Annotated in this window: 51 protein-coding genes and 1 tRNA gene (2 of these 52 running past the window's edge); 33 read left to right on the forward strand and 19 right to left on the reverse strand. The window is 74.7% G+C overall.

The features are described 5' to 3' along the window. Positions 1-172, reverse strand: partial view of an NADPH-dependent FMN reductase gene (locus E7744_RS04930; protein WP_137773166.1) — the 5' end (the start) only. The gene continues 383 nt to the left of window position 1, outside the view; only the first 172 of its 555 coding nucleotides appear in the window; the start codon lies at positions 170-172; the stop codon falls past the left edge of the window. An 85-nt stretch (positions 173-257) separates the two neighbouring features. Next, complete coding sequence (locus E7744_RS04935) at positions 258-1,574, reverse strand: DNA recombination protein RmuC (RefSeq protein ID WP_246858550.1); 1,317 nt, start codon at positions 1,572-1,574, stop codon at positions 258-260. A gap of 200 nt (positions 1,575-1,774) precedes the next feature. Between E7744_RS04935 and E7744_RS04940 the strand changes: the two genes are divergently transcribed. Together E7744_RS04940 and E7744_RS04945 are read left to right on the forward strand one after the other, a co-directional pair. After that, complete coding sequence (locus E7744_RS04940) at positions 1,775-3,457, forward strand: DASS family sodium-coupled anion symporter (protein ID WP_210417159.1); 1,683 nt, start codon at positions 1,775-1,777, stop codon at positions 3,455-3,457. A gap of 61 nt (positions 3,458-3,518) precedes the next feature. After that, positions 3,519-4,040 carry an O-acetyl-ADP-ribose deacetylase gene (locus E7744_RS04945; RefSeq protein WP_137773167.1) on the forward strand — a complete coding sequence of 174 codons (522 nt, stop codon included), beginning with the start codon at positions 3,519-3,521 and terminating at the stop codon, positions 4,038-4,040. 108 nt (positions 4,041-4,148) lie between these two features. On the opposite strand, the gene E7744_RS04950 is transcribed toward E7744_RS04945, so the two are convergent. Continuing rightward, positions 4,149-4,694, reverse strand: coding sequence for a hypothetical protein (locus E7744_RS04950; RefSeq protein ID WP_137773168.1), 546 nt, complete (start codon positions 4,692-4,694; stop codon positions 4,149-4,151). A 38-nt stretch (positions 4,695-4,732) separates the two neighbouring features. On the opposite strand from E7744_RS04950, the gene ychF reads away from it, so the two are divergent. From ychF to E7744_RS04965, 3 genes are all read left to right on the forward strand, one after another. After that, positions 4,733-5,827, forward strand: a complete 1,095-nt coding sequence (gene ychF / locus E7744_RS04955) for a redox-regulated ATPase YchF (RefSeq protein WP_137773169.1) — start codon at positions 4,733-4,735, stop codon at positions 5,825-5,827. A 30-nt stretch (positions 5,828-5,857) separates the two neighbouring features. After that, a complete protein-coding gene (locus E7744_RS04960; protein WP_246858551.1) occupies positions 5,858-6,229 on the forward strand; it encodes a DUF5655 domain-containing protein in 372 nt (123 codons plus the stop codon). A 112-nt stretch (positions 6,230-6,341) separates the two neighbouring features. Next, positions 6,342-7,997 (forward strand): ABC-F family ATP-binding cassette domain-containing protein, encoded by a 1,656-nt coding sequence (locus E7744_RS04965; RefSeq protein WP_137774855.1) that lies wholly within the window; start codon positions 6,342-6,344, stop codon positions 7,995-7,997. Positions 7,998-8,034: 37 nt separating this feature from the next. On the opposite strand, the gene E7744_RS04970 is transcribed toward E7744_RS04965, so the two are convergent. Further along, complete coding sequence (locus tag E7744_RS04970; protein WP_137773170.1) at positions 8,035-8,583, reverse strand: NYN domain-containing protein; 549 nt, start codon at positions 8,581-8,583, stop codon at positions 8,035-8,037. Between the two features lie 102 nt (positions 8,584-8,685). On the opposite strand from E7744_RS04970, the gene E7744_RS04975 reads away from it, so the two are divergent. Continuing rightward, the gene (locus E7744_RS04975; protein ID WP_137773171.1) at positions 8,686-9,405 is read left to right on the forward strand and encodes a VOC family protein; all 720 of its coding nucleotides are present in this window, start codon (positions 8,686-8,688) and stop codon (positions 9,403-9,405) included. A 73-nt stretch (positions 9,406-9,478) separates the two neighbouring features. Here E7744_RS04975 and arfB read toward each other — a convergent pair whose 3' ends face one another. Then, positions 9,479-9,919, reverse strand: coding sequence for an alternative ribosome rescue aminoacyl-tRNA hydrolase ArfB (gene arfB, locus E7744_RS04980; RefSeq protein ID WP_137773172.1), 441 nt, complete (start codon positions 9,917-9,919; stop codon positions 9,479-9,481). A 98-nt stretch (positions 9,920-10,017) separates the two neighbouring features. Between arfB and E7744_RS04985 the strand changes: the two genes are divergently transcribed. The 4 genes from E7744_RS04985 to E7744_RS05000 are packed head-to-tail and all read left to right on the forward strand — an operon-like array spanning position 10,018 to position 12,081. Continuing rightward, positions 10,018-10,338, forward strand: coding sequence for a 4a-hydroxytetrahydrobiopterin dehydratase (locus E7744_RS04985; protein ID WP_137773173.1), 321 nt, complete (start codon positions 10,018-10,020; stop codon positions 10,336-10,338). Between the two features lie 59 nt (positions 10,339-10,397). Then, entirely contained in the window at positions 10,398-10,913 is a 516-nt protein-coding gene (locus tag E7744_RS04990) for an isoprenylcysteine carboxylmethyltransferase family protein (protein WP_137773174.1), read from the forward strand. Then, positions 10,910-11,458 carry a hypothetical protein gene (locus tag E7744_RS04995; RefSeq protein WP_210417160.1) on the forward strand — a complete coding sequence of 183 codons (549 nt, stop codon included), beginning with the start codon at positions 10,910-10,912 and terminating at the stop codon, positions 11,456-11,458. The genes E7744_RS04990 and E7744_RS04995 overlap by 4 nt, the downstream gene beginning before the upstream one ends. After that, complete coding sequence (locus tag E7744_RS05000; protein WP_137773175.1) at positions 11,455-12,081, forward strand: dihydrofolate reductase family protein; 627 nt, start codon at positions 11,455-11,457, stop codon at positions 12,079-12,081. The genes E7744_RS04995 and E7744_RS05000 overlap by 4 nt, the downstream gene beginning before the upstream one ends. Here E7744_RS05000 and E7744_RS05005 read toward each other — a convergent pair. Further along, entirely contained in the window at positions 12,053-12,262 is a 210-nt protein-coding gene (locus tag E7744_RS05005) for a dodecin (RefSeq protein WP_137773176.1), read from the reverse strand. The genes E7744_RS05000 and E7744_RS05005 overlap by 29 nt on opposite strands. Positions 12,263-12,595: 333 nt before the next feature. Here E7744_RS05005 and E7744_RS05010 point away from each other — a divergent pair, with 333 nt between their 5' ends. After that, complete coding sequence (locus E7744_RS05010; protein ID WP_137773177.1) at positions 12,596-13,162, forward strand: hypothetical protein; 567 nt, start codon at positions 12,596-12,598, stop codon at positions 13,160-13,162. 67 nt (positions 13,163-13,229) lie between these two features. Here E7744_RS05010 and E7744_RS05015 read toward each other — a convergent pair whose 3' ends face one another. From E7744_RS05015 to E7744_RS05030, 4 genes are read right to left on the reverse strand one after another with little or no spacing between them, the layout of a single operon-like run. Then, positions 13,230-14,378, reverse strand: coding sequence for a cysteine desulfurase family protein (locus tag E7744_RS05015; protein ID WP_137773178.1), 1,149 nt, complete (start codon positions 14,376-14,378; stop codon positions 13,230-13,232). Then, positions 14,375-15,343, reverse strand: coding sequence for a carboxylating nicotinate-nucleotide diphosphorylase (nadC, locus tag E7744_RS05020; protein WP_137773179.1), 969 nt, complete (start codon positions 15,341-15,343; stop codon positions 14,375-14,377). The genes E7744_RS05015 and nadC overlap by 4 nt, the downstream gene beginning before the upstream one ends. Continuing rightward, positions 15,340-16,734 carry a quinolinate synthase NadA gene (gene nadA / locus E7744_RS05025; RefSeq protein WP_371415379.1) on the reverse strand — a complete coding sequence of 465 codons (1,395 nt, stop codon included), beginning with the start codon at positions 16,732-16,734 and terminating at the stop codon, positions 15,340-15,342. The genes nadC and nadA overlap by 4 nt, the downstream gene beginning before the upstream one ends. Continuing rightward, entirely contained in the window at positions 16,731-17,417 is a 687-nt protein-coding gene (locus E7744_RS05030; RefSeq protein ID WP_137774857.1) for an NUDIX domain-containing protein, read from the reverse strand. Before E7744_RS05030 ends, nadA begins: the two co-directional genes overlap by 4 nt. A 237-nt stretch (positions 17,418-17,654) precedes the next feature. Here E7744_RS05030 and E7744_RS05035 point away from each other — a divergent pair, with 237 nt between their 5' ends. Continuing rightward, on the forward strand, positions 17,655-18,167 hold the full coding sequence (locus E7744_RS05035) for a hypothetical protein (RefSeq protein ID WP_246858552.1): 513 nt from the start codon (positions 17,655-17,657) through the stop codon (positions 18,165-18,167). Between the two features lie 133 nt (positions 18,168-18,300). Beyond that, the gene (locus tag E7744_RS05040; protein WP_246858553.1) at positions 18,301-19,629 is read left to right on the forward strand and encodes a Na+/H+ antiporter family protein; all 1,329 of its coding nucleotides are present in this window, start codon (positions 18,301-18,303) and stop codon (positions 19,627-19,629) included. A 33-nt stretch (positions 19,630-19,662) separates the two neighbouring features. Here E7744_RS05040 and E7744_RS05045 read toward each other — a convergent pair whose 3' ends face one another. Further along, on the reverse strand, positions 19,663-19,938 hold the full coding sequence (locus tag E7744_RS05045) for an acylphosphatase (protein WP_137773180.1): 276 nt from the start codon (positions 19,936-19,938) through the stop codon (positions 19,663-19,665). Positions 19,939-20,125: 187 nt separating this feature from the next. On the opposite strand from E7744_RS05045, the gene E7744_RS05050 reads away from it, so the two are divergent. From E7744_RS05050 to E7744_RS05065, 4 genes are all read left to right on the forward strand, one after another. Then, the gene (locus E7744_RS05050) at positions 20,126-20,371 is read left to right on the forward strand and encodes a DUF2630 family protein (protein WP_137773181.1); all 246 of its coding nucleotides are present in this window, start codon (positions 20,126-20,128) and stop codon (positions 20,369-20,371) included. A 117-nt stretch (positions 20,372-20,488) separates the two neighbouring features. Continuing rightward, positions 20,489-22,738 (forward strand): transglycosylase domain-containing protein, encoded by a 2,250-nt coding sequence (locus tag E7744_RS05055; protein WP_246858554.1) that lies wholly within the window; start codon positions 20,489-20,491, stop codon positions 22,736-22,738. 67 nt (positions 22,739-22,805) lie between these two features. Continuing rightward, complete coding sequence (locus E7744_RS05060) at positions 22,806-23,861, forward strand: tellurite resistance/C4-dicarboxylate transporter family protein (RefSeq protein WP_210417161.1); 1,056 nt, start codon at positions 22,806-22,808, stop codon at positions 23,859-23,861. A gap of 207 nt (positions 23,862-24,068) precedes the next feature. After that, positions 24,069-24,656: a thymidine kinase gene (locus E7744_RS05065; RefSeq protein ID WP_246858618.1), complete on the forward strand. Its 588-nt coding sequence runs from the start codon at positions 24,069-24,071 to the stop codon at positions 24,654-24,656. Positions 24,657-24,687: 31 nt separating this feature from the next. On the opposite strand, the gene E7744_RS05070 is transcribed toward E7744_RS05065, so the two are convergent. Next, positions 24,688-26,505, reverse strand: a complete 1,818-nt coding sequence (locus tag E7744_RS05070) for a bifunctional 3'-5' exonuclease/DNA polymerase (RefSeq protein WP_137773183.1) — start codon at positions 26,503-26,505, stop codon at positions 24,688-24,690. A gap of 71 nt (positions 26,506-26,576) precedes the next feature. Between E7744_RS05070 and fdh the strand changes: the two genes are divergently transcribed. The 11 genes from fdh (at position 26,577) to E7744_RS05135 (ending at position 43,461) form a co-directional block, all read left to right on the forward strand. Then, positions 26,577-30,026 carry a formate dehydrogenase gene (gene fdh / locus E7744_RS05080; RefSeq protein ID WP_246858555.1) on the forward strand — a complete coding sequence of 1,150 codons (3,450 nt, stop codon included), beginning with the start codon at positions 26,577-26,579 and terminating at the stop codon, positions 30,024-30,026. Further along, positions 30,027-31,235 carry a 4Fe-4S dicluster domain-containing protein gene (locus E7744_RS05085; RefSeq protein WP_137773185.1) on the forward strand — a complete coding sequence of 403 codons (1,209 nt, stop codon included), beginning with the start codon at positions 30,027-30,029 and terminating at the stop codon, positions 31,233-31,235. Continuing rightward, positions 31,232-32,494 carry an NrfD/PsrC family molybdoenzyme membrane anchor subunit gene (gene nrfD, locus E7744_RS05090; protein WP_246858556.1) on the forward strand — a complete coding sequence of 421 codons (1,263 nt, stop codon included), beginning with the start codon at positions 31,232-31,234 and terminating at the stop codon, positions 32,492-32,494. Before E7744_RS05085 ends, nrfD begins: the two co-directional genes overlap by 4 nt. A gap of 700 nt (positions 32,495-33,194) precedes the next feature. After that, complete coding sequence (locus E7744_RS05095; protein WP_137773186.1) at positions 33,195-33,884, forward strand: GtrA family protein; 690 nt, start codon at positions 33,195-33,197, stop codon at positions 33,882-33,884. Positions 33,885-34,017: 133 nt separating this feature from the next. Beyond that, positions 34,018-35,163, forward strand: a complete 1,146-nt coding sequence (locus E7744_RS05100) for a glycosyltransferase family 2 protein (RefSeq protein ID WP_137773187.1) — start codon at positions 34,018-34,020, stop codon at positions 35,161-35,163. A 17-nt stretch (positions 35,164-35,180) separates the two neighbouring features. Beyond that, the gene (locus E7744_RS15780) at positions 35,181-35,336 is read left to right on the forward strand and encodes a hypothetical protein (protein ID WP_168199764.1); all 156 of its coding nucleotides are present in this window, start codon (positions 35,181-35,183) and stop codon (positions 35,334-35,336) included. A 68-nt stretch (positions 35,337-35,404) separates the two neighbouring features. Continuing rightward, positions 35,405-36,157 carry a polysaccharide deacetylase family protein gene (locus E7744_RS05105; protein WP_168199765.1) on the forward strand — a complete coding sequence of 251 codons (753 nt, stop codon included), beginning with the start codon at positions 35,405-35,407 and terminating at the stop codon, positions 36,155-36,157. 11 nt (positions 36,158-36,168) lie between these two features. Beyond that, on the forward strand, positions 36,169-37,635 hold the full coding sequence (locus E7744_RS05110; RefSeq protein ID WP_137773189.1) for a glycosyltransferase family 39 protein: 1,467 nt from the start codon (positions 36,169-36,171) through the stop codon (positions 37,633-37,635). A 46-nt stretch (positions 37,636-37,681) separates the two neighbouring features. Continuing rightward, positions 37,682-40,948, forward strand: coding sequence for a galactose oxidase early set domain-containing protein (locus E7744_RS15785; protein ID WP_168199766.1), 3,267 nt, complete (start codon positions 37,682-37,684; stop codon positions 40,946-40,948). After that, positions 40,945-41,466 carry a hypothetical protein gene (locus E7744_RS05130; protein ID WP_137773192.1) on the forward strand — a complete coding sequence of 174 codons (522 nt, stop codon included), beginning with the start codon at positions 40,945-40,947 and terminating at the stop codon, positions 41,464-41,466. The genes E7744_RS15785 and E7744_RS05130 overlap by 4 nt, the downstream gene beginning before the upstream one ends. Positions 41,467-41,508: 42 nt before the next feature. After that, positions 41,509-43,461, forward strand: a complete 1,953-nt coding sequence (locus tag E7744_RS05135) for a glycosyl hydrolase family 18 protein (protein ID WP_137773193.1) — start codon at positions 41,509-41,511, stop codon at positions 43,459-43,461. A gap of 33 nt (positions 43,462-43,494) precedes the next feature. Here the strand turns inward: E7744_RS05135 and selD are convergent, their stop codons facing one another. Further along, the gene (gene selD, locus E7744_RS05140; RefSeq protein WP_137773194.1) at positions 43,495-44,568 is read right to left on the reverse strand and encodes a selenide, water dikinase SelD; all 1,074 of its coding nucleotides are present in this window, start codon (positions 44,566-44,568) and stop codon (positions 43,495-43,497) included. A gap of 39 nt (positions 44,569-44,607) precedes the next feature. On the opposite strand from selD, the gene E7744_RS05145 reads away from it, so the two are divergent. The 3 genes from E7744_RS05145 (at position 44,608) to selB (ending at position 47,949) form a co-directional block, all read left to right on the forward strand. Continuing rightward, positions 44,608-44,702: transfer RNA gene (locus E7744_RS05145), tRNA-Sec, on the forward strand. 51 nt (positions 44,703-44,753) lie between these two features. Next, positions 44,754-46,157, forward strand: coding sequence for an L-seryl-tRNA(Sec) selenium transferase (gene selA / locus E7744_RS05150; protein ID WP_137773195.1), 1,404 nt, complete (start codon positions 44,754-44,756; stop codon positions 46,155-46,157). A gap of 1 nt (position 46,158) precedes the next feature. Further along, complete coding sequence (gene selB, locus E7744_RS05155) at positions 46,159-47,949, forward strand: selenocysteine-specific translation elongation factor (protein ID WP_137773196.1); 1,791 nt, start codon at positions 46,159-46,161, stop codon at positions 47,947-47,949. Between the two features lie 6 nt (positions 47,950-47,955). Here selB and E7744_RS05160 read toward each other — a convergent pair whose 3' ends face one another. From E7744_RS05160 to E7744_RS05175, 4 genes are all read right to left on the reverse strand, one after another. Beyond that, positions 47,956-48,540 carry a GNAT family N-acetyltransferase gene (locus E7744_RS05160; RefSeq protein WP_137773197.1) on the reverse strand — a complete coding sequence of 195 codons (585 nt, stop codon included), beginning with the start codon at positions 48,538-48,540 and terminating at the stop codon, positions 47,956-47,958. An 80-nt stretch (positions 48,541-48,620) separates the two neighbouring features. Continuing rightward, positions 48,621-49,307 (reverse strand): HD domain-containing protein, encoded by a 687-nt coding sequence (locus E7744_RS05165; protein WP_137773198.1) that lies wholly within the window; start codon positions 49,305-49,307, stop codon positions 48,621-48,623. Between the two features lie 67 nt (positions 49,308-49,374). Continuing rightward, positions 49,375-51,381, reverse strand: coding sequence for a VWA domain-containing protein (locus E7744_RS05170; RefSeq protein ID WP_137773199.1), 2,007 nt, complete (start codon positions 51,379-51,381; stop codon positions 49,375-49,377). A 61-nt stretch (positions 51,382-51,442) separates the two neighbouring features. Further along, positions 51,443-52,912 (reverse strand): sigma 54-interacting transcriptional regulator, encoded by a 1,470-nt coding sequence (locus E7744_RS05175; RefSeq protein WP_137773200.1) that lies wholly within the window; start codon positions 52,910-52,912, stop codon positions 51,443-51,445. Positions 52,913-52,989: 77 nt separating this feature from the next. Here E7744_RS05175 and E7744_RS05180 point away from each other — a divergent pair, with 77 nt between their 5' ends. Together E7744_RS05180 and E7744_RS15935 are read left to right on the forward strand one after the other, a co-directional pair. Continuing rightward, a complete protein-coding gene (locus E7744_RS05180; protein ID WP_137773201.1) occupies positions 52,990-53,694 on the forward strand; it encodes a histidine phosphatase family protein in 705 nt (234 codons plus the stop codon). A 9-nt stretch (positions 53,695-53,703) separates the two neighbouring features. After that, the gene (locus E7744_RS15935; RefSeq protein ID WP_210417162.1) at positions 53,704-54,609 is read left to right on the forward strand and encodes a phosphatidylinositol kinase; all 906 of its coding nucleotides are present in this window, start codon (positions 53,704-53,706) and stop codon (positions 54,607-54,609) included. 6 nt (positions 54,610-54,615) lie between these two features. Here the strand turns inward: E7744_RS15935 and E7744_RS05195 are convergent, their stop codons facing one another. Both E7744_RS05195 and E7744_RS05200 read right to left on the reverse strand, forming a co-directional pair. Continuing rightward, the gene (locus tag E7744_RS05195) at positions 54,616-55,497 is read right to left on the reverse strand and encodes a SurA N-terminal domain-containing protein (RefSeq protein ID WP_137773202.1); all 882 of its coding nucleotides are present in this window, start codon (positions 55,495-55,497) and stop codon (positions 54,616-54,618) included. Positions 55,498-55,626: 129 nt separating this feature from the next. Next, on the reverse strand, positions 55,627-56,003 hold the 3' portion of the coding sequence (locus E7744_RS05200; protein WP_246858557.1) for a MarR family winged helix-turn-helix transcriptional regulator. 55 nt of this gene lie beyond the right edge of the window; the window shows 377 of its 432 coding nt (coding positions 56-432); its start codon lies beyond the right edge, outside the window; it ends in the stop codon at positions 55,627-55,629.

Here is a 56,003-nt window from a genome sequence, read left to right on the forward strand (position 1 = left end):
CCAGGGCGGCGGCCGGGAAGTCGGCGTCCTGGTCCCAGGAGTACAGCGGGAGGTCGGCGATGGAGATCTCCACGAACTCCACGCCCTCCGGGGCGAGGCCGGACAGTGCGGTCGCCAGGCGGCGGTTGATGGAGTGCTGGGCCAGGGAGCCGACGATGTAGCCGATGCGCATGGGGGTCCTTCCGGGGCGGGTCAGGCGGATGCCATGTCGTTGAAATTTCAACGACCTACCCCGTTCAACCGCCGGCCACGGTGGACTATTCCGGCCGGGTCCCCGTGCGCGGGGTGATCTCCGTCACGGTGCCGCCGCCGTTCCCGTCCCCCGCCGCCGGCTCCTCCAGCAGCTCCGCGGCGGACAGAACCCGGGGGGTGGCCTCCACGGGGCGGCCCATCTCCACCTCCGCGTCCAGCGTGGGATCCAGTTCCCCGATGCGGCGTGCCGAGGGCAGCACCCGGGACTCGAGCGTGCCCACGAGGGAGTTGTACTTCTCCACCGCCGAGCGCAGCGAGCCGCCCAGCCGGGACACGTGCCCGCCGAGGGTGCCGAGCCGCTGGTAGAGCTGCCGGGAGGCGTCGAACAGGGCCCGGGCGTTCTCCGTCAGGGTCTCCTGCCGCCAGGCGTAGGCCACCGACTTCAGGGCCGCCAGCAGGGAGACCGGTGCCACGAGGGCCACGTTCTGGGCGAAGGCGTGGTCCAGCAGGCCCGGATCGGCCTCGAGGGCCGAGGCGAGGAACGACTCGGCCGGCAGGAAGCACACCACCAGCTCGGGGGAGTGGTCCAGGCCCTGCCAGTACTCCTTGGCGGCGAGGGCGTCCACGTGGGCCCGGACCGCCTTGGCGTGCGCCCGCCGGAGGTCCCCGCGGCGGGCGGCGGCCTCCGCGGAGTGGTCCCCGGCCAGCTCCTCCGCCTCGAGGACGGCCGCCAGGGGGGCCTTGGCATCGATGGCCAGCGACTTGCCGCCGGGCAGGCGCACGACGAGGTCCGGGCGCAGCACCCGGTCCTCGTCCCCGCGCAGCACCTGCTGCTCGGCGAAGTCGGTGTGTGGCAGCATCCCGGCGGCCTCGACGACCCGCCGCAGCTGCACCTCGCCCCAGTGGCCGCGGGCCGAGGTGGACTTCAGCGTGGCCACGAGCGAGCGGGTGTTGACCAGCAGGGCGGTGTCCGTCTCCGCGGCGGTCTTGAGCTGCTCCGAGAGCTGGCCGTACTGCTCCACCCGGTCCCGCTCCAGCATGCCGACCTGGCGCTGCAGGGTCTCGAGGCGCTGGCCCACGGGGGCCAGGGCGGTGAGGACCCGCTGCTCCACGGCGGCGCGGTCCCGGTCCGCGGTGCGCTCGGCGGTGAGCACCCGGCTCTCCGCCTCGGCGGCGGCCAGGGCCGCCTGGACCTCGGAGAGCTCGCCGCGCAGGTGCAGGGCCTCCTCTCGGTAGGCCTCGGCCTCCTCGCGCGTGCGCTGCCCCGGCCCGCCGGCGGACCGGAACCGGGTGATGCCGAACCACGCACCGAGCGCGGCGCCCACCACGAGCCCCGCCAGCACGCACACGAGGGCCACCACCAACACCACAGAAGTCTCCATGCCCCCTACTGTCGCAGAGCCGCGGGACGCGATAGCCGAGGCCGGGCGGGCGGGGGCGGCGGGCAGGCCTCGAAACCGGCGGACCGGTGACAGTACGGTGGCAGCACACGCACCAGTCTCCGCGGCGGGGCGCGCACCAGGGCACCACCCCGGCGCGGAGGGGTCATGCACCATGACCCGCCGAGCAGAGGGAGAGGGCCATGTCCCACAGCACCGAGGGCGCCGCCGGCGGCGGCGCGGAACACCACGGCCGCCACGGCGCCGTCCGGCACCGCGAGGAGGGCGATCCCGGCCCCGACCGGGTCTCCGACGACTCCGCCACGCCCGAGGCGGCCTCCGCGCCGGCCGTCGGCGAGGGCGAGTACCTCTCGCCCGGCGAGCGGGCCCCGGCGGAGCGCCGCGGACTCCACCGGCGCCGGTGGATCGGCTTCGCCGCGGGCCTGCTGGTCGGCCTCGTGCTGTTCCTGGCGATGCCCGCGGACGTGCCGTACAACGCCCGGGTGACCGCCGCCGTCGCCGGCCTGATGGCCGTGTGGTGGATGACGGAGGCCATCCCCATCCCGGCCACCGCGCTCGTGCCGCTCGTCGCCTTCCCCGTGCTCGGCCAGGAGGTGGACATCAAGGACGTCGGCGCCGCCTACGGCAACGACATCATCTTCCTGTTCATGGGCGGGTTCGTCATCGCGCTGGCCATGCAGCGCTGGGACCTGCACCGGCGGATCGCCCTCGTGACGGTGCGGGCCATGGGCACCAAGCCGGGCGGCGTGGTCGCCGGGTTCATGATCGCCACGGGCTTCCTGTCCATGTGGGTGTCCAACACCGCCACGGCCGTGATGATGATCCCCATCGGCGTCTCCGTCCTGACCCTGGTGGTGGCCAAGGACAACGCCGCGATCACCGAGTCCTCGGACCCGGCCTCCGCCGAGGTCAAGGACGCGGTCATCGAGTCCAACTTCGGCACGGCCCTGATGCTCGGCATCGCCTACGCCGCCTCGGTCGGCTCGCTGGCCACCCTCATCGGCACGCCCCCGAACGCGCTGCTGGCCGGCTACATGTCCCAGGCGCACGGGGTCGAGATCGGCTTCGGGCAGTGGATGCTCGTCGGCCTGCCGGTGGCGCTGGTGATGCTCGTGCTCGTGTGGTTCCTGCTGACGCGGGTGCTGTTCCCCGCCGAGATCTCCGAGATCCCGGGCGGCCGGGCGCTGATCACCTCCGAGCTGTCCAAGCTCGGGCCCATGTCCTCCGGCGAGGTCCGGGTGCTGGTGGTCTTCGCGCTCGCGGCGATCTCCTGGATCACGGTCCCCCTGCTGTTCGACGGGGTGATCAGCGACGCCGGGATCGCGGTGTCGGCGGCGCTGCTCCTGTTCCTGCTGCCGGCCGGCGCCCGGCGCGGCGTGCGGCTGATCGACTGGGACTCGGCCGTGAAGCTGCCCTGGGGCGTGCTGCTGCTGTTCGGCGGCGGCCTGGCCCTGTCCGCCCAGTTCAGCGACTCGGGGCTGGCCGACTGGATCGGCACGCAGGTCCAGGGCCTGGGCGGGGTGCCCGTCTGGCTGCTCGTGGCCATCCTGACCACGGCGATCATCTTCCTCACCGAGCTGACCTCCAACACGGCCACGGCGGCCACGTTCCTGCCGGTGGCCGGCGGCGTGGCGGTCGGCGTCGGCGTGGACCCGCTGCTGCTGACCATCCCGGTGGCCCTGGCCGCGACCTGCGCCTTCATGCTCCCCGTGGCCACCCCGCCCAACGCCATCGCCTTCGGCTCCGGCTACGTGACGATCGGGCAGATGATCAAGGGCGGGCTGTACCTGAACCTCGCGGGGATCGTGCTGATCACGCTGGCCACGCTGAGCCTCGGGGTGTGGGCCTTCGGGCTGGTGTCCTGACGCGCCGTCCGGCCGGGCCGGCCCCTCGCGAGCCGGCCCGGAGCGGACCTACGCTGGGCCCATGGAACTGCTCATCCGTCCCGGCGACATCACGCGGACCCCGGCCGACGCCGTCGTGAACGCGGCCAACTCGACCCTGCTGGGCGGCGGGGGAGTGGACGGGGCGATCCACCGCCGCGGCGGGCCGGAGATCCTCGCCGAGTGCCGGCGGCTGCGCGAGACGGAGCTGCCGGGCGGGCTGCCCGCGGGGCGGGCCGTGGCCACCACGGCGGGCCGACTGCCGGCGCGCTGGGTGATCCACACCGTGGGACCGGTGTACGCCAGGACCATCGACAAGTCCGGGACCCTGGCCTCGTGCTACCGCGAGTCCCTGCGGCTCGCCGCCGAGCTGGGGGCGCGCAGCGTGGCCTTCCCGGCGATCTCCGCCGGGATCTACGGCTGGCCGATGGACGACGCCGCGCGCATCGCCGTCGAGAGCTCGCGGGCCATGGCCGAGCTCGTGCGCGAGGTCGTGGAGCAGGTCCTCTTCGTGCCCTACGGGCCCGCCGCCGAGGAGGCGTTCCGGGCGGCCCTCGAGGCCTGACCGGTGCCGGCCGGTCGCGGCCCGGCCCGGCCGGCAGCCCCCGCGCACGACGACGCCGCCGTCACCCGGGAGGGGACGGCGTCGTCGTGGTCGGCAGCCGGGGCGGGCTCAGGCGCGCAGGACGTTCTCCCCGTTGGCATAGAGCTGCGGGGCGCCCAGCGGCTCGGCCTGGCCGGCCTCGGGGTCCTCGCCGCCGGCGGCGGGGCGGCTGTAGAGCTGGATGACGGTGGCGGACTGCTCCTGCTCGTCGTCGAAGGCCTCGAGCACGAACGCGTCGTGGGGCTGGCCGTCCACCTCCAGGCGGGCGTCGAACACGCTCACGGCCAGGCTCGGCCGCGGGCTCAGCTGGGCGATCTGCTCCCGCATCTGCGCCTCGTCCGCGCCGGGCAGGCGCCACATGCCCTTCTGCTCCTCGTCGATGTAGCCGAGCAGGAACGGCACCACGTCGCCGCCCTCGGTGGCGAACTCCAGGGCCTGCTCGATCGCCAGGAAGACGAGGGGCGAGATCCGCTCGGACGGCGGCTGGGGCTGCCCCTCGGGCAGGGCGGTGCCCGGGGCCACCAGCCCGGACTCCGGGGTGGGGTCCTGCGCGGCGCCGGGCACGCCGGCGGGGTCGGTGGAGGGGGAGGGGGTCTGGTCCGGTAGGTCAGTCACGCTCTCGACGCTATCGGTCACCGGTAGCATGGACAACCGTGGCTCTTACTATCGGAATCGTCGGCCTGCCCAACGTGGGCAAGTCCACCCTCTTCAACGCCCTGACCCGCCAGACCGTGCTCGCGGCGAACTACCCGTTCGCGACCATCGAGCCGAACGTCGGGGTGGTGAACCTGCCGGACGAGCGCCTCGACAAGCTCGCGGAGATCTTCGGCTCGCAGAAGATCCTGCCCGCCACCGTGTCCTTCGTGGACATCGCCGGCATCGTCAAGGGTGCCTCCGAGGGGGAGGGGCTGGGCAACCAGTTCCTGGCGAACATCCGCGAGGCCCAGGCCATCGCCCAAGTGGTGCGGGCCTTCGACGACCCGGACGTGGTGCACGTGGACGGGAAGATCAACCCCGCCTCGGACATGGAGACCATCAACACGGAGCTGATCCTCGCGGACCTGCAGACCGTGGAGAAGGCGATCCCGCGCGTCGAGAAGGAGGTCAAGGGCAAGAAGCGCGACGCCGCCGAGCTCGAGGCCCTGAAGGCCGCCCAGGCCGTGCTCGAGCGCGGCGAGACCATCTACGCGGCCGTGCGCTCCGGCGGCAGGGACGCCCCGGAGATGGAGTGGCTGCGCGAGGTGAGCCTGCTGACGGCCAAGCCGTTCATCTACGTCTTCAACGCGGACGAGGGCGTGCTCGGGGACGAGGCCAGGAAGCAGGAGCTGCGCGACCTCGTGGCCCCGGCCGACGCCGTGTTCCTCGACGCCAAGCTCGAGGCGGACCTCGTGGAGCTCTCCGAGGACGAGGCCCGGGAGATGCTGGAGCTCAACGGCCAGGACGAGTCCGGCCTGGACCAGCTCGCCCGCACCGGCTTCCACACCCTGGGCCTGCAGACCTACCTCACCGCCGGGCCCAAGGAGGCCCGCGCCTGGACCATCGCCAAGGGCGACACCGCGCCCAGGGCCGCCGGCGTGATCCACACCGACTTCGAGCGCGGCTTCATCAAGGCCGAGATCGTCTCCTTCGACGACCTCGTGGCCGCCGGGTCCATGGCCGAGGCCAAGGCCGCCGGCAAGGTGCGCATGGAGGGCAAGGACTACGTCATGCAGGACGGCGACGTGGTGGAGTTCCGCTTCAACGTGTGAGGCCCGGCCGCGGTGGCCTACGCTCGGCACGTGGACACCGACGCCGAGCGGGGCCCCGAGGACCTCTTCGCCGGCTTCCCCCGGGGGCTGGCCGTCTGCCGCGCCGTGCAGGAGGCGGTGCGCACCCTGGGCGAGGCGACCGTGGACGTCACCAGGAGCCAGGTCGCGTTCCGGCGGCGCCGGGGGTTCGCCTACGTCTGGCGTCCGGGGCAGTACGTCCGCAGCGACGTCCCGGCGGTGCTCAGCCTCGCCCTGCCGCGCGAGGTGGCGTCCGGCCGCTTCAAGGAGGTCGTCCACCCGTCCGCCGCGGTGTGGATGCACCACCTCGAGCTCCACGATCCCGCGGAACTGGACCACGAGGTCCTCGGCTGGCTGGCGGAGGCCTACGCCGGCGCCGGCTGACCGATGGCGGTCCCCGCCCGTGCCCGCGCTCCGACCGACGAGGGGCGGGGCTGGGGAGGGGAGAGACTCGATGGTGCGGCGCACACGGCGCCCGCCCGGACAGGAGACGATGATGACCGCGACACTGGTGGCCTCCGGCGTGGCCGGCGGCCACGGCCACCGCACCCTCTTCGAGGGCCTGGACCTCACCGTCGCCCCCGGGGACGTGGTCGGCGTCGTCGGCGCGAACGGGGCGGGGAAGTCGACGCTGCTGGCGCTCCTCGCCGGGCGCCACGCGCCGCAGGCGGGCACGGTCTCGCTCTCGCCCGCGGACGCGTTCGTCGGCTGGCTGCCCCAGGAGCACGAGCGCGTGCCGGGCGAGACCGTCGCCGGCTACATCGCCCGCCGCACCGGGTGCGCCGAGGCGACCCGCGAGATGGACCGGACGGCCGAGGCCCTCGCGGACCCCGCGGCGGGGGCCGCCGAGGCCGACGCCTACTCCGCGGCCCTGGACCGCTGGCTCGCCAGCGGCGCGGCCGACCTGGACGAGCGGCTCCCGGCCGTGCTCGCCGAGCTGGGCCTGGAGCCCGACGGCGGCCCGGTGGAGCAGGCGCCCATGACCGCGCTCTCCGGCGGGCAGGCGGCCCGCGTGGGACTGGCCGCGCTGCTGCTCTCCCGCTTCGACATCGTCCTGCTGGACGAGCCGACCAACGACCTCGACCTGGACGGTCTCGAGCGGCTCGAGGCCTTCGTCCGGGGCCTGCGCGGTGGGGTCGTGCTGGTCAGCCACGACCGCGAGTTCCTCGCCCGCTGCGTCACGCGGGTGCTCGAGCTGGACCTCGCCCAGCACTCGCACCGCCTCTACGGGGGCGGGTACGAGGCCTACCTCGAGGAGCGCGAGACCATCCGCCGGCATGCGCGCGAGCGCTACGAGGAGTACGCCGGGCAGAAGGCCGACCTCGTCGCCCGGGCCCGGACCCAGCGCGAGTGGTCCAGCCAGGGCGTGCGCAACGCCCTGCGGAAGGCCCCGGACAACGACAGGATCCGGCGCCGGGCCTCCACCGAGTCCAGCGAGAAGCAGGCCCAGAAGGTGCGGCAGATGGAGAGCCGGATCGCCCGGCTCGAGGAGGTCGAGGAACCGCGCAAGGAGTGGCGCCTGGAGTTCACCATCGGGGCGGCGCCGCGGTCCAGCACGGTGGTCTCCACGCTCAACGCCGCGGTGTTCCGGCAGGGGGACTTCACGCTGGGGCCCGTGTCCCTGCAGGTCAACGCGCGCGAGCGCATCGGCATCACCGGTCCCAACGGCGCCGGCAAGTCCACGCTGCTGCGCGGCCTCCTCGGCCGCCAGCGCCCGGACGAGGGGACCGCGGCCCTCGGGACGAGCGTGCAGGTCGGGGAGATCGACCAGGCGCGCTCGCTGCTGGCCGGTCCCCGGCCGCTGGCGGCGGCCTTCGAGGCGCTGGTCCCCGAGTTGGCCTCGGGTGGGGTCCGGACGCTGCTGGCCAAGTTCGGGCTGCGGGCGGACCACGTGGACCGGCCCGTGGACGAGCTCTCCCCCGGGGAGCGCACGCGCGCCGGCCTGGCCCTGCTCCAGGCGCGCGGGGTGAACCTGCTGGTCCTCGACGAGCCGACGAACCACCTCGACCTGGAGGCGATCGAGCAGCTGGAGCAGGCCCTGGAGACCTACGACGGGGCACTGCTGCTGGTCACCCACGACCGCCGGATGCTCGAGGCGGTGCGCACGGACCGGCGCTGGGTCGTGGAGGCGGGCCGGGTCACCGAGCCCTGAGGCTCGGGTCCGGTGCCAGGGGAACCGGCCGAGGAGCCTAGATGAACTCCAGCGGGTCGAACGCGTCGATGTCGATGACCCGCACGCGCGGCAGGGCCTTGGTGAAGGCCGCCACGTCGTACTCGAGGTCGTACAGCTCGATCCCCGGCACGGTCCGCAGCGCCGCCGCGGTGAACTCCTGGAACCCGATGGCGGCCGTGCGACGGTGCGGGTCCGCCGCGAGCGCGGTCATCTGCGGCACGAAGTCCGCGTCGTGGCTGACGAGGATCGCGTCGGCCGGCCGGTCCCACAGGGCCTCCAGGGTGCGCTGGATGGCGATGTCCACGATCTTCCCCTCGCCCTGCAGCGGCACCACGCGGTAGCCGAGGGCCAGCAGGGCCTGGACGAACGGCATGGGCATGCCGTCGTTCGCTGCGAGGAAGAACAGGGCGTTCACGGGCTGGCCCCAGATCTCCTGGGCGTGCTCGAGCAGCTTGTTCCAGCGGGGGCGTTCCTCCGGCTGCGGGCGGCGGCCGAGGACGGACCCTCCCAGGGTGGCGTCGATGTTCTCCCCGTCCACCAGGAGGTGCGTGGTGCGTTCGCTCATGCTGGGAGCCTACGCCGACCGCCGACCGCCGTCCCCGCACGCGACGTGGGCCGACGTCGGCACGCCCTCGGCCGGTGCCGCCCGGCGCCCTAGGGTGGCCCCATGGACCTGGAGAACCTCGTGGTGGACGCGGCCGACCCGCGGCGGCTGGGCCGGTTCTGGGAGGCGGCGCTCGGCTGCACCCCGCTCACGGACGAGCCGGAGGGCTACGAGACCCGGCTGGCCGTCGGGGACGCGTTCGCGCTGGACCTGTGCTTCCAGCGGGTTCCCGGCCGGCCGCCGTCGGGCCCCCGGCTGCACCCGGACCTGCACCCCGGCGCCGACCAGGCGCGGACCGTGGACCGACTGCTCGGCCTCGGGGCGCGGCCCCTGGACATCGGCCAGGGCGACGTGCCGTGGGTGGTGCTCGCCGACCCGGAGGGCAACGCGTTCTGCGTCCTGGAGGAACGTCCCGTCCACGCCCGCACCGGGCCGCTCGCCGCGCTGCCCCTGGCCAGCGCCGCTCCGCGCCGTGACGGGGCCTTCTGGGCCTGGCTCACCGGCTGGGAGTCGATGCCGGCGGTCGACCCGGTCTCCCTGCGCCACCCCTCGGGACGCGGCCCCCTGCTGGAACTCGTCCCCGAGCGCGCCGCCAAGGGCGCAGCGAAGAACCGGCTGCACCTGGACGTCCGGCTGGGGCCCGACGACGACCCCGGCGCCATCGCGGCCGGCATCGCCGCCCGCGGGGGCCGGGAACTCCACCCGGACTGGGGCGCACTGCCGTGGCGCGTGTTCGCCGATCCCTCCGGCAACGAGTTCTGCGTGCTGCCCGCCCGCGCATAGGCCGTCCCGCTCCCGCGGCCCGGCCCCGGCCACCGTGGGCGGCCGCCGGGCCGTCCGCCCCGGGGCGCGGGACTCAGTCCGGGCGGGGACGGCGGCGGTGCTGCTTCGTCTCGGAGCGCTGTCGCTTGGCCTCGAGCCGGCGCCGCTGCGAGCCCCGGGTGCGCCGGGTGGGCCGGCGGGGGACCGGGGGAGCGAGGGCCTCGCGCAGCAGCCCGGCCAGCCGTTCCCGCGCCGCCACCCGGTTGCGGCGCTGGGACCGGTGCTCGGCGGCGGTGACGGTGAGCACCGTGCCCGAGAGCCGTGGCGCGAGCCGCTCCAGGGCGAGGGCGCGCTGGGACTGGCCCAGCGCCGTCGTGGTCGCGAGGTCCAGGCTGAGCTGCACGCGCGAGTCCGCCGTGTTGACGCCCTGGCCACCGGGTCCCGAGGCGTGGGAGAACTGCTCGACGAGCTCCGCGGCCGGGACCACCAGCCCGCGGGGCGCGCCGGGTCCCGGGGGCACGCGCAGGTCGTCCATGCGGACCAGTCTGCCGCACGGACGGGGCGGCCCGCGGCCAGACGTGGTCACCGGCCAGACGTGGCCCGCGAGGGCCGGGCCGGGGGAGGATGGACGGCATGAGCGATCCCCAGCGCAGACTCACCCCCGCCGAGGTGGACGCGGCCGGTCTGGCCGACTGGCGCCACGCCGAGGACACCCTCCGGGCCCGGTTCCGCACCGGCTCCTTCGCGAAGGGACTGGAGCTGGTGAACCGGATCGGTGCCGCCGCCGAGGCCGCGAACCACCATCCGGACGTCCTCCTGACCTATCCCGCCGTGGGCGTCACGCTCTCCAGCCACGACGTCGGCGGGATCACGAGCCGCGACCTGGACCTGGCGCGGACCATCAGCGAGCAGGCCGCGGACATCGGGGCCAGGCCCACGCCCGACAAGGCCTGAGCCCGGCGGGCAGGCGCCGCGCCGTTCCGCCCGTGGGGCGCCCGGCGGCACAATGGGGCATGACCTCCGCGGCCCCGCTCCCGCCCCCGGTCCTCACCCTCGCCGGCGCCCTGGCCCAGCGCCTGCTGCCCCGCGGCCCCAGCCCCGGGCCGGTGCGCCGGGCCGCGGCCCAGACCCTCGCCGTGGCCTCCGGCGTCGTCATGTTCGGTGCCTCGGCGCGGTTCCTGGCCGCCGGGACCACCGTGGACCCCCGGGCCCCTGAGCGGGCCGCCGCCCTCGTCACGGCGGGTCCCAACCGGATCAGCCGCAACCCGATGTACCTCGGCATGATCGGCCTCCTGGCGGCCCACGCCGTGGTTCGTGACCGCTGGGCCGCGTGGTTGCCGGTCGCCGCCGTGGCCGTGGCCCTCGACCGGATGCAGGTCCCGCTCGAGGAGCGCGCGCTGCGCGAGCGCTTCGGCGCCGAGTACGAGGCCTACTGCGCCGCCGTGCCGCGCTGGCTCGGCCGGCCGGGTGGGTCGCCCGCGGCCGGCGGGGCTCCCGAGGCCGGTGCCGCGCCGGGGAGCAGGCCGTGATCCGCCCCGGCGCCCCGGACCCGCCCGTGCCCCTGGCGCGCACGGCCGTCACGCGCTCGCTGCTCGGCCTGGCGATCTTCCAGGTCCTGTCCACGCTCCTCGGGGTGGCGACCATGGTGCTCATGCCCCAGTGGTACACGGAGATGCTCGCCGGTACCCCCTTCGAGGGGCGGGTGGGGGTGGCCGCCGTCCTGCTCGGCGTGGCGACCGGCGGGTGGCAGTGGCTCGCGATCCTCGTGCACTGGCTGTGGCCCCAGCGGCTGGCCCTGGCCCACCTCGTGGCCGGGACGGTCATGCTGGGGTGGATCGCCGGGGAGTGCCTCGTGCTCGACGCGTTCTCCTGGCCCCACGCCCTGTGGGGCGGGGCCGGTGCGCTGCAGGTCGTCTTGGTGGCCGTCCACCTCGGCGCGCTGCGGCCCCAGCCGGCCCCCGCGCGCCGCGGGATCGGCCGGCCCTGGCATGCCGAGGGCGACGGCGGTCCCGGCCCCGTGACCTCCGGGACGCACGCCTCCGGACCACTCCCCACGGAAGGACCACGACGATGACGGACAACCCCTCGACGGCACCCGGCCTGCTCGTCGACTTCATCACCACCCTGGACGGCTACGCCTCCGGCGAGGGCTGGCCCGGCTTCTGGGGGATCGAGAGCCCCGAATACCTCGCCTGGCTGGAGGAGGACGCCCAGCGGGGCTACACGCTGTTGCTGGGCGCCCGCACCTACCGGCTGATGTCCTCCATGTCCGCCGAGGCCGCGAGCGGCACGGCGGAGTACTCGGACACCGAGGCGGCGGCCCTCACGGGCCTGGACGCCGTCCCCAAGGTGGTGTTCTCCTCCACGCTGGAGGAACCCCTGGCGTGGCCGAACACCACCCTGGTGCGCGGGGACGCCGTGGAGGCCGTGGCCGCGATGAAGCGGACGGCCACCGGGCCGCTGAGCACGCTCGGCAGCCTGAGCCTGGCGCGCTCACTGCTCACCGCCGGGCTCGTGGACCGCTTCCGCGTGGTGCTCTTCCCGTTCATCACCGGCGTGACCGGGTCCGAGCGGATCTACGACGGTTACCCGGACGTCGCGCTCGAGCTGGTGCAGAGCCGCACCTTCGACGGGCGCACCCACCTGCTGGAGTACGTCCCGACCGTGCTCAGCCCTCGTGCCGGAAGCCGAGCTTGAGGGTCACCTGCCAGTCCGCCACGCGGTCGCCCTCCACGTGTCCGCGGATCGACTGCACCTCGAACCAGTCGAGGTTGCGGAGGGTCTTGGAGGCCTCCGTGATGGCGTTGCGGACGGCCGCGTCCACGCCCTCGGGCGAGGTCCCGACCAGCTCGGTGATGTTGTAGGTGTTGTTGGCCATGCCGTCCTCCTGGTGATCGGCCCGGGATCCTCGCCGCCCGGGCAGCCTGCTGGCCACCGTAACGGAGGCCCCCCGCCCCCGGCCAGACCCGCTCGGCATCCCCGGGCGGCGCCGGATGGGCCGCGACGAGGGGCCACTACACTGGCCGGCGTGGAGGGGACATCGGACGACGGGCCGGCGCAGCAGGCGGGGCGGTCCGCGCCGGCGGCCGGTCCCGCTCGGCCCACGTGGCCCCGGGTCCCGGAGCCCCCTCACCCGGGTGCCGGCCACTCGCGGGGCCCCGGCCACTCGCGGGGCCCCGCCCGCACCGGGCGCCGGCGGCGCGCGCTGGCCGTGGCACTGACGGAGGGCGCCAGCCCGTTCGTGCTGCTCGCCGTCGTCCTGGTGGTCGTGGCCGTGCGCACGGATCCGCACTGGGTGCGCAGCGCCCTGCTGACGGTGCTGCCGATCGTCGCGGTCCCGCAGGCCATCTCGCTCGTGATGACCCGCCGCCGGATCGTCACGGACCGGTTCATCGTGCACCGGCAGCAGCGGCACCTCTACTACGCCCTGACCTTGGCCTCCATCCTGGCGGGCGCGGCGCTGGTGTTCCTCGTCCCCACCGCCCCGGCGATGCGCACCATGGTGGTGATGGCGGTCGGCACGCTGTTGACCGTCATGGCCGTCAACACGGTCCTCAAGATCAGCATCCACGCCCTCGGCGCCGCCCTGGCGGCGATCGTGCTGCCGGGCGTCACCGGGGCCTGGTGGTTGCTGGCGGCCTCGGTCCCGCTCTGGCTCGGGGTGAGCTGGTCACGGCTGCACCTGGCCCGCCACGCCCTGCCGGAGGTGGTCCTGGGCTCGGTCCTCGGCGGGGCGGTCGGCCTGGTGTTCCTCATGCTGGCCGGCGGCGCCGGCTGAGGGCGGGGCCGGCGGGGGACGAGGGGCGCGGGAACAGCAGGGGACGGCGGCTGCCGTCAGCCGGCCGTCACCCGGCGGCCCGCAGCCCCCGCACCGCCTCCACCGCGTCCCGCACCGCCGCGGCGGCCAGCTCGGCCTCCTCCTCGGTGGACCCGGGCCCGAACGTGAAGCGCACCGCAGTCCGGGCCAGCCCCGCCGGCAGCCCGAGCGCGGTGAGCACGTGCGAGGGCTCGTCCGAGCCGGCGGCGCAGGCCGAGCCGGAGGAGCACACGACGCCGCGCCGCTCCAGCTCCAGCAGGACGGCCTCCCCGTGGGTGCCGGCGAAGACGAACGAGGCCGTCCCCGGCAGCCGGCGCCGCCGGTGGCCGGTGACCCGGGCGCTGGGCACCGCGGCCGTGACCCGCTCGATGAACCGGTCCCGCAGTCCGGCCAGCCGCTCCGCGACCCCGGGCCGCTCGGCCTCGGCCGCCGTGAGCGCCGTGGCCAGGGCCACGGCGCCGGCCACGTTCTCGGTGCCGCTGCGCCGGCCCCGCTCCTGGCCGCCGCCGTGCACGACCGGCTCCAGCGCCAGTCGGCCGCGGGCCCACAGCACGCCGACGCCCTTGGGGGCCCCGACCTTGTGCCCGGACAGGCTCAGCGCGTCCACCCCGAGCCCCTCCACGTCCAGTGGCAGCCAGCCCGCCGCCTGGACCGCGTCCGTGTGGAACGGCACCCGGTGCTCCCGCGCCACGGCGGCCAGCTCCGCGATCGGCTGGATGGTGCCGATCTCGTTGTTGGCGTACTGCACGGACACCAGCGTGGTGTCCGGGCGCACCAGCCGGGCGAGCTCGCCCGGGGACACGAGTCCGTCCGAGTCCGGGGTGAGGTGGTCCACGGTGAATCCGTGCACGCGCCGCAGGTACTCGGCGCTGGCCAGGACCGCCTCGTGCTCCAGCGGGGTGGTGACGAGGTGACGGCCGCGCGGGGCGCCCAGGGCGATCCCCTTCACCGCGAGGTTGTCCGCCTCGGTCCCGCTGCCCGTGAACACGACGCCGGCCGCCCGGGTCCCGAGGATCCTCGCCACGGCGGCCCGGGCGTCCGCCAGCCCCCGGGCCGCGGACTCGCCGAGGCCGTGGTGGCTCGAGGGGTTGCCGAAGTCCCCGGTGAGGTACGGCCACATCGCCTCGAGGGCCTCCCGCCGGACCGGGGAGGTGGCCGCGTGGTCGAGGTAGATCACGCGCCGCCGCCGGCCGTCCTGCCGGACACCGCGGTGGCCACGCCGCCGCTCGCGCCGGTCGCCGTGGCCGCCGCCCCGGCTCCCGCGTCCGAGGCCACGTCCAGCCCGAGGTCCAGGGCGCGCACGCTGTGGGTCAGCGCGCCCACCGAGATGACGTCCACCCCGGTGCGGGCGATGTCCGCCACGGTCTGCAGGCTGACGCCCCCACTGGCCTCCACCACCGCGGCGTCGCCGACCAGGGCCACGCCCTCGCGCAGGTCCGCCAGGGAGAAGTTGTCCAGCATGATCGTGTCCACCCCGGCCTCGAGCACCGCGGGGACCTGGTCCAGACGGTCCACCTCGACCTCGAGGTGCGTGGTGTGCGGCAGCCGGTCCCTCGCGGCCCGCAGCGCCTCCGTGAGGCCCAGGCCGGCCTCGGCCAGGAACGCCAGGTGGTTGTCCTTGGCCATCACCGCGTCGGAGAGGGAGTGGCGGTGGTTGTGGCCGCCGCCGTCCCGCACGGCCTGGCGCTCGAGCACGCGCAGTCCCGGCGTCGTCTTGCGGGTGTCCACGATCCGCGCGCCGGTGCCGGCGACCGCCGCCACGTAGCGCGCCGTCTCGGTGGCGATGCCGGACATGCGCTGGACGAAGTTCAGGCCGATCCGCTCCGCGCGCAGGATCCCGCGCGCCGGGCCGGTGACCTCCGCCAGCACCGCGCCGGCGCCGAAGGACTCCCCGTCGGCCACGAGCGCGCGGACCTCCAGCGCCGGGTCCACGAGCCGGAAGGCGGTGGCGAACACCGCGATCCCGCTGAGCACGCCGGGCTCGCGGGCCACCAGCCGGGCGGTGCCGGCGGCCGACGGCGGCACGAGGGCCTCCGAGGTGATGTCGCCCCACGGCGCGTCCTCCTCGAGGGCCGCCGCGACGAGGCGCTCGACGGCCCCGGGCGCCGCCGGCGCCGCGGGCCAGGCGGTCGGGGCGCTCACCGGGCGCCCGCCGGGGAGGCGGCCGGGCCGGCCGCGGGGGTGCCGGCCGTCGTCGGGACGGCCGGGGGCACGACGGCGAGCATCCTCTCGAGCGCCACGCGCGCGGGGTCGGCCACGCCGGCGGGGACCTGGATGCGGTTGACGACCTCGCCGGCCACGAGCGACTCGAGCACCCAGGCGAGGTAGCCGGGGTGGATCCGGTACATCGTCGAGCACGGGCAGATGACCGGGTCCAGGCAGAAGATCGTGTGCTGCGGGTATTCCGCGGCCAGCCGCTGCACGAGGTTGATCTCGGTGCCGATGGCGAACGTGGACCCCGCCGGGGCGGCCTGGATCGCCTTGACGATGAAGTCGGTCGAGCCGGCCGAGTCCGCCGCGTCCACCACGGGCATGGGGCACTCCGGGTGCACGATGACGTGCACGCCCGGGTGCTCGGCGCGGGCGCGGTCGACCTGGTCCACGGTGAACCGCTTGTGCACGGAACAGAACCCGTGCCACAGCAGGACCCTCGCCTGCTCCAGCTCGGCCTCGGTGTTGCCGCCGAGGGGCTTGCGCGGGTTCCACAGCGGCATCTGCTCCAGGCCGATGCCCATGGCCTTGGCCGTGTTGCGGCCCAGGTGCTGGTCCGGGAAGAACAGCACGCGCTGGCCCCGCTCGAAGGCCCACTCCAGCACGGCGGCGGCGTTGGAGGAGGTGCACACGATCCCGCCGTGCTCGCCCACGAAGCCCTTCAGCGCCGCGGAGCTGTTCATGTAGGTGACGGGGACGACCGGGGCCCGGCCGGCCGCGTCCGGCTCCGTGCCGTAGAGCTCCTCGAGCTGCTCCCAGCACTCGGTCACCGAGTCCAGGTCCGCCATGTCCGCCATGGAGCAGCCGGCGGCCAGGTTGGGCAGGATCACGGACTGCTCGGGGGTGGAGAGCAGGTCCGCGGTCTCGGCCATGAAGTGCACGCCGCAGAAGACGATCGCCTCGGCCTCCGGGCGGGTCCGGGCGGCTCGCGCCAGCTGGAAGGAGTCGCCCACGAAGTCGGCGTGGGCCACCACCTCGTCGCGCTGGTAGAAGTGGCCCAGCACCACGACCCGGTCCCCGAGCGTGGCCTTGGCGGCCGCGATGCGCTCGTGCAGCTCGGCGTCGGAGGCGCGCTGGTACTCCTCGGGGATGGCGCCCTGGCGGGGCGCGCCGGCGGGGATGGCGTCCCGCTGGGAGGCGCCGGGGCCGTAGCCGGGGGCGCCGGCGTCGAAGGTCCACGGCCCGGCCGTCAGCTCCGGGGAGCAGCTGGAGCCGGCGGCGGCGCCCGTGGCGATCAGGTCCAGCGCGCGGTGCACGCTGGCGCCGCCCGCGGGGGCGGCCGTGCCGGGGATGACGGTGGGGGAGTCGGTGGTGAGGCTCACGAGAGCGTCCTTGTCTTCTCGGTGGGGGTGGGGGTCTCTGCGGGGGCGCCGGCGGCGCGGGTGAAGTCGCGGTAGCGGTACAGCTTCGGCGGCCGGTGCGGGGTGCCGGCCAGGCGCTCGCCGGTCTCCACGATCTCGGCGGAGGCGGTGATGGACCGGCGGAAGTTGGCCGGGTCCAGCGGGTGGCCGCGCACGGCCTCGTGGACGGAGCGCAGCTGGGCGAGGGTGAAGGTCTCGCCCAGCAGCGTGTGGGCGATGTCCGCGTACTCGACCTTGGTGCGCAGGCGCCGCAGCGCGTAGTCCACGATCGCGTTGTGGTCGAAGGCCAGGTCCGGCAGGTGGTCCGCGGGGAACCACTCGACGTTGTTCCCGACGGCGGCGCCGGCCACCTCGTCGGAGCGCACGAGCGCCCAGTAGACGACCGAGACGACCCGTCCGGTGGGGGAGCGGTCCACGTCCCCGAAGGTGTAGAGCTGCTCGAGGTAGCTGGGGCGCAGGCCGGTGGTCTCCGCCAGGGTGCGCGCCGCGGCCGCCTCGAGGGGCTCGGCGTCCGGCAGCCAGCCGCCGGGCAGGGCCCACTGGTCCAGGTGCGGCTCGCGCGTGCGGCGCACGAACGGCGTCCACAGCGAGGGCGCGGACCCGTCCTCCGCGCGCAGCGCGAAGATGACGGTGGACACCGCCATCCGGACCGACTGCTCCTGCACGGGGACTCCCTCCTGCTTAGTGTCACGGTGACATTAAGTGTGTGGCCTCCATCATACAGTCGTGGTGACCCGAAGGGGCGGTCGCGGGACCCGTGTGACATCGCCGCGTCACGGTCTGGCGGTGGCCGCGGGATGGCCGTGCCGACCGTGACGCCCGTCACATCGACTGTGACGACGACTGTGACGGCGCTCACAGGATCGGCTAGACTGGTCGGCATGGACGGGGGAGAACTCAAGAGCGTGCTCCGCGAGGCCTTCGAGGCCCGCGTCATGAACCACGGCGACTACAGCCTGGTGTACGGCCAGCCCTCCGGGCCCGGGCCGGTCCTGGTGCTCGGCTACCGCCGCACCTCCCTGGAACTGTTGCTCTGCCCGGTGGACCTCGCGGACCTGGGCGCGATCGCCGAGGGCACGGCGCGGCCGGCCGGCCGGGTCACCAGCATCGACCTGACCAACGTGGCGACCGTGGCGGACACCGGCACGGGCTACCAGGTGGAGACCGTCACCGGCTTCCGCGCCTGGTTCGAGGTCGAGGGCACCGCGCGGATCCCCGTGGCGGACGCGGCCGGCGGGCCCGCCGCCGGCACCGTGCTCATGGACCAGGAGGACGCGGCGGAGGACTTCCACCAGTTCATGGGCCACTTCATGGACACCCTGGACGCCTTCTACCAGGTGCCGGACGTCGCCGAGATCCTCCAAGGCGCCTACATGACGGCCCTCGCGGCCTGAGCGGGGGGGGCACGGGGCCGGCGGCTTCCCGGTCCTGACCCGGCCGGACGGGGTGGGCAGCGGCTACACTCTTCGGGGCGCGGATGCGCCCCACCGCCCACCCGCGCCTGCCGAAGCCGAGGTCATCCCCGCCGTGCTGCTGAACCCCGTCGTCGTGTCCGTGCTCGTGCTCGCCATCCTGAGCCTGGCCCGTGTCAACGTCATCGTCGCCCTGCTCATCGCCGCGCTCGTCGCGGGCCTGCTCGGCGGGCTCGACGTCGAGGGGACCATCTCCACCCTCGTCGGGGGGCTCGGCGGCCAGGGCGAGACGGCCCTGAGCTACATCCTGCTCGGCATCCTGTCCGTCATGGTGGCCCGCTCGGGGATCACCGAGAGGCTCATCCGCCGGGTCCTGCCGCACATCCACGGCCGGCGGGCCATGACCCTGTTCGGGATCGCCGGACTGGCGTGCCTGTCCCAGAACCTCGTCCCGGTGCACATCGCGTTCATCCCCATCCTCATCCCCCCGCTGCTGGCGGTCTTCAACCGGATGGGCGTGGACCGGCGGGCCGTGGCCACCGCCCTGACCTTCGGGCTGAAGGCCCCGTACATGCTGGTCCCGCTCGGGTTCGGCCTGATCTTCCAGAACATCATCCTCGACGAGATGGCCGCCCACGGGATGGACATCGAGCTGTCCCAGGTCCCGCTCGCCATGGCCATCCCGGTGGCCAGCATGGTGATCGGCCTGGTGATCGCCATCCTCGTGACCTACCGGCGGCCGCGAGAATACCGGGACGCGGCCCCCGGGCTCGGCGCCTCGCTGTTCGGGTCCGCTCCCGGGGCCGGCGCCGCCACCGCGGAGAGCTGGACGCGCCAGCACGTCGTGGTGCTCGTGGGCCTCGCCGTGACCCTCGCACTGCAGCTCGTCTTCGGCTCCCTCGTCATCGCGGCCCTCGGCGGCGTCCTGGTGATCTTCGTGTTCCGCGGGGAGCGGTGGCGGTCCTCGGACGAGCTGGCCCACGGCGGCGTGACGATGATGGGCACGATCGCGTTCATCATGCTGGTGGCCTCCGGCTATGCCTCCGTGCTCACCGAGACCGGCGCCGTGGAGGAGCTGGTCAGCACGGCCAGCGGGTGGATCGGCGGCAGCCGGCTGCTGGCGGCCGTGGTCATGATGACCGTGGGCCTCGTCGTGACCCTCGGCATCGGATCCTCCTTCGGCACCGTCCCGATCCTCGCCGCGATCTTCGTGCCGCTGTGCGCCGCCGTCGGGTTCAGCCCCCTGGCCACCGCCGCCCTCGTCGGTGCCGCCGGCGCCATCGGCGACGCCGGCTCGCCCGCCTCGGACAGCACCCTCGGCCCGACGTCCGGGCTCAACGCCGACGGCCAGCACCACCACATCTGGGACACCTGCGTGCCGACCTTCGTGCACTTCAACATCCCGCTGTTCGCCGGCGGCGTCGTCGCCGCCATGGTGCTCTAGGCCGGACGGGGGGCGGCTCGGCCGGCGCGGGCCTCAGCGCACCTCGAACCGGTCGGCCAGGCCCGGGGGCGGCGCGTCGAGCGGCGCGGCCTCGACCCGGTCGACGACCGCCGCACGGGGCCCCTCGTGGCACCAGACGACCATCGCCTCGACCGCCTCCCGGGAGCCGGCGACGACGGCCTCGACCCGGCCGTCGTCGAGGTTCCGGACCCAGCCGGTGGCGCCGGCGGACTCCGCGGCCCGCCGGCACGCGGCGCGGTAGCCCACGCCCTGCACGGTCCCGCTCACGAGCAGGTGCACCGCCTCCATGCCGGATCCTCCCGTCCTCGACGTCCCCGCAGCTTCGCGGCTTCGCGGCTTCGCGGCTTCGCGGCTTCGCGTCCACCCTCCCACCGGGGACGGGTCGCGGGCCACCGTCGGGTCGCGCGGTGGTCGGCCCGGCCCCCGGGCCGCCCGGGCCTTCTGCCGGCGGGGTCCGGGGCCCATGATGGGGGACATGGACGACTCCTCCATCCTTGAGCGGATCAACGGCCTCGTCGAGCAGGAGCACCGGTTGCGCGAGCAGCTCGGTGACGGCGTGATCGACGAGGGCGACGAGAACCGGCGGCTGCGCGAGATCGAGATCGAGCTGGACCGGTGCTGGGACCTGCTGCGCCAGCGCAAGGCGCGCCGCGAGGCCGGCCTCGACCCGGACGAGGCGCAGCCGCGGCCCGACGGCACGGTCGAGGGCTACCTCAGCTGACGCCGCGCGCCCCGCCCTGGCGCACCGTGCCACGGACGGCCCTGCCGTGCCGGGGATGTCCAGCAACCGTCCAGAAACGGATGCGAGGGTCGAGGAATGCACCGTGTCCGAAACGTGATGTCCACGACGGCCGGGAAGATCCTCGTCTTCCTCGGCGTGAGCGCGCTGGCCGGGGTCCTCGTGGCCGGCCTCGCCGTCCCCCTCGCCGCGACCGGCGGGGCCACCGCCGCCACCGGCTCCGACCTGATCGAGGAGTTCCCGGCCGAGCTGCGGGAGGAGCCCATCAGCGTCCCCTCGCGCGTGCTGGCCTCCGACGGCACGGAGCTGGCCCGGTTCTACGCCGAGAACCGCGACCCCGTGACGCTGGACCAGATCAGCCAGGACATGCAGGACGCCATCATCGCCATCGAGGACGAGCGGTTCTGGGAGCACGGCGGGATCGACCCGCAGGGCATCGGCCGGGCCCTCGTGACCAACGCGTCCTCGGGCTCCGAGCAGGGCGCCTCCACCATCACGCAGCAGTACGTCAACAACATGCTCATCAACGCGGACCTGCGGCGCGGCGCCGACCGGCTGACGATCTCCGGCACGAAGACCTACACGGACAAGCTCAAGGAGATGAAGCTGGCCGTCTCCGTGGAGCAGGACCTGACCAAGGAGCAGATCCTCGAGGGCTACCTCAACATCGTGCTCCTGGGCGGGCGCAACTACGGCGTGGAGGCGGCGGCCCAGTACTACTGGGGCGTGCCCGCCTCCGAGCTGACCGTCGCCCAGTCGGCCACGCTCGCCGGCCTGGTGAAGTCGCCCAACGGCTACAACCCCGAGACCAACCCGGAGGCGGCGGTCCAGCGGCGCAACGTGGTGCTGGACTCCATGCTCGCCCAGGGGTACATCACCCGGCAGGAGCACGACGAGGCCCGGAACAGCGAGCTGGGCCTGGACATCCACCGGGAGAAGACCGGCTGCATCGCCGCCTCCCAGGCGCCGTACTTCTGTGACTACGTCCAGCGGGAGATCGTGGCGAACGACGCGTTCGGGCCCGACGAGGAGGCGCGCCGCCAGCTGCTGCAGCGCGGCGGCCTGGAGATCACCACCACCCTGGACCCGAAGCTCCAGCAGCAGGCCCAGGCCTCGGTGGAGGAGACCGTCCCGGTGGGCGACCCCTCCGGTGCCGGCTCCGCCCTCGTCTCGGTCGAGCCCGGCACGGGCAACGTGCGGGCCATGGCGCAGAACACGAACTACGCGCCCGAGGAGGGCGCCGGCAACACCGTCCTGAACCTCAACGTGGACGCGGCGCAGGGCGGGGGCAACGGCTTCCAGGGCGGGTCCTCGCTCAAGCCGTACGTCGCCGCGGCCTGGCTCGAGGACGGCCGGTCCATGGCGGACATGGTGGACGCCTCCCAGGACCACTGGCGCCAGGGCGAGCAGTTCCGGGCCTCGTGCCAGCCCGGCGGCAACGTCGCCATCCCGGACGCCGGCGGCTGGAGCGTCAACAACGTCATCGGGGACATGAAGCGGCCGATGACCGCGGACTTCGGCCTCTACTGGTCCATCAACACCGTCATGGTGAACATGGCGCAGGAGCTGGACCTGTGCGGCATCACCGACGTGACGGGCCGGCTGGGCGTGCACCGGGCGGACGACGGCAAGCCGCTGAACCCCGCCAACCCGTCCTTCATCCTGGGCTCCGAGGAGTTCGCGCCGATGACCCAGGCCGCGGCCTACGCCGCCTTCGCCGCGGACGGCACGTACTGCCGGCCGCGCGCCATCGAGTCGGTCAAGGACTCCAGCGGCAAGACCTACGACGTCGGCGGGCCGCAGTGCCAGCAGGCGCTGGATCCGGAGGTGGTGGCCCAGCTGAACGAGACCCTGACCCAGATCGCGCGGCGCAACGCCGACGAGGCCGGGGTGGACCCGGGCGTGCCGATGGGCGGCAAGACCGGCACCAACAACTCCCAGTCCTCCACGTGGTTCATCGGCTACACGAGCGACCTGTCCACCGCGAGCTGGGTGGGCAACTACACCGGACTCGGGACGCTGGCCGGCCAGGCCGTGGACGGGCAGGTGCACGAGGACTTCTGGGGCAGCACCCTGGCCGGTCCGCAGTGGATGCGGTACATGAAGCAGGCGGCCCCGTCCCTCCAGGCCCGGCCGTTCCGGGCCGCGGAGGACTCGCCGTTCCGGGACCCGGCCAACCCGGAGCGGTACCGCATGGGCGGTGACGGCAGCGAGCCCGGCGCCTCCGGCCCGGCGGCCTCGCCCGCCCCGGCACCCGCGGACGGCTCCGCCCCGACGCCGGCCCCCTCGGGCGGCGAGGGCGCGGCACCCACCCCGACGCCGTCGTCGCCGGCCCAGCAGGCCCCGTAGGCCCGGGGCCGGGCGGCGGCCGTCGCGGCCGCGGCGGGGTCCCGGGGCGCTGGCTACGATCGGTGCCATGGCCAGCATGACGCGCACCCGGGGAACGGCCCTGCGCCGGCTCACGCCCGAGCACCTGTCCCCGGGCTGCTTCGCCTTCGTCATGGCCACCGGGATCCTCTCCATCGGGGCGGCCCAGCGCGGCTGGGACGCCCCCTCGGCCGCCCTGCTGGTGGTGGCCGGCGTCGGCTATGCGCTGCTCGTGGTGCTCAACGCCTGGCGGCTGGTCGCCTACCGGCGCGCCTACGGGAAGGACTTCCACGACTCGTCCACCGCCTTCCTCGTCTTCACGTTCGTGGCGGCCACCGACGTGCTGGCGGCCTGCCTCTCCGGGATCGGGGCCCTCGCCCCGGCCGGGGTCCTGCTGGCGGTCGGCGCGGTCAGCTGGCTGCTGCTCGGCTACGCCGTGCCGTGGACGGCCGTGCTCGGCCGCGCCGAGCGGCCCGTCACGGCGCACGCCAACGGCACGTGGTTCATCTGGGTGGTCGCCGCCCAGTCGGTGGCCGTGGTGGCGGCGACCCTGGAGCCGGACGTGCCGGGGGGCCGCAACGCCCTGGCCATGCTCGCCGTCTTCGCCTGGTCCATCGGGATCGCCCTGTACGTGGCCGTGGCGATCCTCGTCGTCTACCGCATGCTGGCCTTCCCGCTGGCCCCGGAGCAGTTCCAGCCGCCCTACTGGGTGTCCATGGGGGCCATCGCGATCACCATCGTGGCCGGCTCCCGGATCGTGGAGATGGAGAGCACCCCCATGGTGGACGCCGTGCGGGGGCTCGTGGCGGGCGCCTCCGTGGTGCTGTGGTGCTTCGCCACGTGGCTGATCCCCGTGCTGTTCGCCGCGGGGGTGTGGCGGCACTGGCTCAAGGGCGTGCCGCTGCGCTACAGCCCCACCCTGTGGAGCATCGTCTTCCCCCTGGGGATGTACGCGGTCGCCGGGATGTACCTGGGCCGCGCCGACCAGCTGCCGATCGTCGCGCGGATCGGGGAGCTCTGGACGTGGGTGGCCCTGGCCGCCTGGGCGGCGACGTCCCTGGCCATGGTCGCGTCCTGGGCCTCCGTCCTGCGGTCCCCGCGGTGAACCGGAGGGCGACCCCCATGGCGGCCCCCGCGCCGGCAGTCCCCCTCTCCGGCAGCCCCGGCCCGGTCGGCCGCGCGTCCCTAGGATGGGCGCATGACCACGACGCGGGACGGGACGGGCAGCGCGGGCGGGTCCGGACGGAGCCGCCGGGCCACGCGGACGAGGGGCTCCGGCAGGGCCGGCCGGCTCCAGGTGATCGCCGGGCCGATGTTCGCCGGCAAGTCCGAGGAGCTCATGCGCCGGGTGCGCCGGGCGTGGCTGGCCGGGCTCTCCGTGGAGGTCGTCAACCACGCGCTGGACCTGCGCCACGGCTCGGCGGACATCGCCTCGCACGCCGGGCTGAGCATCCCCGCCCGCTCCGTGGCGGACGCCGCGGGCCTCGCCGCACTGGTGGCGGACCAGGAGCTGGACCTGCTGGCCGTGGACGAGGCCCAGTTCTTCGGCCCCGAGCTGGTGCCGGTGGTCACGCGGCTGGCGGGGGAGGGACTGACGGTCGTGGTCTCCGGGCTGTGCGTGACCTTCGACGGGCTGCCCTTCGAGCCGCTCCCGGCCCTCATGGCCGTGGCCGAGGACGTGGTCAAGCTGACCGCCGTGTGCTCGACCTGCGGGGAGGACGCCGCCTTCCACGTGCGGCTCCCGGCCGGCGACGGCGGCCGCCGCGGCGCGGGTGCGGGCGGCGCGGGGCCCGGCGACTCCCGGGTGGCCGCAGCCCACCACGTGGGCGGGGCGGAGACCTACCAGGCGCGCTGCCGGGCCCACGCCCGGCCGGCCGCGGCGGGAAGCGCGGACCGGTAGCGGCCACGGCGGCGCCTGCACCCGGCGCTCCTCAGTGGGCGTCCGCGTAGGACTCCACGGCGGCCACCGTGAGCGGGAACCCCACCGGGGCCGCCCCGAAGAGCAGCCGGCCGGCGGCCTCGGCGGACTCCGTGACGATGCGCTCCACGGCCTCGGCCTCCCCGGCCGGTCCGTGCAGCACCACCTCGTCGTGCACGAAGAACACCAGCCGGGTCCGCAGCCCGGCCGGGTGCCCGGGACCGCCCTCGCGCAGCCGGCGCCGGATCTCGCCCATCCAGCACAGCGCCCACTCCGCCGCGGTGCCCTGCACCACGAAGTTGCGGGTGAACCGTCCCGCGCCGCGCCGCACGGTCCGCGCCCTCGACTCGGCCTCGGCGGTGCCCACGTCGGCGACCGTGCGGAGCCATTCGGGGCCCGGCGGCGGCGAGGTGCGCCCCAGCCACGTGGAGACCTGGCCGCCCTCCTCGCCGGCGCGCGCCGCCCGCTCGAGCAGCCCGATCGCCTCGGGGTACAGCCGGCGCAGGTGCGGCATGAGCGCGGCGGAGTCGCCCGTCGTCGCCCCGTACATGGCGCCCAGCAGCGCGACCTTGGCGCGCGAGCGGTCGCCGATCTCCGAGCCCGCGCGCCGGCCCTGCTCGGCCACGGCGAGGTAGAGGTCGTGGCCGGAGCCGGCGGCGGCCAGCGCCCGGTCCCCGGACATCGCCGCGAGGATGCGCGGCTCCACCTGCGAGGCGTCGGCCACCGTGAGCACGTGCCCCGGGTCGGCCCGCACGGCGTCGCGCACCGCCGCCGGCACCTGCATGGCCCCGCCGCCGTGGGCGGCCCACCGGCCCGTCACCACCGAACCCACGGCGTAGGCCGGGTGGAAGCGGCCCCCATGCACCCACTCGTCCAGCCAGTGCCAGCCGTTCGCGGTCCACAGCCGGTACAGGCCCTTGTACTCGAGCACGTCCGCCAGCAGCGCCGAGCGCCGCGGGGTGTCCGGCCCGCCGCCGGCGATCCAGTGCCTGAGCTCCCCCGCGCGCGTGGAGGACACGGGCACCCCCGCCGCGCGCAGGGCCCGCAGTAGGTCCTGCGGCGAGTCCGGGTTGAGGCCCGGGGCGCCCAGGGTGGTGCCGATGCGCCCGGCCAGCTCCTGCAGCCGGGCCGGCCGCTGCCCCTCGGGCGGCCGCGGCCCGAGCAGCCGGGCCAGCATCGCCTCGTGCACGTCCCGGCGCCACGGCAGCCCCTCGTGCAGCATCTCCGCGGCCACCAGCGCGCCCTGCGACTCCCCGGCCAGCAGCAGCCGCAGCCGTCCCGGGTGGCGTGCGCCCGCCACGGCCGCGAGCTGGGCCCCGAGCTCGCGGGCCAGGTCCGCCGCCCGCGGCACCGGGCCGCCGTCCGGCCCGCGGGCGGGCAGGTCGAAGAAGGCGCCCTGGTCCGGTCCGGGCGGGGGAGCCGGCGTCGCCGGTTCCGGGTCCCGGACGGGCACGACGACGGCCGGTGCGTAGCGCACGCCCGTCGAGTCCCGCGTGGCGGCACCGGAGAGGATGCGCTGGCACAGGCCCAGGTCCCAGCAGCGGCCGAGCTCGATCCCGGCCTCCAGCAGCGCCGGGTAGCCGACCGCCACGGAGGCGAACACCCAGCGCACCGCCTCCGGGTCCACCCCCAGCCGGCCCGGCAGCCCGCGCACCAGCTCCGGCAGCGGCGCGGTGGCCGGGCGACCGGGGCGCACGGTGCCGTGCTCGTCCACCACCACGGCGGACCACGGGGCGGCGGGACCGGACGCGGGGGGCTGGCCGGCGGGCCCGGCCGGGGCCGCGCCGTCGGCGGCGCCCGGCGGGGGAGCCGGTGCGAGGACGATGTGCATCCCCCCAGTCAACCCGACGCGCAGGACGCGGCGTGCTTCCGTCCACGCCTCGACTCGGCTACGTTTGACGCATGTCACGGTTCAGCTTCCTGGAATGGCCGGTCATCCGGCAGTTCCGCACGGACGACTCGTCCGGCCGAAGCTCTGCCGTGGTCTCCGGCCGGACCCGGTCCCTCACCCCCCGCACCGCCACCGCGGACCGCGCGGTGCAGAGCGTCTGCCCGTACTGCGCGGTGGGCTGCGGACAGAAGGTGTTCGTCTCGGACGAGCGGGTCGTCCAGATCGAGGGGGACCCGGACTCGCCGATCTCCCGCGGCCGGCTGTGCCCCAAGGGCTCGGCGAGCGAGCAGCTCGTCAACGCCTCCAACCGCCAGACGAAGGTCCTCTACCGCGCGCCGCGGGCCACCGAGTGGCAGGAGATGGACCTGGAGACCGCCACCGAGATGGTGGTGGACCGCTTCCTGGAGTCCCGCCGCAACGGCTGGCAGGACCTGGACGAGCAGGGCCGCCGGCTGGCCCGCACCATGGGGATCGCCTCCCTGGGCGGCGCCACGCTGGACAACGAGGAGAACTACCTCATCAAGAAGTTGTTCACCGCGGCCGGCGCCATCCAGATCGAGAACCAGGCCCGTATTTGACACTCCGCCACGGTTCCCGGTCTGGGGACCTCCTTCGGGCGCGGCGGCGCCACCCAATCGCTGCAGGACATGGCCAACGCCGACTGCATCGTCATCCAGGGCTCCAACATGGCCGAGGCGCACCCCGTGGGCTTCCAGTGGGTGACGGAGGCCAAGGCGCGCGGTGCCAAGGTCTTCCACGTGGACCCGCGCTTCTCCCGGACCTCCGCGGTGGCGGACAAGCACGTCCCCATCCGGGCGGGCTCGGACATCGTGCTGCTCGGCGCGCTCATCAACCACGTGCTCACCCACGAGAAGTGGTTCAAGGAGTACGTGGTGGCCTACACGAACGCGGCCACGATCGTCGGGGAGGACTTCCGGGACACCGAGGACCTGGACGGGCTGTTCTCCGGCTTCGATGAGGAGACCGGCGGCTACGACATGTCCTCGTGGGCCTACGAACCGGAACCGGGATCGCCGGCCGCCGGGGCCGGCGTCGGGACCCCGGGGACCGGTGAGGCCACCGAGGGCGCCTCCGGCGCCGTCGCGGGGTCCATGGGCGGTGACGCCGTCCAGGAGGACGCCGCCGAGGCCTCGACCGAGGCCGCGGGGCACCAGTACGGCTCCGGCGGGCCGGACATCGAGACCCACCGGCCGCGCCGCGACGAGACCCTGCAGCACCCGCGCTCGGTGTTCCAGATCCTCAAGCGGCACTACTCGCGCTACACCCCCGAGATGGTCCGCGAGGCGTGCGGGATCTCCGAGGAGGACTTCGAGGAGCTGGCGCACGCCATCACGCAGAACTCCGGCCGGGAGCGCACCACGTGCTTCGCCTACGCCGTCGGCTGGACGCAGCACACGGTGGGCGCCCAGTACATCCGCACCGCCACGATCCTGCAGCTCCTGCTGGGCAACATGGGCCGTCCCGGCGGCGGCATCATGGCCCTGCGCGGGCACGCCTCCATCCAGGGCTGCACGGACATCCCGACCCTGTTCAACCTGCTGCCGGGCTACCTGCCGATGCCCACCGTGGAGCGCCAGGACCTGGCCACCTACCTGGAGGCGATCGCCTCCAAGCAGCAGAAGGGCTACTGGGCGGAGGCCGACGCGTACACGGTGAGCCTGCTCAAGGCCTGGTGGGGGGACGCCGCCCACGCCGACAACGACTACGCGTACGACTACCTGCCGCGGCTCACCGGGCCGCACGGGACCTACCAGACGGTCGAGGGCATGATCGCCGGGGACGTGGAGGGCTACTTCATCCTCGGCCAGAACCCCGCGGTCGGCTCCGCCAACGGGCGCATGCAGCGCATGGGCATGTCCCACCTGAAGTGGCTCGTGGTCCGCGACTTCCAGCTCATCGAGTCCGCCACGTGGTGGAAGGACGGCCCGGAGATCGAGACCGGGGAGCTGCGCACCGAGGACATCGAGACCGAGGTGTTCTTCTTCCCCGCGGCCAACCACGTGGAGAAGGCCGGCACCTTCACCCAGACCCAGCGGCTCGTCCAGTGGCGCCACCAGGCCGTGGCACCGCCGGGCGACGCCCAGTCCGAGTTGCAGTTCTTCCACGAGCTCGGCAAGCGGATCCGGGCCCGGCTCGCCGACTCCACCGACCCGCGGGACCGGCCCCTGCTGGACCTGACCTGGGATTACCCGGAGGACGAGCACGGGGAGCCGGACGGCGAGGTGATCCTGCAGGAGATCAACGGCCGCTTCGTCTCCGGTGAGCGGGCCGGGGAGCTGCTGTCCAGCTACACCCAGATGCGCGCGGACGGCTCCACGGCCGGCGGCTGCTGGATCTACACGGGCGTGTACGCCGACGGCGTCAACCACGCCGCGATCCGCACCCCCGGGGGCGGGGACGGCCCGCAGGACGAGGAGTGGGGCTGGGCCTGGCCGGCCAACCGGCGCATCCTGTACAACCGAGCCTCGGCGGATCCCGAGGGCCGGCCGTGGTCCGAGCGCAAGCGGCTCGTGTGGTGGGACGAGGAGCAGGGCCGGTGGGTCGGCAACGACGTGCCGGACTTCCCCGTGGACCGCGCCCCCGGCAGCACCCCGGACCCGTCCCTGGGCGGCGCCGCCGCGATCGCGGGGGACGACCCGTTCATCATGCAGGCCGACGGCAAGGGCTGGCTGTTCGCGCCCAAGGGCATGGTGGACGGCCCGCTGCCGACCCACTACGAGCCGCAGGAATCGCCCGTGCGCAACGCGCTGTACGCGCAGCAGAACAACCCCACGCGCGTCACCCTGCCGCGCAAGGACAACCTCTCGGCGCCCGAGGCCGGCACGCCCGGCTCGGACGTGTACCCGTTCATGTTCACCACCTACCGGCTGACCGAGCACCACACGGCCGGCGGGATGAGCCGGTGGCTGCCCTACCTCGCCGAGCTGCAGCCGGAGATGTTCTGCGAGATCTCGCCGGAACTGGCCGCCGAGCGCGGGCTCGAGCCCTACGGCTGGGCCACGCTGGTCTCCCCGCGTGCGGCCATCGAGGCCAAGGTGCTGGTCACGGAGCGGATGCGGCCCCTGCGCGTCGGGGGGCGCACCGTGCACCAGATCGGCCTGCCCTACCACTGGGGCGTGGGCGTGGACGCGGTGGTCAGCGGGGACTCCGCCAACGACCTGCTCGGGATCACGCTGGACCCCAACGTGCTCATCCAGGGCTCGAAGGTGGGCGCGGTGGACATCCGCCCCGGCCGGCGGCCCCGCGGCCGGGCGCTGCTGGACCTCGTGGCGTCCTACCAGGAGCGCGCCGGTCTCACCGTGGACTCCGGCAACGAGGGCGTCACCGGGACGCACGAGGAGGCCGGGGCCGAGCAGGCCACCGCACGCAGCAGGACCACGGACCGCGCCGCGAACGGGCCCGGGACCACCGGGCCGGGCGAGCGCGCGGGGGAGGACTAGATGTCTCGACTGACCGCACCGGACAGCGCGGCGGTGGGGGAGAACCCCACCGCGGACGCCCACTACGAGCACCCGCATCCGCGCAAGGGGTTCTTCACGGACACCTCCATCTGCATCGGCTGCAAGGCCTGCGAGGTGGCGTGCAAGGAGTGGAACCGCAATCCCGTGGACTCGGACTACGCGCTGTCCAACTCCTCCTTCGACAACTCCGAGGGGCTGGGGGCGGACACGTGGCGGCACGTGGCGTTCATCGAGCAGGACCGGTCCCGGATCGAGGCGGCCCGGGAGTCCGGGCGCGCCCTGGTCAGCCTCGGGATGCCCGGCTTCCGGCCGGTCGGCGCCGCGCACCCGGACGTGCCGAGCGCGGCCGGTGACGCGACCGCAGCGGCCCTCTCCGGTGCCCTGCACGGCGCGCTGGCCGAGGCGGCCGGGGGTCCGGCGGCCGGGCTGCCCCCCGCCCCGGACCTGGGCGAGCTGGACGTGCTCTCCGCGCTCGGTGGCGGGCCGACCCGCCCAGAGGACGCCGGGGCCGTGGACACGACGCCGCCGGACACCCCCGAGTTCCGCTGGCTGATGTCCTCGGACGTGTGCAAGCACTGCACCAACGCCGGCTGCCTGGACGTGTGCCCCACCGGCGCGCTGTTCCGCACCGAGCACGGCACCGTGGTGGTGCAGGACGACGTCTGCAACGGCTGCGGCACGTGCGTGGCGGGCTGCCCGTTCGGGGTGATCGAGCGGCGCAAGGACGGCATCGCCCAGCCTCGCACCGAGCGCTCCGCGGCCCCCGGGACGCCGACCGCGCCCGGGACGCCGGAGCCCACCCGCAACGCGGGCGTGGCCCAGAAGTGCACGCTGTGCTACGACCGGCTCCGCGACGACCAGACCCCCGCGTGTGCCCAGGCCTGCCCCACCACCTCCATCCGCTACGGCGAGCGGGCGGACCTCGTGGCCTCCGCCCGGGACCGGGTGGCCCGCCTGCACGCCCAGGGCCGCACGGAGGCCCGGCTGTACGGGGCGAACCCGAACGACGGGGTGGGCGGCACCGGCTCGGTGTTCCTGCTGCTGGACGAGCCGGAGGTGTACGGCCTGCCGCCGGACCCGCGGGTCCCCACCGCCGACCTGCCGAGGATGTACGCCCGCGCCGGGATCGCCATGGCCGGGATGGCCGCGGCCTCCGCCCTCGCCTTCGTGCTGGGAGGGCGCCGGTGACCACCTCCGAGTACGACGCCTACCGCCCGCCCGAGGAGCCCCGCCGCCGGCGCCGCCGGGAGGCCCCGGCCCCCGGGCGGACGACCGCCACGCAGGACGCCCCCGCCCAGGACGGCCCGACGACGGCCGCCTCCGGCGCGGGGACCGGTACCGGACCCGCGGCCGTCGGCGCGACGATCGAGCGCCCCCGGACCGGGGCGCCGTTCGCCACGGGCACCGCGCGCCGCGGGGGCCTGGCCCCCGCCGGCAGCGACGGGGCGCGCGAGATGGCCATGGTGCCCGAGCCGGAGTTCACGGCCGGGGACGGCTACTACGGCCGCCCCGTGGTCAAGGCCCCGCCCTGGGACGAGCGGGTGGCCACCTACCTCGTGTGCGGCGGCATCGCCGGCGGTTCCTCGCTGCTGGCCTTCGGCGCCCAGCTCACCGGTCGCGCCGAGCTGCGCCGCACCGCCCGGCTGACCGCCCTGGGCTCGGCGAGCGTGGGAGCGCTGGCGCTCGTGGCCGACCTCGGCCGACCCGAGCGCTTCCTGAACATGCTGCGCACCATCAAGCCGACCTCGCCGATGAGCCTGGGCTCGTGGGTGCTGGCCGGGTTCAGCACGGCCGCGGGCGTGGCCGCCGTCGCGGAGGCCGACCGGATGCTGGGCGAGGTGCTGCCCCTGGGCCCGCTGCGCACCGTGCTGCGCGCCGTGGAGGCCCCGTCCGGGGCGGTCGCGGCGCTGCTCGCCGCCCCGCTGGCCGGGTACACGGCCGTGCTGCTGTCCGACACCGCCATGCCCACGTGGAACGCGGCCAGGGACGACCTGCCGTTCGTGTTCGTCTCCTCCGCCTCGCTGGCCTCGGGCGGGATGGCGATGATCACCACGTCCACCGCCCAGGCGGGCCCGGCGCGCGCCCTCGCGGTGCTCGGGGTCGCCGGGGACCTCGTGGCCACGCGCGTCATGGAGCGCCGGATGGACCCGGTGGCCGCGGAGCCGCTGCACCACGGCCGGCCCGGCCGGCTCATGCGCTGGAGCGAGCGCCTGGCGGTCGCCGGCGGGATCGGCACGGTCGTCTCCGGGCTGACCCGGAGCCGGTGGGCGGCCGTCGCCTCGGGCGCGGCGCTGGTCGCGGCCTCGGCGTGCACCCGCTTCGGGGTGTTCTACGCGGGCAAGGACTCCGCGCGGGACCCGCGGTACACCATCGAGCCGCAGAAGAACCGCCTGGCCGCGCGCCGGCGGGCCGGCATCACGCACGACTCGATCACCACCGTCGGCTGACCCGGCGGGGGAGTCGTCACGCGGCGGGGAAGACGGCCCCGGGCCCCTGAAGGGGAGCCCGGGGCCGTCCGTCGTCTGCCCGCCGGGCGCCGGAGGCGTGGGCGGGAGGCTCGGAGCTGTCCGATGCCGGACGGGCGTGCCGAAGGACAGTAGGGGTCCGCGAGGGAGGGGCCGGTACTCCGAGCCCCGACGCTCCGGTGGCCTGACGGAGTGGCGGCACCGCGATCGCCGGCGGCCCTCGGACCAGACCGCCCGCACTGACCTGGCCCGGCGGTGACCCGGAACGTCAGCTGCCCTCCGCACCGTGCGGAGCCGAGCAGTGAGTATGGACACCCGGAAGTCACGTACCCCGGTGAGTAAGGGCCCCGAGGATCGGGCCGACCAGTCGAGTAGTCCCCCCCGGAACTTGGGGTAGCGATTACTCGTGAACCGGCGCGGTAGCCGTTCGTACAGTACAGGCATCGCCTCAGGTCAAGTCCTCAAATCCCCCTCCCGGAGCTCCCCGGCGCTCCCGATCACACCACGGACGCACACCGTCCCGCATCGATCCCCCTACCGGCGGCACCCGCAGCAGAGCGGGGCCGTCCCACCCGCCCTGGGCGTGGGCCTCCCCGTGGGAGACACCACGCGGCCAGGCCCGGACGTCCTTCCACCACCCCGGCTGGACGGACCCTCCGACCACCGTCCCAAGGAGTTCCCCGTGACCTTCATCGCCACTCCCGGCCCGGCCCGGCCCGGTGCCCCGTCCCGGGCCGCGGGTACGGAGACCACCCGGGTCGACCCGTCGGCGCACGTGGACGAGGCGGTCGCCGGCACGGGGGAGACGGCACTCGGCCTCCTGCCGCCCTCCGCGCCGGCCCGGCCGGCCAGCGGTGGCTCCCTCCCCCGGCCGACTCCCCGTGGCGTGGAAACCACCCCCCGTGGCCGCCTCCTCGGTCGTCGGCTCACCGCGGTGCTCTTCGGTCGGATGACCCGGTTCGCTGCCGTCGGGGCCATCGGAGCCGTGCTCAACCTGGGAATCATGGCCGCGCTCCTCGCGGTCGGGGCGCACTACCTGGTGGCTGCCGTCGTGGCCACGGAGCTCACCATCCTCGGCAATTTCCTGCTCCATGAGCGCCTCGTCTTCCACGACCTGAGAACCGGGCGCCCGTTCTGGCAGCGGATCCTCGGGAGCCTGGGCTTCAACAACCTCGAGACCATCGTCCGGATGCCGGTGCTGGTCCTGCTCGTGGACCTGCTGCTCGTCGACAGCGTCCTCGCCCAGGGGATCACGCTGGCGCTCGCATTCCTGGCCCGGTTCATCTTCACCTCGCGCGTCATCTACCGAATCCGCCCCGCTGCGGGCCGCCCCCGGCTCGTGATGCCCCGTCCTGAGGAGCCCCTCCCATGAACGTCACCCTTGGTGCACCCCCTGATCAGCAGCCCGCCGATCCGCGAGAGCCGGCCCATGACCGGCAAGAGGTGCAGAGGGTGGGCTGCCCTCGCTGTTCCGATGCCCGAGATGCCGGAGAGGAGGAAGCGTCATGAGCCTGGCCATGGACACCCCCGCAGGACCGCCGCCACCCGCCGCGGTGGAACCGGTCGGCCTGGACCTCTCCGGCCTCGACCGGCCCGGATCCCGCATCGTGTCGCTCATCCCGGCGCACAACGAGGAGGACGGCATCGTCAAGACGGTCCGCAGCCAGTTCGCCCAGTCGATCCAGCCCGCGCTGGTCATCGTCATGGCGGACAACTGCACGGACGATACCGTGCGCCTGGCCCGTGAGGCCGGGGCGCAGGTGGTGGAGACGGTGGACAACCGGGCGAAGAAGGCGGGCGCGCTGAACCAGGGGCTCGCCATGGTGATGCCGCTGCTCGACGACGACGACTACATCCTCGCCCAGGACGCCGACGGCGAGCTCGGGACGGACTTCATCAAGAACGCGCTGTGGGCCTACGAGGTCAAGCCGAACCTGGGTGGAGTCTCCGGTTGCATCGTCGCCCGGACGCCGACCAACTTCATCGAGCGGGCCCAGGCCATCGAGTACGCCCGCGGCACCCGCCTCATGGGCCGGCAGGGGGGGAAGGTGCATGTCCTGTCCGGCGCCGCCGCACTGTTCCCGGTGCGCGTCTTCAGGGCCATCGCGGAGGCACGCGGCACCACGCTGCCCGGCGCCCCCGGAACGGTGTACATGGAGGACTCGCTCACCGAGGACTACGAGCTCACCCTGGCGATCCGGCACCTGGGGTTCGACTGCACCAGCACCAAGCGGTGTCCGGTGGTCACCGACATCATGCCGGACATCGAGATGCTGCAGGTCCAGCGCCTGCGCTGGTACCGGGGGGCCATGGAGTCGCTGTGGCTCTACGGGTGGAACCGGATCACACGGAGCACGTGGGGCGGCGTCGCGTTCACCTTCTTCTCGTCGCTCCTGTTCCCGCTCGCGCTGCTGGCGCTGGTCCTGAGCTGGCTGCTCTGGGACATCGGACCGAACCCCCTCTACTGGTTCCTCCTGCCCATCTTCATGGCCGAGAACATCGTGGTCGCGATGCGCATCAAGGACAGGGCGTCCCTGCGGACGGCCATCTTCTTCGTGCCCCTGTGGCTCTACGACAACGCCATGTTCATCGTGTACTGGCGCGCCCTGTTCGGAGCCGTGCGCCGCGAGGCGCGCGTCTGGGTCACCTGAGAGGAGGGAAAACAGCAATGTACGGAACAAGCGGAATCGCCGCCACGACCGGTGCGTCGGCCACCGCGCTCGCCGCCACCGGACTGGACGTCTTCTGGATCGTCGTCTCCAGCGTGGCGTTCATCATGGCCGGCGTCGTGTTGACGCGGCTGCGGCCGAAGGAGGAGTTCTGAGCAGCGTGGCGGCCTCGCGCGAGGCCGCCACGCACTCGGACAGGAGGACCATGCGCATCACCCCGATCATGACCGCAACCACAGCCGTCCTGGCCCTGGCCCTGGCCGGGTGCGCCACGCCCGACCCCCCGGCCCCCACTCCCATCACGCGCGAGGCGCGTGGGGTCAAGGCGGCCGACATCGGCCACCTGCCGGACCTGACGCCGCCGGAACGCTGCACCGGTCACGTGGCACTCACCTTCGACGACGGACCCACGAAGCTGACGCCGGAGATCCTGGCCGTCCTGGACCACTACGACGTGCCCGCGACCTTCTTCAACGTGGGTCTCCAGGAGAAGGCCCTGCCGCGCCTCGTCGAGCGAGAGCTCGCGGCCGGCCACCAGGTCGGCAACCACACGATGACGCACCCTGACCTGTTGTCCCTGGACGTCGACGAGGCCCTGGAGGACGTGGACGCGGCCTCGGCGACGCACCGCGACCTGACCGACGAGCACGTGACGCTGTTCCGCCCGCCGTACGGGAACTCCGACGCGGCGATCCGCGCCGCGGCCGAGGACCGTGGCCTGACCGAGGTCCTGTGGACCGTCGACTCCAAGGACTACGAGGCCATCTCGGTCGACGAGGTGGTGGAGAACTCCCGGGGAATGACCGACGGCGGCATTCTCCTCATGCACGACGGCAAGCCGCTGACCGTCGAGGCACTGCCCCGGGTCATCGAGCACTACTACGACGAGGGCCTGTGCTTCGGCCGGGTCACTCCAGGCGACACCGAACTCCCCTCCAACGTGGGCCTCACCCACCGGGCCCGAGCCAGCGACTAGGAAGCAGCATCATGAGCACCGCAACCCTCACCCGATCCGAGGCCTCCGCCGCCACTCGCCCGGCGCGACGGCCGATGAGCCGGCCCACGAGACAGTGGCTACTCCTGGGAGCGGTCGCGGTCTACGTCGTCGTCCTGGCCGTCCGCCTGCGCAACACGGCCTTCATCGACGAGGCCCTGTACATCAACGCCGGGAACGCCTACCTCGACCACTGGTTCGGCGGCCGCCCCCTGGGTGATGCAGGTGCCTTCTTCTCGGGACTGCCCGTCCTCTATCCCGTCCTCGCGGCCCTCATCGACTCGGTCGGTGGACTGTACCTCGTCCGCGCGTTCAGCCTGGCGTGCGTCCTGGCGACCGCCCTGCTGCTGTTCGGCACGGCGCGCCGGCTCTGGGGACGCCGAGCAGGCCTGCTGGCGGCGGCCACCTTCCTGCTGTCCGGGCCGGTGGTCTTCATCGGGTGGCTGGGGACGTTCGACGCGCTCGTGGTGGCCCTGCTCGCCCTCGGCCTGTGGCTCGGCCTGGCCCGCTCGGGCATCCCCTCGGCGGTCCTGCTCGGCATCGTGCTGACCCTGGCGACCCTGACCAAGTACACGGCCGGGCTCTTCGTGCCCGTGGTCCTGGCCGCCACCGTCGTCGCGGGGGCGATGGGTCTCCGACGGGCGGGGGTCGCCGCGGCCGTGGCAGTCGGTTCCCTGGCGGTGGTCTGGACGCAGGGCGGTGCGGACGTGGCGCGGGATGTCGCGTTCACGACCACCGGCCGCCAGGCCCTGTCACCCGTGGGCGCCGGCGAGCTGTTCGGCCTGCTGATCGACCACCTGGCCTTCCTCATCCTGCTCGCCGTCGTGGCCCTCGTGCTGATGTGGCGGGCGGGGGGGTGGCGACTGCGGGTGCTGGGCCTGGGCCTCGTCACCGCGGCGGCGGCGCTGCCGGTAGGCCAGATGATCCTCGGTGAGGCCGTCTCGTTCGAAAAGCACCTGGCCTACTCCGTCCTGCTGCTCGCGCTGCCCATCGGATGGGGCCTGGCCCACGTCTCACGACTCCCGCTCATGGTCACCCCCGTGGTGCTGGCCGTGATGATCATGGCCCTCTTCCCGCTGGTGCGAGCAGACGCGATGTACCGCTGGCCCAACGTCGCCAGCGTGTTGGCCGCGATCGAGTACGACCCCCAGCCCGGCCTGTACATCAGTTCGGCGACCGACGCGTTGGACTACCACACCCGCGACCTGCCGGGCATCGCGTGGGAGACGACGTTCGAGCTGTACTTCGAGGGTGAGGAGGGGATCCAGGCGGCCGTCGCCAACGAGCGGTACGAACTCGTCATCCTGCGCACCGCCAGCGTGGGCAACGCCGAACAGGACTCGCTGCAGGCGACCTTCCTCGCGGCCCTGGAGCAGAACCCCGCCTACGGCTTGGCCTTCGAGCCGTTCCCCGCGTCGACCACCCCCGGCGACGAATGGCTCATCTACTCCCACCGGTGACCACTCCCGCCGGTGAATGCCAGAACGAAGAACGGAGAGAACCCGCATGAAGAACAGGAAGCCCAGGAGGCTCCTCGCCCTGGCGGTGGCCATGAGCACCGTCAGCCTGGCCGGGGTGCCGGTGGCCACCGCCGCCCCCTGCACGTGGGGGACGCAGTGCGTCGCCGTGACCATGGCCTCCCCGACGAACGGGGCGACGCTGAGGGGCACGGTGGACCTCGAGGCCTCCGCGCGCGTGATCCAGGCGTCGCGGGGGGAGATCGTTAAGGTCGAGTGGTGGCTGTACCACCCCGACTTCACGCGGCAGGTGCCCGAGAACGAGGAGGGGAAGATCCTCCTCGACGAGGTCACCACCCCGTCCTCCGGCACCCCGCTGAACGGCACGTGGCGCGGCCAGTGGACGGTGTCCAACCGGATGACCACCCGGGACGGGGCCTACCAGCTGTCCGGCACCCGGACATACACGCTGCCGAACACGAGCGGCTACAAGGTCGAGGCCCACGTCCTGGACGAGGAATGGGTGCGGACGTGGGGCGGCCCGCCCGGCCGTAGCGATCCCGCGAACGTCACGATCGACTTCGGCGGCACGTCCTCGCCGACCCCGACGCCGACCCCGACGTCGACCTCCTCGCCGAGCCCGACGCCGACGTCGACCTCCTCGCCGAGCCCGACGCCGACGCTGGCGGCGGACCAGGTGCGGATCGGCACGTCCACTCGCAAGCTCGACGGGACGAACGTCTACCGTGGTACCGGGATGCTGGTCCGGTACACCGGGACGCGCAGCCCGGCCAACCAGTACGGCATCGAGGTCGCGGTGGGCCCGGACAACCGGGTGACGGCGGTCTCGCGGTACCAGACGGGCATGGCGATCCCGAGCGGTGGCTACGTCCTGTCCGGACACGACGACTCGGCGACCTGGCTGTCCACTCATGCCACGGTCGGTGCGGTCGTCCAGCTCGGCAGCGCCTCCTCGCCCAGCCCGACCCCGACGTCGACCTCCTCGCCGACCCCGACGCCGACCCCGACGTCGACCTCCTCGCCGACCCCGACGCCGACCCCGACGCCGACCTCCTCGCCGAGCCCGACGCCGACGTCGACCTCCTCGCCGAGCCCGACGCCGACGTCGACCTCCTCGCCGAGCCCGACGCCGACGCTGGCGGCGGACCAGGTGCGGATCGGCACGTCCACTCGCAAGCTCGACGGGACGAACGTCTACCGTGGTACCGGGATGCTGGTCCGGTACACCGGGACGCGCAGCCCGGCCAACCAGTACGGCATCGAGGTCGCGGTGGGCCCGGACAACCGGGTGACGGCGGTCTCGCGGTACCAGACGGGCATGGCGATCCCGAGCGGTGGCTACGTCCTGTCCGGACACGACGACTCGGCGACCTGGCTGTCCACTCATGCCACGGTCGGTGCGGTCGTCCAGCTCGGCAGCGCCTCCTCGCCCAGCCCGACCCCGACGTCGACCTCCTCGCCGACCCCGACGCCGACCCCGACGTCGACCCCGACGCCGACCTCCTCGCCGGCGTCCAACGAGGTCCAGGTGGGGACCGCGAAGCATGTCCTGAACGGCACGAACGTGCCCCGCCTGGCGGACTACCTGGTGCGGTACACCGGCACCAAGAGCCCGGCCAACATGTGGGGCACGGAGGTCGCGGTGGGCAGCAACGGGAAGATCCTCTCGGTCAGCACTCGCCAGGAGGGCATGGCGATCCCCAGCGGCGGGTACGTCCTGTCCGGGCATGGAGAGGCCGAGCGGTGGCTGGAGGCCAACGCCCCGGTCGGCGCGACGGTCATCCTGCCCGGTGGCACGGCACCGGTCCCCTCGCCGACCCCTACTCCCACCGCCACCTCCACCACCTCGCCCCCCACGACGGGCCTGGCGGCGACCGGCCGCTGGAGCATCTCGAACAGCCCGTTGCCCTCCCGGGCGATCCACTCCACGCTCTTGCGGGACGGGCGGGTCCTGCTGCTCGCGGGCTCCGGCAACAACACGGGGGACTTCGACGCCGGGACCTTCAAGAGCGCCGTGTGGAACCCCACGACGGGTGCCTACAAGGAGATCCCCGTTCCCTACGACATGTTCTGCGCCGGTCACGTCACCCTGCCGGACGGCCGTGTCCTGATCAGCGGGGGCACGGAGGGGTATGCGGGCCACAACGGGGCCGTGGGCTACGTCGGCTCGAAGAAGTCCTACGTCTTCGATCCTGCCACGGACGCCTACTCGGCGGTCAACGACACCATCGAGGGGCACTGGTACCCGACGTTGACCAAGCTGGAGAACGGCAATGTCTGGTCGGTCGGGGGATACGACAACCGGGACGGGCGGGCCAAGGTCTCCACGGCCGTGGAGATGTACGACTTCGCGGCCGGTCGGTGGCTGCCCGCCTCGGGCACCGCACAGACCGGGCGGTACTGGGGCACCTACCCGCACTTCTTCCTCATGGCGAACGGGAACCTGTTCTTCACGGGCGGGTACACCTTCGGTGACTCCCCGTCGGCCACGGGCTCCGTCATCCACGACTGGCGCAACGGCACCAGTGGTGATGTCCCGGGGCTGCGGGACCGCCAACTCCGCGACCAGGCGGGCTCGGTCCTGCTGCCCCCGGCACAGAACCAGACCTTCATGATCGCCGGGGGCGGGTCGACCGACCGGGGAGGGGCGACGAACAGCGTCGACCTCATCAACCTGAACTCGGCCAACCCCGCGTGGACTCCCGGACCGGCACTGCCGGGCCCGGAAGGACGGATGTACCTCAACCTCACCACGTTGCCCGACCGGACCGTCCTGGCGTCCAACGGCAGTACGGGACCGCGTGCGGGCAACGTGCTACGGGCGGCGACGTACAACCCGGCGACCAACGCCTGGACCACGGTGGCGGCGGATCCCGTGGGCCGCAACTACCACTCGTCCTCGCTGGTCCTCATGGACGGCCGGGTCGCGGTCTTCGGCTCGAACCCGGCCGACGGGTCCTTCGAGATGCGCGTCTCGATCTACGAACCGGGCTACCTCTTCAAGGGCACCCGTCCCACGATCACGGCGGCTCCCGGCTCGACCGGCTACGGTGCGGGGTTCGACCTGGGCGTCACCGGGGACGTGGTCAGCGCCTCACTCACGGCCGTCGGCTCGGCCACCCACCAGACGGACACCAACGCCCGCCTCGTGGACCTGCCCATCACCGGTACCGGCACGACGCGTCGCGCGACGGTACCGTCCAATCCCGCACTGTTGCCGCCCGGGCCCTACATGCTCACGGTCCTCGACGCCAACGGTGTCCCCTCCGTCGCCAGGATGGTGAATGTCCGATGAGAGAACAGATCCTCGTGGTCGCCGCGGCTGGGCTGCTGCTGCTCGGCGGATGCGCCCTCGACCCGGCCTCGGGCGCGCCCGGCTCCGGCGCGCCGCCGGTGGCGGCCCCCGACTCCCGTCCGGACTCACAGGTCGCCGACGCACACGTGCCGATCGCGGGCGTGGCCCCGGAGGCCCACGCCGCCAACAGGCCCGGACCGCAACAGGCCCAGGGCATCAGGATGGTGCCGGACCGGGGGAGGGGCCTGGATGCCGACGACGTGTCGGACACGGCGCTGGCCGGCGGCTGCGTGCCCGGCTACGGCACGGACGGGGAATGCCTGCCCCCGGTTCCGCCCCGGCTCGCGGCCGAGCACGCGGGGCACCGGGGAATGGACGGACCCGAGATGGCGATGTTCTACAACTGCGCGGACGTCCGGGCCCTGGTCCCGGACGGCCTCGTCACGGAGGACGACCCGCTCGGCCTCGACTCGAACCGGGACGGGATCGCCTGCGGGAAGGGAGATGACAGCAGGTAGCCGGCAGGTGGGTCACGCGGAGGAGCGGCGGGAGGTCGGCACATGATCACCCGCCGCTCGTTCCTCGCCGCGGCCGTGCTTCCCGCGCTGGGGCTGGCCTCGGGCGCCGTCGACGGTGAGGAACCCCAGCGCTACACCGACGTTTCCCGGGAGCCGGTACCGGAGGGCTATCCCCACGACCGGCCCCTGCCGACCCTCAGGAGTCCCGTCATGGCACCCCTTCCCCGGCGCGTGGTCGCCGGCTACTGGACCTACTGGGGATCCCCCACGCGGCTGAGGGACATCCCGGCCCAGTACAACACCGTCTTCCTCTTCCACGCGACACCCGTCGGAGGTGCGCCGGGCAGCACGGGGGCAGTGCAATGGAACACGCCCGACGACGGGCGGGGGGCGGCGACCCATCTCCTGGCGGACCTCGCGGAGTTCCGCCGGACGCGCACGGCCATCCTCACCGTCGGGGGGGCCCGGGCGCACGTCGACCTCTCCACGCGCGCACGGGCCCAGGCCTTCCTGGACAGCGTGCTGCGGATCTACGGCGACCTCGGCGGCTTCGACGGCCTGGACTGGAACACCTACGAGGGCGACCAGCAGCCCAACACCGAGCAGATGATCTGGGTCTCCCGGGAGCTCAAGGCCCGCTTCGGACAGGACTTCGCCATCACCACCCCGCCGGCGCCCTGGCGCCAGGTCGACGTGGCGCACTGCCGGGCCATGGTGGAGGCAGGCGTCCTGGACATGGTCAGTCCGCAGTACTACGACGGTCCTGGACTGGCCACGGAGGCCCATATCGTCCGGTCCGTCACCGAGTGGGTGGCGCGCATGGGAGATGCCAGCCGCGTCGGAGTCGGTTTCGGCCTGGCGACGAGGCCCCAGTATTCATCCCGGGCGACGGTGCGGGCCGCCTGGGAGATCCTGGCAGGCCGCCATCCCGGGCTGAGGGGCGGATTCAACTGGAACCTGGCCACGGACGAGGGCATGGGCTGGCCCTTCGCCGAGCAGATCGCGCCACGGATGGTGATCGAGGCATCCTCGCCCCCGATCGTGCCGCCCCTCGTCCCCGTGCCGCTCCTCGCCCTCCGGTACGCCCCCCCGCAAGCGCCCAGCACGGACCCGGGGCCGTCGCCGGAGGGCGCGGCGACCACGGCGGCGGGAACGGGCACGCCACGGCTCCCGGACACCATCGTCGGCACCGAGTGGTCGGTCGCCACCGGCCCGCGGATCGCTGACGTGCCTCCCGAGTGCACCGTGGTGTGGATCGCGGCGGAGCACGCGGCCGGGGCCGGCGGTGACGACAAGGCCCCGGACGTCCGGGACCGGGCGGGGACTGCGCAGGCCCTGACGGCTGGGATCGCACTGCTGCGCCGCAGGGCCTCGCCACCCCGGATCGTCCTCACCGCCACCCTGGGCGCCGATGACGCACCCGAGCTCACCTCGGCGGGGAGCGCCGACGCCCTGGCCGCAGAGGCCGTCCGGACCGCTCGCGAGCTGCGGCTCGACGGCTTCTGCTGGGCCCTCGGCCACGCCCCCCGGTCCGTCGCCGCCTCCGTGGAGCGGGTCAGCCGGGCCATCGTCACCGAGATGCGCCGGACCGATCCGGGATTCTCGCTCACGGTGATCCCCCGGACGACGCCGGGAGCGGACCCGGGGCACGACGGCACCGCTCCGGTCCACGCAGACGTGGTCCGACGCTGCCGGGACATCCTGGACGCCGTCCTGCCGCAGTACCCGGCCCAGGACGACCGGCTCCAGGACGCCCGTCACCTGCGAGCGGATGTCCAGGGCTGGCTCGACTGCGGATTGCGGCCCGACCAGGTGGGACTGCTGGTGGAGGCCCGGTGGGGACTGGTCGGGGCCGATGGCTCGCCGGTCGGGACGCCCGTCGTCCCCGAGCGGGCGTGGGCTGCGCTCACCGCGGAGTGGCCGGGCCTGCGTCACCCGGGCACCTGGTCGCCGGGCGGTCGCACGGCGGGTGGTCGCCCACGCCGTTCGGACTAGACGGGATCGGCACCGGTGCGCCGACCGAGAGGGTCAGCGCACGCGGATGCCGCTGCCGGCCACCGTCTCGCCGATCACCGGGTAGCCCGGCACCTCGCCGACCACGAGCAACCCGCCGGAGGTCTGCGCGTCGGCCAGCAGCAGCAGGTCCTCCTCGGTGACGGACCCGTCCGCGGCCAGGTGCGGCCGGACCCAGTCGAGGTTGCGCCGCGTGCCGCCGGAGACGAAGCCGTCGCGCAGGGCCTCGGCCGCCCCCTCCACGAGGGGCACCGCGGTGTGGTCCACCACGGCGCCCACGCCGGAGGCGCGCACCATCTTGTACAGGTGGCCGAGCAGGCCGAAGCCGGTGACGTCGGTCGCCGCCCGCGCCCCCGCGGCCAGCGCCGCGGCGGCGGCGTCCCGGTTGAGGGCGGTCATCGAGGCCACGGCCGCGGGGAAGGACTCGCCGGTCTGCTTGTGCCGGTTGTTCAGCAGGCCCACCCCGATCGGCTTGGTCAGGGTGATCGGCAGGCCCGGCCGCGCGGCGTCGTTGCGCAGGAGCCGGTCCGGGTGCGCCACGCCGGTGACGGCCATCCCGTACTTCGGCTCCGGGTCGTCGATCGTGTGCCCGCCGATCACGGGGCAGCCGGCCTCCCCGGCCACGGCGAGCCCACCGCGCAGCATCTCGCTCATCAGCTCCATCGGCAGCACCCCGCGCGGCCAGCCGACCAGGTTGATCGCCACGACGGGCGTGCCGCCCATGGCGTAGACGTCCGAGAGGGCGTTCGCCGCGGCGATCCGCCCGAAGTCGTAGGCGTCGTCCACCATCGGGGTGAAGAAGTCGGCCGTGGAGAGCACGGCGAGGTCCTCGCGCAGCAGCACGGCGGCGGCGTCGTCCCCGTCGTCGAGCCCCACGAGGACCTCCGGGGCCTGCTGGCCCACGAGCCCGCGCACGGCCTCCTCGAGCTCGCCCGGCGGGATCTTGCACGCGCACCCGCCCCCGTGCGCGTACCCGGTCAGCCGGACGGGGCCGGCCGCGGCGGGCGACTCGCCGCCCTGCGCGGCGGCCCTCCCGGCGGGGCCCGGGGCGGGGGGTGGGGCGGTGGCGGCGGTCGCGGTGGAGTCCATTCCGCCACCCTAGCCACGCCCGGTGGTAGTTTCGACCACGGAGGCGTCCGGGTCCTGGTGGGCCCCCCGGTCTTCAAAACCGGTGAGGCCGGGCATCCCGGCCTGGCGGGTTCGATTCCCGTCCGCCTCCGCCAACGTCACCCGCCCGGCCGCACCGGCCGCGCGCCCGCCCGAGGAGGACCTTCGTGACCGAGCAGCACGGCGCGGAGGACCCCCGGCGCCGGATCCCGCGCACCGACGCGCTCCTGGCCCTGCCGGAGGTCCGCTCCGCGCGGGCCCGGCTCAGCGACGCCGTGCTCGCGGACCTCGCCCGCCGCGCCCAGGACCGCGCCCGGTCCGGGCGGATCGCCCCCGAGGACGTCGCGGCCGCGCTGGTGGCCGACGTCGCCGGTCGCGCGGCCACCAGCCTCCGCCCCGTGCTCAACGCCACGGGGGTCGTGGTGCACACCAACCTGGGCCGCGCCCCGCTCTCGCCGGCCGCCGTGGACGCTCTCGTGCGGGCGAGCGGCTACGTGGACGTGGAGATGGACCTGGACTTCGGGGTGCGCTCGCGCCGCGGGGCCGGGACGGTCGCGGCCCTGCTGGCCGCGGTGCCCGAGGCCGAGGACGCCCTCGTGGTCAACAACGGCGCCGCCGCCCTCGTGCTCGCCACCACGGCCCTCGCCGCGGGGCGGGAGGTCGTCGTCAGCCGCGGGGAGTTCGTGGAGATCGGGGCCGGCTTCCGCCTGCCGGACCTCATCGCCTCCACGGGCGCCCGGCTGCGCGAGGTGGGCACCACGAACCGCACGCACCGCGCCGACTACGCCGACGCGATCGGCGCGGACACCGGCTGCCTGCTCAAGGTCCACCCCTCCAACTTCCGGGTGGACGGCTTCACCGCCGCGGTGCCGGTCGCCGAACTGCACGCCCTGGCCACCGAGCGCGGGGTGCCCCTCGTGGTGGACGTCGGCTCCGGGCTGGCCCGCCACGACCCGTCCCTGCCCACCGAGCCGGACCTGGCCGCCGCGCTCGCGGACGGGGCCGACGTCGTGATCGCCAGCGGGGACAAGCTCCTCGGCGGCCCGCAGGCGGGGCTGCTGCTGGGCCGCGCCGCGACGATCCGCGCCCTCGCGCGGCACCCGCTGGCCCGCGCCGTGCGCGCGGACAAGCTCACCCTCGCCGCCCTCGAGGCGACCCTGGCCGGCGGGCCCACCCCGGTCGAGCGCTCCCTGCACGCCGACCCGCGGCGGTTGCGGGAGCGGGCCGAGCGGCTGGCCGCCGCGGTGCGCGCCGCCGTCGCGGACGCCGGGGACGAACCCATGGGGAACGGGCCGGCCGGGGGCGTGTCCGTCGTGGCGCACGACGGCCGGGTCGGCGGCGGGGGCGCCCCCGGGGTGCCGCTGCCGGGCTGGGCCGTGCGCCTGCCCGCCGGCCTCGCCCCGCTGCTGCGGGCCGGGGACCCCGCGGTCGTGCCGCGCGTGCACGAGGGCGCGTGCCTCGTGGATCCGCGCTGCGTCCCCGAGGACGACGACGACCGGCTGGCCGCCGCGGTCGGCGCGGCCCTGCGGGCGCTGGCCGGCGGGACGCCGGGCGGCGGGGCGGGGGCCTGAGGTGCACGTCGTCGCCACCGCCGGGCACGTGGACCACGGCAAGTCCACCCTCGTCCGCGCGCTGACCGGGATGGAGCCGGACCGCTGGGCGGAGGAGCGCCGCCGCGGCCTGACGATCGACCTCGGCTTCGCGTGGACGGCCCTGGACTCCGGGCGCGAGGTCGCCTTCGTGGACGTCCCCGGCCACGAGCGGTTCCTGTCCAACATGCTCGCCGGGCTCGGACCCGCCCCCGTGGTGTGCTTCGTGGTCGCCGCGGACGAGGGCTGGAAGCCGCAGTCCTCCGACCACCGGGACGCGGTGGCGGCCCTCGGCATCGAGCACGGCCTGGTGGTCCTCACGCGGGCCGACCTCGTGGAGGACCCGGACCGGATCGCCGCCGTGCTGGAGCGGACGCGGGCCGAGATCGCCGGCACGGGGCTGGCGGGCGCCCCGGCCGTCGTCGTGTCCGCGGCCACGGGCGCGGGGCTGGACGGGCTCCGGACCGCGCTGGACGGCGTGCTCGCCGCGGCGCCCGCGCCGCCGGCCGGCGGGCGGGTGCGGCTGTGGGTGGACCGGTCCTTCACCGTCCGGGGCGCCGGCGCGGTGGCCACCGGGACCCTCGCGGCGGGGACCCTCGCCGCGGGCGACCGGCTCGAGCTGCTCGGGGTTGCGGGCGCCGTGCCCGTGACCGTGCGCGCCCTGCACAGCCGCAACGCCCCGCACGAGGCCCTCGGGCCCGTCAACCGCGTGGCGGTCAACCTGCGCGGGGCGGACGCCGAGGCGGTGCACCGGGGCGACGCGCTGGTGACGCCGGGCGCATGGCCGCTGGCCGACGTCGTGGACGTGCGGCGCACGACCGGCACGGACCTCACCGAGGCGCCCGCGGGCCTGCTGCTGCACGTGGGCACCGCGACCGTGCCGGTGCGCGTGCGGCCCTTCGACGCCGGCCACGCCCGGCTCACGCTGGACCGCCGGCTGCCGCTCGTGCCGGGGGACCGGCTCGTGCTGCGCGACCCCGGGGCGCGCACCGTGTTCGGCGGCGTCCGGGTGCTGGACGTGGACCCGCCCGCCCTGGTCCGGCGCGGGGACGGCACCCGCCGGGCCCGGTTGCTGGCGGGCATGCCCGACGGCGGCGACGCCCTCGGGGAGATCGCCCGCCGGGGCGCGGTGCGGGCAGCCGCCCTGGACCGGCTGGGGCTGACCGTGCCCGCGGGGGCCGTCGGCGTCCGCCGGCTGGGGGAGTGGTGGCTGCACGAGCCGGTCCTCGCCGGGTGGCGGGAGCGGCTGCGCACCGCCGTGGAGGACCTCGCGGCGCGCGACCCCCTGGCCGCCGGGCTCAGCCGGGGCGCCGCGCTGGACCTGCTCGCCGTCCCGGACCCGGCCCTGCTCGACGCCGTGGTCGCCGAGGCCGGCCTGGCCCAGGCGGCGGGCTTCGTCACGGTGCCGGGGCCGGCGCGGGGCCTGGGGCCGGCCGAGGCCGCGGTCGCCGCCCTGGAGCGGCGACTGGCGGCGGCGCCCTTCGCCGCGCCGGAGGGGGACGAGCTGGCGGCGCTGCGGCTCGGGTCCCGCGAGCTGGCGGCCGCCGAGCGGGTGGGGCGACTGCTGCGCCTCGAGGGGTCGGTGGTGCTGCTGCCCACCGCCCCCGCGCTGGCCATGCGCGAGCTCGCCCGGCTGGCGCAGCCCTTCACCACGAGCCAGGCCCGGCAGGCGCTGGGCACCTCCCGCCGGGTGGCGATCCCCCTGCTGGAGCTGCTGGACGCCCGGGGGTGGACCCGGCGGATCGACGCCGGCCACCGCGAGGTGGTGCGCTGAGGCCGGTCAGAGGTCGCGGCGCATGACGAGCCGCGGCATCCGGCTCGCCACGGCGTCCGTGGTGCCGATGACGCGGAACCCGGCCCGCTCGAACATCGACCGGGTGCCGACGAAGGCCATGGTCAGGTCCATCCGGCCGGGCGGGTCCACGGGATAGGCCTCCACCGCGGGGGCGCCGCGGGAGGCGGCGTGCTCCACGGCCCCGGCGAGGAGCCGGTCCGTCACGCCCTGCCGCCGGTGGCCCGCCCGCACCACCACGCAGATGATGCTCCACACGGGCACGTCGTCGACCGGGCGGATGAGCTTCGAGGACCGCAGGCGCGGGATCTCGGCCCGGGGGCCGATGCTGCACCAGCCCACGGGCTCGCCGTCGCGGTAGGTGACGACGCCGGGCGGGTGCTCCCGCGCGCACAGGGCGCGCATCGCCTGCTCGCGGCTGCCGCCCCCGAGCTCCTCGATCTCGCGCGGCGACAACCGGTGGGACAGGCACCAGCAGTGGGTGTCCCGGCGGCGGGGATTGATGACGTCGGCGAAGTCCTCGAAGCGGTCGGGGGTCACGGGACGGGTCTGCCAGTCCGGTTCCTCGGGCATGGCACGAGGGTAGGCGCCGCCGGGGGGTGCCGGAACGGTCCCCGGCCCTGCCCGCCCCGCCCGTCGGACCGGCAACCGGGTCAGTCCAGGGCCCGCACCTCGGCGGAGCCGCCCAGTGACTCCAGGGCGGTGAGGGCCAGGGCCATCGCGGCGGCCTCGTCGGTGAACAGGTGCCCGTGCACCCGGGAGGCGGCCAGGCGCAGGGCGTCGGCGCGGTCCAGGCCGAACCAGTCCATGATCGTGTCCAGCCCGGACGGGCTCACCCGCCACACCTTGTCGGCGTCCTTGACGATCGCGTCCTCGATCGAGAGCGCCTCGCGGCGGCTGTCGTGGCCGTCGATGATCTCCACCACCCGCGCCGTGAGGCCGGGATCGTGGCCGAGCGCCCCGAGGATGCCCTCGGCGATCCGGGCGCCCTCGCGCTCGTGCGCCAGCACGAGGTCCGGCCGGCCGCCCCCGGGGGCGATCGCCTCGAGCACCTCGTCCCCGGGCACGCGGGACCAGCCCGTGTCGTGCAGCAGGATCGCCGGCAGCACCACCCGCGCCTCGGCCTCCGGGTGGGACTCGAGCAGCGCCGCGGCGATGCCGAAGGCGTAGAGGGAGTGGCGGTCGTTGCCGCGCACCCGCAGGTGCGGGGCGGCGAGCGCCCAGATCCGCCGCTGCCCCGGGTCGAGGGCGGGCAGTCCGCGCAGCCCGCCCGGGTGGGGCAGGTGGGCCGAGACGTCGCGCCCCAGCTGGTTGTCGGTGGCGTGCGTCTTCTGGCCCATGGGCGCCATGCTGGCCGGACCCGGCCGCCGTCGTCCAGCGTCTCCTCCCACTGGGTGGAAGGCCGGATCAGTCCCGGTCCACGTCCCCGAAGGCGGAGGGGAACCGCGGGGCGCGGCGGCGCAGGAACTCGCCCACGACCGCGGCGCCCAGGTCCTCCGGGTCCGGGGCGACCACCCGGCCGCCCACGCGGCGGGCCATCGCGGCCAGGAACCGCTCCAGCCCCGGGTCGCCGCCGAGGCGGAAGAACGTGACCTCGGCCCCGAGCCGGCCCACCCGGTCCAGCTCGGCCACGGTGGCCCGCACGGTCTCCGGCTCCGGCGGGTAGGAGAACCAGGACTCCCCGTGGGGCATCAGGCGGGCGGTCGGCTCGCCGTCGGTGACCACGAGCAGGACCGGCTGGCGCGTGGGGTGCTGCCGGAAGAACCGGGTGGCCAGCATCAGCGCGTGGTGCAGGTTGGTGCCCTGCTCGCGCAGGGGCGGCAGCGCGGTGAGGTCCTCGATCCGCACCGCCTGGGCGTAGCGGCCGAAGGTCACCAGGTGCAGGGCGTCCCCGCGGAACCGGGTGGAGACCAGGTGGTGCAGCGCCAGCGCCGTGCGCTTCATCGGCACCCAGCGGCCCTCGGCGGCCATGGAGAACGAGGTGTCCACGAGCAGCGCCACGGCCGCCTGCGTGCGCGCCTCGGTCTCCTGGACCTCCACGTCCTGGACCTCGAGGCGCAGGCCCGACGCCGGGTCCCCGCCCGCCGCGGCCGTGCGGCCGATCGCGTTGGTCACCGTGCGGGTGACGTCCCACGGCTCCACGTCCCCGAACTGCCAGGACCGGCTGGCCCCGGTGAGCTCCCCGGCGGCCCCGGCGTGCCGGGTGTCCCGCTGGCCCTGCCGGCCGGAGAGGCGGCCGGCCGCGTCCCGCAGCAGGGACTTCCCGAGCCGCCGCATGGCGCGGGGGGACAGGCGCAGGTCCCCGTCCGTCCCGCGCCGGAGCAGGCCGGAGTCGCGCAGCGCCCGCTCCAGCTGCGCCAGGGTGCGGGCGGAGGCGGCCGCGTCCTCGCCGAGCTGGCGGCCCAGCGCGTCGACGTCGAGGTCGGACAGGGTGGACCCCGCGTAGTCCTGGGCGAGCTGCTCGGCCAGCTCGTCCAGCTCGGCCAGGTCCTGCAGCACCCCCGTGCCGTCGCCCAGGCCGAGGCCCTGGTCGCCGCCGAAGTCCTCCGAGCCGGTCCAGTCCTCCCCGGGCCGCAGGCCCTGGAGGTTGGCGTCCAGGCGGGCGAGCTGGTCCATCAGCTCCGGCGAGCCGAAGGCCTGCGCGGACAGGGCCATCAGCTCCGCGCGCTGCTCGGGCGTCATCGACCGGAGCATCCGCTGGGCGGCGGCGGAGCGCTTGGCCAGGGCGTCGATCAGCTCGTCGATGTCCTGGGGGTCCTCCGGGAACTGGTCCCCGTGGCGGGCCATGAAGTCCCGGAAGTCCTCGGGGGTGTCCTCGCCGCGGGCGTGCTTGTCCAGCAGGTCGTTGAGGTCCCGCAGCATCTCGGCGATCGCCGCCCGGTCCTCGTCCGTGGCATTCTGCAGGGCGTCCTTCATCCCGGCGAAGCGCTGGTCCAGCATCTCCCGGCCGAGCAGGTCCTTGATCTGCTCGTAGCGCTCGCGGGCGGTGCCGGACTGCCAGTCGTAGTCGGCGAGGTCCGTGACGGCGGCGGCCGTGGACGCCGGCAGGCCCTGCAGCCGCATCTCCCGGAAGGACCGGTCCGTGTCGTCCATCCGGATGTCCCGGGCCAGCTGCTTGCGCTCCTCGAGCACCGCCTCGTCCAGCAGCCGCCGCACCTCCTGGAGCGTGCCGTCCAGCCGGTGCCGGCCCAGCAGGTCGCGCCGGCGCTGCGCCACGCGGCCGGCCAGGTCGTCGAGGCCGGTCATGCTCCGCGAGCCCCGGCGCAGGTACTCGCGCATCGCCCGCTCGGGGGAGTAGCCGGCCATGACATCCTCCGCCACGGCGTCCAGGGCCTCGGACAGGTCGACCGGCGGGGCGAGCGGGTCCGGGCCGCCGGCGTAGCGGCCGTAGCGCGATGACTTCCCGTGGCGCATGGCGCCTCCTTCGGTGCCGACCTTCGGTGCCTCCCCGTGGTGACCGGTGCGGGGCCGGCGCTCAGCCGTAGACGGTCTGCCCGTCCGCGGTCTCCTTGGACAGTTCCCGGGCGAGGTACAGGCCCTCGAGGGCCAGCTCGATCGCCCCCGCCCGCTCACCCGCGCTCGGGACGCCGGCCGCGCCCGCCGCGGCGCCGCCGTCGGGACGGGCCGGGGAGCCGTTCACGCGGGCGGTGATCTCGTCGTACAGCCCGGGGTCCGGCAGCTCGGGCAGGTCGGCGAGGAACTCGGCGGCGGTGACGCGCTCGCCGGTCGTGATGGTCCGGTGCCCGTCGAAGGCGTCCACGAGCGGGCCGAGGTCCAGCCCGCCGAAGTGCTCGCGGACGGCCTGGGCCACGGCGGTGCGCAGCAGGTGCTCGAGGATCTCGGCCTCGCGGCCCTCCTCGCCGGACTCGAACTCGACCTTGCCGCCGAGCACGTCCACCGCCGCGTCGATGTCCACGAGCCGGGCCACCGCCTCGCCGGGCAGCCCCTCGCCGTCCGGGCCGGCGGCCGCCTCCCCGCGCACCGCCGCCCGGTGCCGGGCCGCGGCGGCGATCGTCTCCGCCCCGGCGATCGCGAACCGGGCCGAGACGCCGGAGGCCTGGTTGATCGCGGTCGAGGAGCGCAGGGCGCGGGTGAACCGGGCGAGGATCTCCAGCAGCACGTCCGGCACCTCGGCGGTCAGGTGCGCCTCCTGGCGGATCACCGCCACCTCGTCCGCCAGCTCCAGCGGGTAGTGGGTGCGGATCTCGGCCCCGAAGCGGTCCTTGAGGGGCGTGATGATCCGGCCGCGGTTGGTGTAGTCCTCCGGGTTCGCCGAGGCCACCACGAGCACGTCCAGGGGCAGCCGCAGCACGTAGCCGCGGACCTGGATGTCACGCTCCTCCATGACGTTCAGCAGGGCCACCTGGATGCGCTCGGCGAGGTCGGGCAGCTCGTTGAGCGCCACGATCCCGCGGTTGGCCCGCGGGACGAGGCCGTAGTGGATCGTCTCCGGGTCGCCCAGCCGCCGCCCCTCGGCCACGCGCATGGGGTCCACGTCCCCGATCAGGTCCGCCACGGAGGTGTCCGGGGTGGAGAGCTTCTCCACGTAGCGCTCGGAGCGGTGCCGCCACGCCACCGGCAGCTCGTCCCCGTCGATCGCCGCGCGGGCCACGGACGCCGCCGTGATCGGCGCGTAGGGGTGCTCGTTGAGCTCGGAGCCGGCGATCACGGGGGACCACTCGTCCAGCAGCCCGGCCAGGGTGCGCAGCAGGCGCGTCTTGCCCTGCCCGCGCTCGCCGAGCAGCACCACGTCGTGGCCGGCGATGAGGGCCCGCTCGAGCTGGGGGATGACCGTGGAACCGAAGCCGTGCAGGCCCGGCCACGGATCCTCGCCGGCGGCCAGGGCCGCCAGGAGGTTCTCGCGGATCTCCTCGCGCAGGGACCGCATCCGGTGCCCGGAGGCCCGCAGCTCGGCCAGGGTGCTGATCTCGGGAGGCGTGCTCACGTCCTCCACGCTAGACCCGCGCGGGGACGCCGTCGAGGGGGTGTCCGGGCGGCGTGGCGCGGCCTAGGCTGGCCCCGATGAGCGCGACGAGCGAGGACTCCCCGGCGGGCCCGCGGCCCACCCTCGTGCTGCTGGTGCGGCACGGCCAGACCCCCACCACCGGCCAGGTGCTGCCCGGCCGGGCCCCCGGCCTGCACCTGTCCGAGCACGGCCGCGCCCAGGCCGAGCGGGTGGCCGGACGGCTGGCCGAGCTGCCGGTCACGGCCGTCTACGCCTCGCCGCTGGAGCGCACCGTGCAGACCGCGGGCCCGACGGCGGAGCGCACCGGGGTGCCGGTCGTCACCGAGGAGGGGCTGCTGGAGGGCGACTTCGGGGCGTGGACCGGGGCGAACCTGGCCGAGCTGGCCCGGCTGCCGGAGTGGCGCACCGTGCAGCACGAGCCGGAGTCCTTCCGCTTCCCGGACGGGGAGAGCTTCGTGGAGATCCGGGACCGGATGGCCGCCACCCTGCGACGGCTGCGGGAGGCCCACCCCGGGGGCACGATCGTGTGCTTCTCCCACGCCGACCCCATCCGGGTGGCCGTCTCGGACGCCCTGGGCACCCCGCTCAACCGCTTCCAGCGCCTGAGCGTGGGGCCGTGCTCCGTCTCCGTGATCGCGTACCCGCCCGCCGCGGACGGCGCCGGGGGCGCCGGCGGCGCGGACGGCGCGGAGGAGCCGGACCCCGTGGTGCTGACCGTGAACTCGACGCAGGACTCGCTCGCCGAGCTGCGTCCCGCCTAGGCCGCCGCGATGCCCGCCGTGCCCGCCGACCTGCCGGACCCGACCCCGCCGCCCGGCGACGACCCGGCCGCCGTCCTCGGGCTGCTGCTGCACGGTGACCTGGAGCTGCTGGGACGCATGGTCAACAGCAGCAACGAGACCTTCCTCGTCGAGCTCAGCCGCGGGCCGGAGCGGCACTGGGGGATCTACAAGCCCCGGCTCGGCGAGCGCCCCCTGCGCGACTTCCCGCCGGGGCTGCACCGCCGCGAGCGGGCCGCGTACCTGCTCAGCGAGGTCCTCGGCTGGGGCGTGGTCCCCCCGACGGTGATCCGCGAGGACGCCCCCTTCGGCGAGGGCTCCGTCCAGCTGTTCGTCGAGCACGACCCGGCGCGGCACTACTTCACCCTGGTCGGCGGAGCGCCGGAGGGCGTGCGGTGGGGGGCCGGCGTCGGGGTGCACGTCCCGGTGCCGGAGTCGGGACCGCCCGGCCGGGAGGCCGAGGACCGGCACGACGACGGCGCGGACGGCGCCGACGGCACCGAGGGGGAGGCGCCCGGCGGAGTCGCCGCCGTCCGCGGCATCCCGGCGCAGCTGCGCCGGCTGGCGCTGTTCGACCTCGTGGCCAACAACGCCGACCGCAAGGCCGGGCACGTGCTCGCCGGGACGGACGGGCGGCTGTGGGGGATCGACCACGGGCTGTGCTTCGCCGCCGCGTTCAAGCTGCGGACCGTGATGTGGGACTTCGCCGGGGAGGAGATCGACGCCGGCTGGCTGGCCGGCCTCGCCCCGCTCGCCGACGAGGTCCCCGGGGAGCTGGCGGACCTGCTGCACTGGCGCGAGGCCGACGCCCTGCGGGGCCGGGTCCGGCAGCTGCTGTCCGTGCCGCGGTTCCCGCTGGACACGACCGGGATGCGCTTCCCCTGGCCGCTCGTCTGAGCCCGCTCAGATCCTGACGTCCACCTCGGCGTCCTGGCGCAGCTGCTCCATGCGCTCCATGATCGCCTCGTTCTGCTTCTGGGAGGTGACCTGCTGCTCGAGCTGCGGCCTGGCCTCCTCGAAGGAGGGGGGCTCGGCGGAGGCGCTGGAGGAGCCCTGGCCCTCCTGGCCACCCTCCTGCCCGCCGCCCTGCCCGCCGCCCTGCTGCTGGGAGGCCACGGCCTGGTCGTAGAGGGCCTTCAGCTCCTCCTCGGTGGGCTCCGGGACGTCGAGCTCCTCGATCGAGGCGGTCATGAGCACCTGCTTGCGCGCGTCGGACCGCACCTGTTCCTCGGGGAAGCCCTGCTCCTCGTAGGCGGCGAGGAGCTCCTTCACGGATCCGAGCTGCTGGGCCTTGGCGGTCTCCTGGAGCAGCTTGTCCACGTCCTCGTCGGTGGCCTCGTGGCCGGAGGCCTCGGCGTCCTGCACGAGCAGCTCGCTGCCCACCATGGAGTCCACCGTCTGCTTCCTCAGCTGGTCCTGGTCGATCTCCTGGCCGGACATCTGCGCCTGCAGGGCCATCTGCTGGAACTGGGACTCGTAGACGCCCTTGAAGTCGTCGCCGGAGATCTCCTCGCCGTTGACCGTGGCGACGACGTCCGGGATGCCCTCGAGGTCCGGTTCCGGCATCGCCGGGGCGCTGCCCTGGGCGCCGGAGGCGTCGCCGGACGGGGCGGCATCGCCCTGGGCCCGGGCGTCCGGGGCGGCGCCCTCCTGCGCGGCGCTCGCGCCGGCGTCGGCCGTGCTGGCGGTGGCGGGCTCGGACTCGGCGGCTCCCGAGGCGCCGCAGGCACTGAGTCCGAGGAGCGATCCGACCAGCGCGACGCTGGTGAGCAACTTCCGGGGCATGGGGTGACCGTCCTTTCTGGAGATGGCTCCCGCACGGTAGCAAGCGAGGCTGGGCGGCGCGGTCAGGTCCCGTTCAGGTGCCGCCCAGCCGCGCCGGCCGGAGGACGGGCGCTCCGGCCGGCAGGGGCCTCAGCGCTGGTACGGGTCGGTGATCTCGCGGAGCATCTCCAGCGCCTCGCGCAGCTGCGCCATGCGCCGCTCTCCGAGGTGGGCCCGCCACTCCTCCTCGATGCGCTGCTCCTCGGCGCGGGCCACCGGGAGCAGGGCGACCGCCCGCGGGGCCAGGCGGACCAGTCGGGCTCGCCCGTCGGAGGGGTCTGGGACCCGCTCGACGTAGCCGGCCGCCTCGAGCCGGTCCACGAGCGCGGTGGCGGTCTGCTTGGTGACCTGGGCCTGCTCGGCGAGGTCTCCGAGCCGGTTGCCGTCCGGCGCGATGCGGGCCACGAGGCGCGCCTGCGGCAGGCTCAACTCGTGGCCCGCCGCGCGCAGGGCGGCCATGATGCGGT

The organism is Citricoccus sp. SGAir0253 (assembly GCF_005877055.1).
Lineage (GTDB): Bacteria > Actinomycetota > Actinomycetes > Actinomycetales > Micrococcaceae > Citricoccus.

Excerpts from the sequence above, each read along its gene's own strand:
- E7744_RS05045 (WP_137773180.1), bottom strand. The coding sequence starts at position 19,938 with ATGGAGGCGGTGCACCTGCTCGTGAGCGGGACCGTGCAGGGCGTGGGC.
- E7744_RS05070 (WP_137773183.1), bottom strand. The coding sequence starts at position 26,505 with ATGCACATCGTCCTCGCACCGGCTCCCCCGCCGGGCGCCGCCGACGGC.
- E7744_RS04990 (WP_137773174.1), top strand. The coding sequence starts at position 10,398 with ATGACCTCCGCGGCCCCGCTCCCGCCCCCGGTCCTCACCCTCGCCGGC.
- E7744_RS04935 (WP_246858550.1), bottom strand. The coding sequence starts at position 1,574 with ATGGAGACTTCTGTGGTGTTGGTGGTGGCCCTCGTGTGCGTGCTGGCG.
- E7744_RS05105 (WP_168199765.1), top strand. The coding sequence starts at position 35,405 with ATGACCGCAACCACAGCCGTCCTGGCCCTGGCCCTGGCCGGGTGCGCC.
- E7744_RS05005 (WP_137773176.1), bottom strand. The coding sequence starts at position 12,262 with ATGGCCAACAACACCTACAACATCACCGAGCTGGTCGGGACCTCGCCC.
- E7744_RS15780 (WP_168199764.1), top strand. The coding sequence starts at position 35,181 with ATGTACGGAACAAGCGGAATCGCCGCCACGACCGGTGCGTCGGCCACC.
- E7744_RS04945 (WP_137773167.1), top strand. The coding sequence starts at position 3,519 with ATGGAACTGCTCATCCGTCCCGGCGACATCACGCGGACCCCGGCCGAC.
- E7744_RS04940 (WP_210417159.1), top strand. The coding sequence starts at position 1,775 with ATGTCCCACAGCACCGAGGGCGCCGCCGGCGGCGGCGCGGAACACCAC.
- E7744_RS04970 (WP_137773170.1), bottom strand. The coding sequence starts at position 8,583 with ATGAGCGAACGCACCACGCACCTCCTGGTGGACGGGGAGAACATCGAC.
- E7744_RS05165 (WP_137773198.1), bottom strand. The coding sequence starts at position 49,307 with ATGGGCCAGAAGACGCACGCCACCGACAACCAGCTGGGGCGCGACGTC.
- E7744_RS15935 (WP_210417162.1), top strand. The coding sequence starts at position 53,704 with ATGCCCGCCGTGCCCGCCGACCTGCCGGACCCGACCCCGCCGCCCGGC.
- E7744_RS05130 (WP_137773192.1), top strand. The coding sequence starts at position 40,945 with ATGAGAGAACAGATCCTCGTGGTCGCCGCGGCTGGGCTGCTGCTGCTC.
- E7744_RS05180 (WP_137773201.1), top strand. The coding sequence starts at position 52,990 with ATGAGCGCGACGAGCGAGGACTCCCCGGCGGGCCCGCGGCCCACCCTC.
- E7744_RS04965 (WP_137774855.1), top strand. The coding sequence starts at position 6,342 with ATGACCGCGACACTGGTGGCCTCCGGCGTGGCCGGCGGCCACGGCCAC.
- E7744_RS05135 (WP_137773193.1), top strand. The coding sequence starts at position 41,509 with ATGATCACCCGCCGCTCGTTCCTCGCCGCGGCCGTGCTTCCCGCGCTG.
- E7744_RS05035 (WP_246858552.1), top strand. The coding sequence starts at position 17,655 with ATGGACGGGGGAGAACTCAAGAGCGTGCTCCGCGAGGCCTTCGAGGCC.
- E7744_RS05110 (WP_137773189.1), top strand. The coding sequence starts at position 36,169 with ATGAGCACCGCAACCCTCACCCGATCCGAGGCCTCCGCCGCCACTCGC.
- E7744_RS05030 (WP_137774857.1), bottom strand. The coding sequence starts at position 17,417 with ATGGCGGTGTCCACCGTCATCTTCGCGCTGCGCGCGGAGGACGGGTCC.
- E7744_RS05050 (WP_137773181.1), top strand. The coding sequence starts at position 20,126 with ATGGACGACTCCTCCATCCTTGAGCGGATCAACGGCCTCGTCGAGCAG.
- E7744_RS05160 (WP_137773197.1), bottom strand. The coding sequence starts at position 48,540 with ATGCCCGAGGAACCGGACTGGCAGACCCGTCCCGTGACCCCCGACCGC.
- E7744_RS05060 (WP_210417161.1), top strand. The coding sequence starts at position 22,806 with ATGGCCAGCATGACGCGCACCCGGGGAACGGCCCTGCGCCGGCTCACG.
- E7744_RS15785 (WP_168199766.1), top strand. The coding sequence starts at position 37,682 with ATGAAGAACAGGAAGCCCAGGAGGCTCCTCGCCCTGGCGGTGGCCATG.
- E7744_RS05100 (WP_137773187.1), top strand. The coding sequence starts at position 34,018 with ATGAGCCTGGCCATGGACACCCCCGCAGGACCGCCGCCACCCGCCGCG.
- arfB (WP_137773172.1), bottom strand. The coding sequence starts at position 9,919 with ATGGACGACCTGCGCGTGCCCCCGGGACCCGGCGCGCCCCGCGGGCTG.
- E7744_RS05195 (WP_137773202.1), bottom strand. The coding sequence starts at position 55,497 with ATGCCCCGGAAGTTGCTCACCAGCGTCGCGCTGGTCGGATCGCTCCTC.
- E7744_RS05000 (WP_137773175.1), top strand. The coding sequence starts at position 11,455 with ATGACGGACAACCCCTCGACGGCACCCGGCCTGCTCGTCGACTTCATC.
- E7744_RS04975 (WP_137773171.1), top strand. The coding sequence starts at position 8,686 with ATGGACCTGGAGAACCTCGTGGTGGACGCGGCCGACCCGCGGCGGCTG.
- E7744_RS05170 (WP_137773199.1), bottom strand. The coding sequence starts at position 51,381 with ATGCGCCACGGGAAGTCATCGCGCTACGGCCGCTACGCCGGCGGCCCG.
- E7744_RS05065 (WP_246858618.1), top strand. The coding sequence starts at position 24,069 with ATGTTCGCCGGCAAGTCCGAGGAGCTCATGCGCCGGGTGCGCCGGGCG.
- selD (WP_137773194.1), bottom strand. The coding sequence starts at position 44,568 with ATGGACTCCACCGCGACCGCCGCCACCGCCCCACCCCCCGCCCCGGGC.
- E7744_RS04985 (WP_137773173.1), top strand. The coding sequence starts at position 10,018 with ATGAGCGATCCCCAGCGCAGACTCACCCCCGCCGAGGTGGACGCGGCC.
- E7744_RS05085 (WP_137773185.1), top strand. The coding sequence starts at position 30,027 with ATGTCTCGACTGACCGCACCGGACAGCGCGGCGGTGGGGGAGAACCCC.
- E7744_RS05055 (WP_246858554.1), top strand. The coding sequence starts at position 20,489 with ATGTCCACGACGGCCGGGAAGATCCTCGTCTTCCTCGGCGTGAGCGCG.